This is a genomic window from Sphingomonas sp. GM_Shp_1, from assembly GCF_026540895.1.
In the GTDB taxonomy this organism is placed as follows: Bacteria; Pseudomonadota; Alphaproteobacteria; order Sphingomonadales; family Sphingomonadaceae; genus Sphingomonas.
Genome location: NZ_JALNUR010000003.1, coordinates 115,344 through 173,014, shown reverse-complemented (window position 1 = coordinate 173,014; position 57,671 = coordinate 115,344). Strand labels below are relative to the sequence as shown.

45 protein-coding genes, 2 pseudogenes and 1 riboswitch (2 of these 48 cut by a window edge) are annotated in these 57,671 nt (G+C 68.3%); of the genes and pseudogenes, 19 read left to right on the top strand and 28 right to left on the bottom strand.

Annotation, left to right across the window (positions count from 1 at the left end; genetic code table 11):
• Nucleotides 1-2,963: the 3' portion of a hydantoinase B/oxoprolinase family protein gene (locus OXQ33_RS03040; protein WP_267433209.1), read on the top strand. It extends 583 nt beyond the left edge of the window; 2,963 of the gene's 3,546 nt are visible here — the last part of the coding sequence; its start codon lies beyond the left edge, outside the window; its stop codon occupies nt 2,961-2,963.
• Here the strand turns inward: OXQ33_RS03040 and OXQ33_RS03035 are convergent.
• Complete coding sequence (locus OXQ33_RS03035) at nt 2,960-5,386, bottom strand: ABC transporter permease (protein ID WP_346015333.1); 2,427 nt, start codon at nt 5,384-5,386, stop codon at nt 2,960-2,962. The genes OXQ33_RS03040 and OXQ33_RS03035 overlap by 4 nt on opposite strands.
• Before the next feature lie 15 nt (nt 5,387-5,401).
• Nucleotides 5,402-5,521: pseudogene (locus tag OXQ33_RS03030) on the bottom strand (ABC transporter ATP-binding protein); the annotation flags it as partial.
• 254 nt (nt 5,522-5,775) lie between these two features.
• Between OXQ33_RS03030 and OXQ33_RS03025 the strand changes: the two are divergent.
• On the top strand, nt 5,776-7,017 hold the full coding sequence (locus tag OXQ33_RS03025; RefSeq protein WP_267433208.1) for a response regulator: 1,242 nt from the start codon (nt 5,776-5,778) through the stop codon (nt 7,015-7,017).
• Nucleotides 7,007-8,152 carry a HAMP domain-containing sensor histidine kinase gene (locus OXQ33_RS03020; RefSeq protein ID WP_267433207.1) on the top strand — a complete coding sequence of 382 codons (1,146 nt, stop codon included), beginning with the start codon at nt 7,007-7,009 and terminating at the stop codon, nt 8,150-8,152. Before OXQ33_RS03025 ends, OXQ33_RS03020 begins: the two co-directional genes overlap by 11 nt.
• A gap of 8 nt (nt 8,153-8,160) precedes the next feature.
• Here OXQ33_RS03020 and OXQ33_RS03015 read toward each other — a convergent pair whose 3' ends face one another.
• Nucleotides 8,161-8,778: a TetR/AcrR family transcriptional regulator gene (locus OXQ33_RS03015; protein ID WP_267433206.1), complete on the bottom strand. Its 618-nt coding sequence runs from the start codon at nt 8,776-8,778 to the stop codon at nt 8,161-8,163.
• Between the two features lie 113 nt (nt 8,779-8,891).
• On the opposite strand from OXQ33_RS03015, the gene OXQ33_RS03010 reads away from it, so the two are divergent.
• Genes OXQ33_RS03010 through OXQ33_RS03000 form a run of 3 tightly spaced genes read left to right on the top strand, consistent with a single transcriptional unit; the run spans nt 8,892 to nt 13,455 of the window.
• On the top strand, nt 8,892-11,264 hold the full coding sequence (locus OXQ33_RS03010) for a TonB-dependent receptor (RefSeq protein ID WP_267433205.1): 2,373 nt from the start codon (nt 8,892-8,894) through the stop codon (nt 11,262-11,264).
• A 59-nt stretch (nt 11,265-11,323) separates the two neighbouring features.
• Entirely contained in the window at nt 11,324-12,202 is an 879-nt protein-coding gene (locus OXQ33_RS03005) for an alpha/beta hydrolase (RefSeq protein WP_267433204.1), read from the top strand.
• Complete coding sequence (locus OXQ33_RS03000; protein WP_267433203.1) at nt 12,199-13,455, top strand: MFS transporter; 1,257 nt, start codon at nt 12,199-12,201, stop codon at nt 13,453-13,455. The genes OXQ33_RS03005 and OXQ33_RS03000 overlap by 4 nt, the downstream gene beginning before the upstream one ends.
• A 6-nt stretch (nt 13,456-13,461) precedes the next feature.
• Here OXQ33_RS03000 and OXQ33_RS02995 read toward each other — a convergent pair whose 3' ends face one another.
• Genes OXQ33_RS02995 through OXQ33_RS02975 form a run of 5 tightly spaced genes read right to left on the bottom strand, consistent with a single transcriptional unit; the run spans nt 13,462 to nt 18,388 of the window.
• Nucleotides 13,462-14,886, bottom strand: coding sequence for an efflux transporter outer membrane subunit (locus tag OXQ33_RS02995; protein WP_267433202.1), 1,425 nt, complete (start codon nt 14,884-14,886; stop codon nt 13,462-13,464).
• Nucleotides 14,883-15,773 carry an HlyD family secretion protein gene (locus tag OXQ33_RS02990; protein WP_267433201.1) on the bottom strand — a complete coding sequence of 297 codons (891 nt, stop codon included), beginning with the start codon at nt 15,771-15,773 and terminating at the stop codon, nt 14,883-14,885. Before OXQ33_RS02990 ends, OXQ33_RS02995 begins: the two co-directional genes overlap by 4 nt.
• A gap of 7 nt (nt 15,774-15,780) precedes the next feature.
• Nucleotides 15,781-16,008 (bottom strand): DUF1656 domain-containing protein, encoded by a 228-nt coding sequence (locus tag OXQ33_RS02985; protein ID WP_267433200.1) that lies wholly within the window; start codon nt 16,006-16,008, stop codon nt 15,781-15,783.
• Entirely contained in the window at nt 16,005-17,945 is a 1,941-nt protein-coding gene (locus tag OXQ33_RS02980) for an FUSC family protein (protein ID WP_267433199.1), read from the bottom strand. The genes OXQ33_RS02985 and OXQ33_RS02980 overlap by 4 nt, the downstream gene beginning before the upstream one ends.
• Nucleotides 17,942-18,388 carry a MarR family transcriptional regulator gene (locus OXQ33_RS02975; RefSeq protein WP_267433198.1) on the bottom strand — a complete coding sequence of 149 codons (447 nt, stop codon included), beginning with the start codon at nt 18,386-18,388 and terminating at the stop codon, nt 17,942-17,944. The genes OXQ33_RS02980 and OXQ33_RS02975 overlap by 4 nt, the downstream gene beginning before the upstream one ends.
• Nucleotides 18,389-18,608: 220 nt before the next feature.
• On the opposite strand from OXQ33_RS02975, the gene OXQ33_RS02970 reads away from it, so the two are divergent.
• Complete coding sequence (locus OXQ33_RS02970) at nt 18,609-21,140, top strand: ATP-binding protein (protein WP_267433197.1); 2,532 nt, start codon at nt 18,609-18,611, stop codon at nt 21,138-21,140.
• Here the strand turns inward: OXQ33_RS02970 and pnuC are convergent.
• The 8 genes from pnuC to OXQ33_RS02930 form a co-directional block, all read right to left on the bottom strand.
• On the bottom strand, nt 21,135-21,707 hold the full coding sequence (pnuC, locus tag OXQ33_RS02965) for a nicotinamide riboside transporter PnuC (protein WP_267433196.1): 573 nt from the start codon (nt 21,705-21,707) through the stop codon (nt 21,135-21,137). The genes OXQ33_RS02970 and pnuC overlap by 6 nt on opposite strands.
• Nucleotides 21,704-22,858 carry a phosphotransferase gene (locus OXQ33_RS02960; protein WP_267433195.1) on the bottom strand — a complete coding sequence of 385 codons (1,155 nt, stop codon included), beginning with the start codon at nt 22,856-22,858 and terminating at the stop codon, nt 21,704-21,706. Before OXQ33_RS02960 ends, pnuC begins: the two co-directional genes overlap by 4 nt.
• 2 nt (nt 22,859-22,860) lie before the next feature.
• Entirely contained in the window at nt 22,861-25,140 is a 2,280-nt protein-coding gene (locus OXQ33_RS02955) for a TonB-dependent receptor (protein ID WP_267433194.1), read from the bottom strand.
• Between the two features lie 60 nt (nt 25,141-25,200).
• Nucleotides 25,201-25,310: riboswitch (TPP riboswitch) on the bottom strand.
• Between the two features lie 55 nt (nt 25,311-25,365).
• Nucleotides 25,366-25,977, bottom strand: coding sequence for a methyltransferase (locus tag OXQ33_RS02950; RefSeq protein WP_267433193.1), 612 nt, complete (start codon nt 25,975-25,977; stop codon nt 25,366-25,368).
• Nucleotides 25,974-26,627 (bottom strand): PIG-L family deacetylase, encoded by a 654-nt coding sequence (locus OXQ33_RS02945; protein WP_267433192.1) that lies wholly within the window; start codon nt 26,625-26,627, stop codon nt 25,974-25,976. Before OXQ33_RS02945 ends, OXQ33_RS02950 begins: the two co-directional genes overlap by 4 nt.
• A complete protein-coding gene (locus OXQ33_RS02940; RefSeq protein WP_267433191.1) occupies nt 26,624-27,634 on the bottom strand; it encodes an acyl-CoA dehydrogenase in 1,011 nt (336 codons plus the stop codon). The genes OXQ33_RS02945 and OXQ33_RS02940 overlap by 4 nt, the downstream gene beginning before the upstream one ends.
• Nucleotides 27,613-28,623 carry a glycosyltransferase gene (locus tag OXQ33_RS02935; RefSeq protein WP_267433190.1) on the bottom strand — a complete coding sequence of 337 codons (1,011 nt, stop codon included), beginning with the start codon at nt 28,621-28,623 and terminating at the stop codon, nt 27,613-27,615. Before OXQ33_RS02935 ends, OXQ33_RS02940 begins: the two co-directional genes overlap by 22 nt.
• 240 nt (nt 28,624-28,863) lie before the next feature.
• On the bottom strand, nt 28,864-29,445 hold the full coding sequence (locus OXQ33_RS02930) for an isochorismatase family protein (protein ID WP_267433189.1): 582 nt from the start codon (nt 29,443-29,445) through the stop codon (nt 28,864-28,866).
• A gap of 78 nt (nt 29,446-29,523) precedes the next feature.
• Here OXQ33_RS02930 and OXQ33_RS02925 point away from each other — a divergent pair, with 78 nt between their 5' ends.
• Both OXQ33_RS02925 and OXQ33_RS02920 read left to right on the top strand, forming a co-directional pair.
• On the top strand, nt 29,524-30,222 hold the full coding sequence (locus OXQ33_RS02925; RefSeq protein ID WP_267433188.1) for an NUDIX domain-containing protein: 699 nt from the start codon (nt 29,524-29,526) through the stop codon (nt 30,220-30,222).
• 186 nt (nt 30,223-30,408) lie between these two features.
• A pseudogene (locus tag OXQ33_RS02920) lies at nt 30,409-31,647 on the top strand (MFS transporter); the annotation flags it as partial.
• Nucleotides 31,648-31,700: 53 nt separating this feature from the next.
• Here the strand turns inward: OXQ33_RS02920 and OXQ33_RS02915 are convergent.
• From OXQ33_RS02915 to OXQ33_RS02905, 3 genes are read right to left on the bottom strand one after another with little or no spacing between them, the layout of a single operon-like run.
• The gene (locus OXQ33_RS02915; RefSeq protein WP_267433187.1) at nt 31,701-32,678 is read right to left on the bottom strand and encodes a nuclease; all 978 of its coding nucleotides are present in this window, start codon (nt 32,676-32,678) and stop codon (nt 31,701-31,703) included.
• Nucleotides 32,679-32,689: 11 nt separating this feature from the next.
• Nucleotides 32,690-33,847, bottom strand: coding sequence for a YdcF family protein (locus tag OXQ33_RS02910; RefSeq protein ID WP_267433186.1), 1,158 nt, complete (start codon nt 33,845-33,847; stop codon nt 32,690-32,692).
• Nucleotides 33,847-36,387, bottom strand: a complete 2,541-nt coding sequence (locus OXQ33_RS02905) for a TonB-dependent receptor (protein WP_267433185.1) — start codon at nt 36,385-36,387, stop codon at nt 33,847-33,849. Before OXQ33_RS02905 ends, OXQ33_RS02910 begins: the two co-directional genes overlap by 1 nt.
• Nucleotides 36,388-36,510: 123 nt before the next feature.
• On the opposite strand from OXQ33_RS02905, the gene OXQ33_RS02900 reads away from it, so the two are divergent.
• The 9 genes from OXQ33_RS02900 (at nt 36,511) to OXQ33_RS02860 (ending at nt 46,408) form a co-directional block, all read left to right on the top strand.
• Complete coding sequence (locus OXQ33_RS02900; RefSeq protein WP_267433184.1) at nt 36,511-37,644, top strand: ROK family transcriptional regulator; 1,134 nt, start codon at nt 36,511-36,513, stop codon at nt 37,642-37,644.
• A 141-nt stretch (nt 37,645-37,785) separates the two neighbouring features.
• The gene (locus OXQ33_RS02895; protein WP_267433183.1) at nt 37,786-38,124 is read left to right on the top strand and encodes a hypothetical protein; all 339 of its coding nucleotides are present in this window, start codon (nt 37,786-37,788) and stop codon (nt 38,122-38,124) included.
• A gap of 57 nt (nt 38,125-38,181) precedes the next feature.
• Nucleotides 38,182-39,441, top strand: coding sequence for a TolC family protein (locus OXQ33_RS02890; RefSeq protein WP_267433182.1), 1,260 nt, complete (start codon nt 38,182-38,184; stop codon nt 39,439-39,441).
• The gene (locus tag OXQ33_RS02885; RefSeq protein ID WP_267433181.1) at nt 39,438-40,604 is read left to right on the top strand and encodes an efflux RND transporter periplasmic adaptor subunit; all 1,167 of its coding nucleotides are present in this window, start codon (nt 39,438-39,440) and stop codon (nt 40,602-40,604) included. Before OXQ33_RS02890 ends, OXQ33_RS02885 begins: the two co-directional genes overlap by 4 nt.
• Complete coding sequence (locus OXQ33_RS02880) at nt 40,601-43,825, top strand: CusA/CzcA family heavy metal efflux RND transporter (protein ID WP_267433180.1); 3,225 nt, start codon at nt 40,601-40,603, stop codon at nt 43,823-43,825. Before OXQ33_RS02885 ends, OXQ33_RS02880 begins: the two co-directional genes overlap by 4 nt.
• Nucleotides 43,826-43,981: 156 nt before the next feature.
• Nucleotides 43,982-44,725: a DUF4198 domain-containing protein gene (locus OXQ33_RS02875; RefSeq protein ID WP_267433179.1), complete on the top strand. Its 744-nt coding sequence runs from the start codon at nt 43,982-43,984 to the stop codon at nt 44,723-44,725.
• Nucleotides 44,726-44,751: 26 nt separating this feature from the next.
• Nucleotides 44,752-45,120, top strand: a complete 369-nt coding sequence (locus OXQ33_RS02870; protein WP_267433178.1) for a hypothetical protein — start codon at nt 44,752-44,754, stop codon at nt 45,118-45,120.
• Nucleotides 45,121-45,185: 65 nt separating this feature from the next.
• Nucleotides 45,186-45,824, top strand: a complete 639-nt coding sequence (locus OXQ33_RS02865; RefSeq protein ID WP_267433279.1) for a HupE/UreJ family protein — start codon at nt 45,186-45,188, stop codon at nt 45,822-45,824.
• Entirely contained in the window at nt 45,821-46,408 is a 588-nt protein-coding gene (locus OXQ33_RS02860; RefSeq protein WP_267433177.1) for a hypothetical protein, read from the top strand. Before OXQ33_RS02865 ends, OXQ33_RS02860 begins: the two co-directional genes overlap by 4 nt.
• Nucleotides 46,409-46,411: 3 nt before the next feature.
• On the opposite strand, the gene copD is transcribed toward OXQ33_RS02860, so the two are convergent.
• The 9 genes from copD to OXQ33_RS02815 form a co-directional block, all read right to left on the bottom strand.
• The gene (copD, locus tag OXQ33_RS02855) at nt 46,412-47,263 is read right to left on the bottom strand and encodes a copper homeostasis membrane protein CopD (protein WP_267433176.1); all 852 of its coding nucleotides are present in this window, start codon (nt 47,261-47,263) and stop codon (nt 46,412-46,414) included.
• 5 nt (nt 47,264-47,268) lie between these two features.
• The gene (gene copC, locus OXQ33_RS02850; protein ID WP_267433175.1) at nt 47,269-47,631 is read right to left on the bottom strand and encodes a copper homeostasis periplasmic binding protein CopC; all 363 of its coding nucleotides are present in this window, start codon (nt 47,629-47,631) and stop codon (nt 47,269-47,271) included.
• Nucleotides 47,632-47,752: 121 nt separating this feature from the next.
• The gene (locus OXQ33_RS02845) at nt 47,753-49,945 is read right to left on the bottom strand and encodes a TonB-dependent receptor (protein ID WP_267433174.1); all 2,193 of its coding nucleotides are present in this window, start codon (nt 49,943-49,945) and stop codon (nt 47,753-47,755) included.
• Between the two features lie 254 nt (nt 49,946-50,199).
• A complete protein-coding gene (locus tag OXQ33_RS02840; RefSeq protein ID WP_267433173.1) occupies nt 50,200-51,351 on the bottom strand; it encodes a M20 aminoacylase family protein in 1,152 nt (383 codons plus the stop codon).
• A gap of 21 nt (nt 51,352-51,372) precedes the next feature.
• The gene (locus tag OXQ33_RS02835) at nt 51,373-51,867 is read right to left on the bottom strand and encodes an Lrp/AsnC family transcriptional regulator (protein ID WP_267433172.1); all 495 of its coding nucleotides are present in this window, start codon (nt 51,865-51,867) and stop codon (nt 51,373-51,375) included.
• A gap of 38 nt (nt 51,868-51,905) precedes the next feature.
• Nucleotides 51,906-53,282: an aminotransferase class III-fold pyridoxal phosphate-dependent enzyme gene (locus tag OXQ33_RS02830; protein ID WP_267433171.1), complete on the bottom strand. Its 1,377-nt coding sequence runs from the start codon at nt 53,280-53,282 to the stop codon at nt 51,906-51,908.
• 115 nt (nt 53,283-53,397) lie between these two features.
• On the bottom strand, nt 53,398-54,471 hold the full coding sequence (locus OXQ33_RS02825) for a tartrate dehydrogenase (protein WP_267433170.1): 1,074 nt from the start codon (nt 54,469-54,471) through the stop codon (nt 53,398-53,400).
• Complete coding sequence (locus tag OXQ33_RS02820; protein WP_267433278.1) at nt 54,468-55,892, bottom strand: NAD-dependent succinate-semialdehyde dehydrogenase; 1,425 nt, start codon at nt 55,890-55,892, stop codon at nt 54,468-54,470. The genes OXQ33_RS02825 and OXQ33_RS02820 overlap by 4 nt, the downstream gene beginning before the upstream one ends.
• Before the next feature lie 41 nt (nt 55,893-55,933).
• The gene (locus OXQ33_RS02815) at nt 55,934-56,845 is read right to left on the bottom strand and encodes a GNAT family N-acetyltransferase (RefSeq protein ID WP_267433169.1); all 912 of its coding nucleotides are present in this window, start codon (nt 56,843-56,845) and stop codon (nt 55,934-55,936) included.
• A gap of 325 nt (nt 56,846-57,170) precedes the next feature.
• Here OXQ33_RS02815 and OXQ33_RS02810 point away from each other — a divergent pair, with 325 nt between their 5' ends.
• On the top strand, nt 57,171-57,671 hold the beginning of the coding sequence (locus OXQ33_RS02810) for an FAD-binding oxidoreductase (protein ID WP_267433168.1). Its footprint extends 780 nt past the window's final position; the window shows 501 of its 1,281 coding nt (coding positions 1-501); the start codon lies at nt 57,171-57,173; the stop codon falls past the right edge of the window.

Genomic DNA, 57,671 nt, shown 5'->3' with positions numbered 1-57,671 from the left:
TCAGCCCGCTGATCGGGCTGGTCGCGCGCGGGCGGACGAGCGTGGTCGATGCCTATCTGTCCCCCGTCCTGCGTCGCTACGTCGATCGCGTCGCCGACGCGCTGGACGGCGTGCCGCTCCATTTCATGCAGTCGAACGGCGGTCTGGCCGAAGCCTCGGTCTTTCAGGGCAAGGACGCGATCCTGTCCGGCCCGGCGGGCGGCGTGGTGGCGGCAGCGCGGACGGCGGAGGCGGCGGGGATCGACCGGGTGATCGGCTTCGACATGGGCGGCACCTCGACCGACGTCGCCCTTTATGCCGGGCGCTTCGAGCGGGTGCTGGACGCCGAGATCGCCGGGGTCGAGATGCGCGTGCCGATGATGGCGATCGACACGGTCGCGGCGGGCGGCGGGTCGATCCTGCATTATGACGGCGCGCGCTTCCGGGTCGGCCCGGATAGCGCCGGGGCCAATCCCGGCCCCGCCTGTTATCGACGCGGCGGCCCCCTGACCGTGACCGATGCCAATGTCCTGGTCGGCAAGATCCAGCCCGCCCATTTCCCCGCCGTGTTCGGTCCGAACGGCGATCAGCCGCTGGATGCCCGGGCGTCGGCGCGCGACTTTGCCGAACTGGCGTCGGCAACCGGCATGGACGATCCCCGCCGGGTCGCCGAAGGCTTTCTGGAGGTCGCGGTCGCGCATATGGCGGCGGCGATCAAGCGCGTCGCGCTGGAGCGGGGCGAGGATGTCACCGACTTCGCGCTTCAGTGCTTCGGCGGCGCGGGCGGCCAGCATGCCTGTCGCGTCGCCGAGATGCTGGGGATGAGCCGGGTGCTGATCCATCCGCTGGCGGGCGTGCTGTCGGCTTATGGCATGGGGCTGGCGGATCAGGTCGCGATCCGGCAACGCTCGGTCGAGCAGCTATTGGGCGCGCCGCTCGATGACTTGGCGGCGGAACTGGGCGATGCGGCGGCGGCGGAGGTCGGCGGGGACGCTAGGCGAGTGGCGACCGTCAATCTGCGTTACGCTGGCACCGATACGGCATTGGGCGTCACGCTGGCCGATGCTCCGACGATGCGCGCGGCGTTCGAGCAGACCCATCGCGCCCGCTTCGGCTTCGTCAGTCCCGAGCGAGACATCGTGATCGAAACGCTGGTCGTGGAGGCGGTCCTGTCCGGCGAGCCGGTGGCTCCCCCGCCCCTGCCCCCGCGCGACGGACCGTTGCCGCCGCCGCTGGCCACCGTCGCCGTCTGGACCGGCGGCGCGGAGCACCCGACGCCGATCCATGACCGCGATCATCTGCGCCCCGGCGACCGCATCACCGGCCCCGCCCTGATCCGCGAAGCGATCGCGACGACGATGGTCGAGCCCGGCTGGACCCTGGAAGTCGGCTCGGGCGGCGAATTGCTGCTGACCCATGACGGCGCAAGCCAACGGAGCCTGCCCGATCCGGCGGTGGTCGATCCCGTCCGGCTGGAGCTGTTCAACACCCAGTTCATGGGCATCGCCGAGCGGATGGGTGTGGTGCTGCGCAACACCTCGGTCAGCGTCAACATGAAGGAACGGCTGGACTTTTCCTGTGCGCTGTTCGACGCATCGGGACATCTGATCGCCAACGCGCCGCACGTGCCCGTGCATCTGGGCGCAATGGGAGAGAGCGTCCGCGCGGTGCTGGCGAGCCGGGGTGGAAGCCTGAAGCCCGGCGATGTCGTGGCGCTCAACAATCCCTTCAACGGCGGCACCCACCTGCCCGATGTCACGGTCATCGCGCCGGTCTTCGGTGAGGACGGCGACATTCGCTTCTTCGTCGCCAATCGCGGCCATCATGCCGATATCGGCGGGCTGACGCCGGGATCGACGCCGCCCAACTCCCGGACGCTGGAGGATGAGGGCGTCGTAATCGACGATTTCCTGCTGGTCGACGGCGGCGAATTTCGCGAGGACGCATTTCGTCGTCTGCTGGGCGAGGCGCGCCATCCGGCACGCAGTCCGGACACCAATGTCGCCGATATCAAGGCACAGCTCGCCGCCAATGCCACCGGCATCGCCGAACTGAACGCGATGGTCGCGACCCAGGGCTGGCCGATGGTCAGCGCCTATATGGGCCATGTCATGGCGCATGCCGAGGAAAGCATCCGCCGCGTCCTGAGCAACCTGTCGGACGGCGCGTTCGACTATGCGATGGACGACGGCACGCCGTTGAAGGTCCAGGTCACGATCGACCGGGCCGCGCGGGCCGCGACGATGGACTTCACCGGCACCGGCCCGGCCAGCGCAGGCAATTTCAACGCGCCCCCCGCCGTCACGCGCGCGGTGGTACTCTATGCCTTTCGCTGTCTGGTGGGCGAAGACCTGCCGCTCAACGAGGGTTGTCTGGCTCCCCTCACCATCGTCATTCCGGAAGGCTCGTTCCTCTCTCCCCCACCCGGCAGCGCGGTGGTGGCGGGGAATACCGAGGTCAGCCAGGCGGTGTGCAACGCCTTGCTGGGGGCCTTGGGCGCATCGGCCGCGTCACAGGGTACGATGAACAACTTCCTGTTCGGTAATGACCGGCACCAATATTACGAGACGATCTGCGGCGGCGCGGGCGCCGGACCCGGCTTCGACGGCGCCTCGGCGGTGCACACCCATATGACGAACACCCGGATCACCGATCCCGAGATCCTGGAACGCCGCTACCCCGTCCGCCTCGACCGCTTCGCCATCCGCCGGGGCTCGGGCGGCGAAGGACGGCATCGCGGCGGCGACGGGGCGATCCGGGCGATCACCGCGCTCGAGCCGATGACCGCCACGCTGGTCGCCTCACGCCGGACCATCGCCCCCTTCGGCCTGGCGGGCGGCGGGGACGGCATGGCGGGCACCCAGCATGTCGAGCGCGCCGATGGCCGGATCGAGGCGATGCGGGGCACCGACCAGGTTGAACTGAAACCCGGCGACCGGATCGTGATCGAGACGCCGGGCGGCGGCGGCTACGGCCGGCCCTAGTCCTGGCGAAGCGCCGATGCCGGGGTCGCCCGGCTGGCGCTGAGGGCCTGGCCCAGGACGGTCAGCACCGCGATGCCGATGGCCAGCAGGCTCGCTCCTACGAAATAGAATGGCGACAGCGCGATGCGATCGTCGAAGCCCGACAGCCATGTCCGCATGGCGACGAACGCCAGCGGCCAGGCGATCACGTTCGCGATCAACACGGGGCGCAGGAACTGCCCGACCAGCAGCTTCACGATATCGGCGGACGATGCGCCCAGCGTCTTGCGGATGCCGATCTCGCGCACGCGCCGCGCCGTGTTGAACGACGCAAGGCCCCACAATCCGACACAGCCGATCAGCACCGCCAACCCCGCCCCGATCCCGAACAGACGGGTGGCCCGGTCGTCGGCCTGGTAGAATTCCGACAAACGCTGGTCCGCCGTTTCCACGACCAGCGGCACTTGCGGCGACAGGCGTCGCCATACCGTTCGAATCCGGCCCAGCATCGCAGCCGAACTACCCGTGTACCGGATCGCGGCGACGGCGGGGTACGGAACGTCGCGGACATATTGGTAGAATGTCGCCGTCTCGGCGGTGCGCGGCGAGGCGAAGCGGAGTTGGTCGATCACGCCGATGATCGTCCGGGGCGCGAGACGGCCGACGGTCTTGCCGATGGCATCCTCGGCCGTTCGGAAGCCCAGTTGCTCGACGGCCTTGCGGTTGATGACGACGTTGCGCCCGTTCTTCCATTTGGTCCAGTCGCTGGCATCGTCGGCACCGTGCGCATCATCGAAGACGCGCCCTGCCAGCAGCCTGGGGCCGTAGGTCCGGAAAAAATCGGGACCCACGATGACGTTGCCGAACGTCAGGGCCGGACGACCCGGCAGGTCGATCGAGTCCACGCCGTAATTGACCATCCCCGGCGCCGATCCGCTGGTTCCCACCGCTACGACCCCGGGCAGGCGGCGGAGCGCCGCCACGATCGGGCGGGCCTGATCCGGGAAGATGCGTTTGTCGGCCAGCGACGCCACGATCATCAGGCCGTCGCGCCTGAAACCCAGATCCGATCGTCGGACATGCGCCGTCTGCGCGACCAGCACGACCGTGCCGATCAGGAAGGCGATGGCGAGACTGAACTGGATCACGACCAGCGTCTCGCGAGTGCGGGTGCCACGACGCCCGCCGCCCGGCGCCTGCGCCGACGCCAGGACGGCGGCGGCGGAGAAGCGCGACAGCCGCACCGCCGGATAGGCTCCCGCCGCGAGCGCAATGATCAGTACCAACCCCACCAGCAAGGGCAGCGCGAGGGCATAGGGAAAGCGGAGCGACAGGCCGCCGGCGGCATTGATGACGGGCAGGCTCACTTCGGTCAGGATCATGCCGAGCAGGCTGGCCATCGCGGCCGTTGCCGCTGCTTCCCCCAGAAACTGGCGGATCAGGGCCACCCTGCTGGCCCCCAATACCTTGCGCACCGCCACCTCTCGCGCGCGCAGGCCGGACTGAGCCGTCGCCAGGTTTACATAGTTGATGATCGCGATCAGCAGCGTCAGGACGCCGACCATCCCCAGCGTCGCCACGGTCAGCCTGCGTCCATTGCTCTCCGCCCCGCCCGGCGGCTCCAGGTGCAGTCGGGTGATCGGCAGCAGGGAGAGCGAGATGATCCTGGTGGGATCGGGCCCCAGATCCTGTCCGGCGTGCCGACGGATGAAGGCGGGCATCTTCGCAGCGAACGCTCGTGCCGCGCCTCCATCGGGAAAGCGGAGATAGGTCGCCCCGTCGACCATGCCCCATCTGTACCACGACCATTGCACTGCGGGCGGCGGCGCGCGCGGCATCGGGATCAGGATCGAGGCCTGAAGCTCGGTCGTCTTCGGCAGATCCTCGAAGATTCCGGCGATGCGATAGACCTGCGGCGCGTCGACCGCGATGGTGATGGTCTGCCCGATAGGGTCGGCATCGCCGAACAATCGCTGCGCCTCGCTACGGCTCACCAACGCCCCCGACGGCTCGGCCAGCGCGCGGCGCCCGTCTCCACGCACCATCGGAATGTCGAACACGTCGAAGAAGGACGGATCGACCTGGACGACGTCGGCCGCGATCGCATCATCTTCGCGAATGACACTGCCTCCCAGCTTGCCGCCGCGCAGTCGTGTGCCGACCAGGCCGGGAAACTCCTGCCGCATCTGCTCGAACAGCCCGGCCATGGTCACCGGATAGGCACCGTTGAACGGGCTGCCCGGCAGATGGAGTTCGGTCCGCACGACATGGATTTCGTCATGATGCGGCAGCCATCGCTCGAAACTCGTCTCGAACCGGACATAGAGGCCCAGGATCAGGAACACCGCGATCCCCACCGCCAGTCCGCCGATGTTGAGCGCGGCGTAAAGCTTGTGGCGGGTGAGCGAGCGGTAGAGCGAGGTGAGCACGAAGCCGTTCATCATGACATCCTCCCAGGATCAGATCGCGCGGATCGCACTGGCGACGATACGCCCATGGAGCATGTCGATGCGACGCGTGGCAATATCGGCATGGCCGGGCGAGTGGGTGACCCGCGCGATCGTCGCCCCTTCGTCGTTCGTCTCGACCTCGTGCGACACATAGCGGCGCTGGATATTCCGGAGCCGGATCATGCCCGCGCACGCACCATGAACGCCAGGATCAAGCAAGGCGAAAAGCCATGCTCGGCGACATATCGCGCGCCCCTTGCGCGTATCGGCTGTTCGGTCATCATGGTGACACTGTCACTGTCCAGCGTCGGAAACGCCAAATCGCTATGAACAAAGACTTATCTTCGACAAAGGCTTTTGGCGACCCGACAGGATGGGACAAGATGTCCGCGCACGGACACTCGCCGGACCTGTCAAGCGCTTGGCGGATCTTGTTGGTCGAGGACGATCCGGTCGTGGCGCGGACGACCGACATCCTGTTCCGCCTGGCCGGACACAAGGTCGAAGTCGCCACCGATCCGCAATCCGCCTATTCGATGCTGGCCGGGCGGCGCTACGATCTGATCCTGCTCGACATGAATTTCGGGGCGGGGCGCACCAGTGGGGAAGAGGGGCTGGCCTGTATCGCGCGGATCATGGCGGACGATCCCGGCGCGCGGATCATCGTCATCACCGCGCATAGCGGCATCCGCATCGCCGTCGCCGCGATGCAGGCGGGCGCGCGGGATTTCCTGATGAAGCCGTGGCGCAAGGACGATCTGCTCGCCAAATGCGCCGCCGTCGTCGGACAGCGGGAGGGCAGCCTGGCCCCCGCCCCGCGCCCGGTCGGCGGTGGCTCGATGCTGTTGGGCGACTCCCCCGCCATGGCCGAGGTGCGGGCGATGATCCAGCGGGTCGGACCGACCGTCGCCAATATCTGCGTCACCGGGCGCTCGGGATCGGGACGGACCCTGACCGCGATGGCGGTTCATGCCGCATCGGGCGACGCCGCGACGCCGCCGCCCCGAATCGATCTGCGCGATACCGATCAGTGGCGGTCGCTCGACGAAGCGCGGGGGACCGTGGTGTTGCGATATCCCGACCGGCTGGATGCGGTGGCGCAGGCGCGGCTGCTCGACCGGCTGCTGCCGGGCCTGCGGTGCATCAGCGTGGCGGACGGGGTCGCCGTGCTGTCGCCCGCCCTGTGCCGCCGCCTCTGCACGCTGGAGATCGCGGTCCCGCCTCTGTCGGCGCGGCGCGAAGATGCGGTGATCCTGGCCCGGCATTTCGCGCGGGTCGCCGGGGAAAGCTATGGCCATGCCGCCGCCCGGCTGACCCCCGCCGCCGAGGCGATCGTGTCCGCGACCGAATGGCCGGACGAGGTGCGCGGGCTGGCGGCGTCGGTGGAGCGGGCGGTGCTGCTGTCCGATGACGGCGTGGTGGATGCCGCCGCGATCCGCCCGGCGATGACCGCATCGGTCGCCCCCGAACAGGATGCCGCCACGCCCTTCCGCCTGGACGATGCCGAAAAGCTGATGATCGTCGCCGCGCTGAAGGAGCATCGGCACAATATCTCACGCGCCGCGAACGCGCTGGGGATCAGCCGGGGGACATTGTACCGACGCATGGCGCAGCATGGCCTCTAGCGCCGAGCGGTCCGCGATCACCATCGGACTGTCGCTGGCCGCCGCCGGGGGCGTGGTCGGTATGGCCGGGACGCATGGCCTGTGGCTGGCGATGACGGGTGGCGTTCTGACCATCGCATGGCTGCTACTGCTCAACCTGCTGGCGGCGCGGCGTCCGGCCGTGCTTCCCCCCGCGCCGGTGGTGGCCGAGGAGCGCGAGACGATCCTGCACCGGATGCTGCTCGATGCTTCCCCCACCCCCTTGTTGTCGGTCGACGGCGCGGCGGTGCGGGCGCTCAACCGGGCCGCGCGCCGCCTGTTCGACACCGATGACCGAGTACTGCCCGCACCCCCGCCGTTGCTCGACGGCCAGAGTTCGCATGTCCGACATGCCGGCCGTAACTGGCGGGCGGACCGGGTCGATGTGGGCGCGCGCTCGGTCGTCGCGCTGATCGATGTGGAAAGCGAAGAGCGCACCGCCGAAGCGCGGGCCAGTGCCGAGATGATCCAGGTGCTGGGCCATGAGATGCTCAACGGCCTGGTCCCCATCGTCTCGCTCGCCGAGTGCGGGATCGCGGCTATCGAAACGCAGGACGACGACCCCATGCTCCTGCCCGAAATCCTGACGACGCTGGCCCGCCGCGCCGAGGGATTGCAGCGTTTCACCCAAGCCTATCGCTCGCTCGCGCGTCTTCCCCCGCCGATGAAGCAGCCCGTCCACCTAGCCGAGTTGATCGACGATCTGGCGCGCCTCTTCGCGAGCCGCTGGCCGGAGGCGGCGCTGAGCGTGACGGTGCCGCCCGACCTCCGCGCCGCTGTCGACCGCGACCAGCTCAATCAGGCGATCTGGGCCCTGCTCCAAAACGGCGTGGAGGCCGCAGGCGGCACGAAACCGGAGGTCGCCTTGGTGGTCGGCTGCCGAGACGGGGCGCTGACCATCGATATCAGCGACAACGGCCCCGGCATTCCGGCGGAACAGGCGACCGCGATCTTCCGCCCCTTCGCGACCACCAAAGCGACGGGGACCGGCATCGGCCTGACCCTCGCCCGCCAAATCGCGCGAGGACATGGCGGCACGCTCGATCTGCTGGCGGCGGCACCTGCGACCTTCCGATTGCGCCTGCCCGGTGGGGAGATGTCCGGGGTGGGCGGATGATACGGGGCTCAGCCCTTCGCCCCGATCCCCTCGCGTAGCAGCGCGTTGGCCACTTCCGCGATCGACTCGACCGATCGCTCCTCGTTCCAGATGCTGTAGCGAAGCCCCAGGAACACGTTCATGCCCATGATCGCCCAGGCATGTTCCTCCCCCAACCCCTCGCGAAATACGCCGCTGTCCATACCCCGTTTCAGGCGGTCCAGGATGCGGGCGGCGGTGGTCTCATAGTGGCGGCGATGGCTGGCGGGATCGACAAACTCCGCTTCGTCGATGATGCGATAGACTTCCTTATGCTCGCGCGCGAACCCCAGAAAGGCGGCGAGCGCGCGTCGTTCGGTCTCGAAGGGCGGCGTTTCCTCCGCCTGGGCGCGCCCCGCCGTCACCCGCACCCGGTCGCTCAGATCCTGGACCAAGGCGCGGAAGATCGCGTCCTTCGAGTCGAAATAGGTGTAGAAGGTGCCGAGCGCGGTCCCGGCGCGGGCGGTGATGCCGGTGATCGAGGCATCGTGAAACCCCTTCTGCCCGAATTCGATCTCCGCCGCGTCGAGCAGACGACGAAGCGTCCGGCGCCCTCGCTCGGTACGCGGGGTCTTGTCCGTATCGGGATGCGGATCGGTTCCGGTCATGCGCATCGCTCTCGCTATCCTGTCGGGCGGTACCATGCAAATGGGAAGTTGAAAGTCGGTTCAACTATCAATATGCTCCCACTCATAAGATAAAAGTCAGGGAGGGATGGAAGATGGGCAAGGCTCGTTTGCTGGGCGGCGTGGCGTGCGTGATGCTGGGCGTGGCGGGGCTTTCCGCCCCCGGTGCGGCACAGGACGCAACGCAAACCACCACCACCGACGCACAGGCGGAAACGGACAGCGGCACCAATGACGGCGACGTGGTCGTCACCGCCCGCCGCCGCGAGGAACGGCTGGTCGATGTGCCGATCGCCGTCACCAGCTTCAGCGGCGCGCAACTGGCCCAGGCGGGGGCGATCGACATCACCGATATCGGCGCGACCACGCCCAACATCACGGTCGAGGTGTCGCGCGGAACCAACTCCACCCTTTCCGCCTTCATTCGCGGCGTCGGACAGCAGGACCCGGTGTCGGGGTTCGAGCAGGGCGTCGGCATCTATCTGGACGATGTCTATCTCAACCGGCCGCAGGGCGCGGTGCTCGACATTTACGATGTCGACCGGATCGAGGTGCTGCGCGGGCCGCAGGGGACGCTCTATGGCCGCAACACCATCGGCGGCGCGGTCAAATATGTCACCAAGTCGCTGCCCCAGGAGTTTTCGCTGAAGGTGCGCGGCACCTATGGCAGCTATGATCAGGCGGACGGCGTCATCACCGTGTCGACGCCGATCTCCGACATCGTGCGGGTCGGGGCGTCGGCGGCGCGGCTGTCGCGCGGCGGGTTCGGGACCAACCTGACCACGGGGCAGGACAATTACAACAAGGACATATGGGCGGGCCGCGCGACGCTGGAGATGGGCGGTTACGGACAGCCGGTGCTGATCCGCATCTCGGGTGACTATACCAAGGACAATAGCAACCAACGCGGCGGCCACCGCCTGATCCCCGGCCAGGTGTCGGGCGCACCGGTGCTGTCGGATGTGTTCGACACGCGCGGCGGCCTCGACGATCCCCGCCAGTTCGTCGAGGCCTATGGCCTTGCCGCCAACGCCACGGCGGAGCTGGGCGGCGGGTTCACTGTCCGCTCGATCACCGGCTGGCGGCGCGACGACAGCGCCTCGCCGATCGACTTCGACGCGCTGCCCTCGGTCGATGTCGACGTGCCCGCTTATTACCGCAACCAGCAGTTCAGCCAGGAATTCCAGCTGCTCTACGACAATGACGGGCCGCTGACCGGCCTGCTGGGCGGCTATTATCTCGGGGCCAAGGCGGACACGCAGTTCGACGTGCGGCTCTTCACGACGCTCAGCGGCCTGACCGCCTTCACCCAGGCCAATGTCGATACCGAGACCTTCGCGGTGTTCGGCGACTTCACCTACAAGCTGTCCGAACAGTTCAGTCTGTCCGTCGGCGGGCGCTACACCTGGGACAAGCGGACGGCGAGCATCCTGCGGCAGAATTATCTGGGCGGGGGGTCGCCGGTGTTCGGAGGGGCGGGCGTCGCATCGGGGGCGCCCAGCACCAATTTCCGGGGATCGCGCGACTTCAACAAATTCACCCCGCGCGTGTCGGTCAGCTACCAGCCCAATCGCGACCATAATCTCTATGCCAGCTTCTCGCAGGGCTTCAAGGGCGGCGGCTTCGACCCGCGCGGCGTCGGCGTCAATGCGCCCGCCGCCATTCCCGGTCGCCCGACCGATACCGAGGTGGCCAGCTATCTGAGCTTCCGTCCCGAGACGGTCGACAGCTACGAGATCGGGCACAAGGCCAATTGGATGGACGGCGCGCTCTACACCGCGCTGGCGCTGTTCCGGATGGATTATCGCGACGTGCAGATTCCGGGCTCGGCGGGCTGCGTCGTGGGCGGTATCCCGACCTTTTGCGGGATCATCACCAATGCGGGCAAGGCGCGCTTCCAGGGTGTCGAGCTGGAAGCCAATGCCAGGTTGGGCCGCGATCTGGCGGCGGCGGGGGACCGGGTGAACCTGTCGGGCTCGCTGGGCTATATCGATGCCAAGTATCGCGAATATATCACCCAGATCGCCGGACGCGGGCCGGTGGACGTGGCGCAATATCGCAAGGTCCAGAATACCCCCGCCTGGACCGCCAGCGGCACGCTCGCCTATCACCTGCCGGTCGGCGAGGGCGAGGTGGATGCCAGCACCACCGCCTCCTATCGCAGCCGCACCTATCAGTTCGAGATCCCCAATCCCTATATCGATCAGGCGGGCTATACCCTGCTCGACGCCAATCTGGTCTATACCGCGCCGGGCGGACGCTGGACGCTGGGGCTGCACGGCAAGAACCTGACCAACAAGCTCTACAAGACCTCGGGCTATACCTTCATCCAGGCCGATGCGGTGACGGGGGCGCTGATCCCCAATGCCAACGGTACGCTGCGCCCGACGCTGGGCCGCGAGGGGACGTTGACCGCCTTTTACGGCAACCCGCGACAGGTGTTCGTGACCGCCTCGTTCAAATATTGAGCGCCCGGTCCGGACCGGGCCGGGTGACCGGCCCGGTTTTTCCCGTAAAGGAGCATGGGATGAACGCATCCACTACCGCCCCCCTGCCCTATCGCTATCGCAGCGCGGACGATGCGGTCGATCTGTTCGCGCATATCCATGCCGCCGATGGCCCACCCCTGCTGCTGATGCATGGGCTGACGCGCAATGGCGACGATTTCGATCCGCTGGTCCCGCATCTGGCCGGGCGATACCGGCTGATCGTCCCCGACCAGCGCGGGCGCGGACGATCGGGTCACGATCCCGATCCGAGCCGGTATCGCCCGGACGTCTATGCCGCCGACATGTTTCGCCTGCTCGACAATCTGGGGATCGATCGGGTCGCACTGATCGGCACCTCAATGGGCGGGTTGATGGCGATGCTGATGGCGTTCCAGGCACCCGAGCGGGTGGCGGCGATCGTGCTGAACGATATCGGCCCCGAACTCGATCCGGTCGGCCTGCGCCGTATCCAGGGCTATGTCGGACCGGCGAAGAGTTTCGCCGATTGGGATGAGGCGGCGGACGCTTGCGCCGCGATCAACGCGACCGCCTTTCCGGACTTCGGTCCCGCCGACTGGACCGCTTTCGCCAGACGGACCTGCCGGATGGGCAAGGACGGTCGTATCGCCTTCGCCTATGATCCCGCCATTGCCGACAGCATCGGCGGCGACACGCCGGGCACGGTGCCGCCCGATCTCTGGCCGCTATGGGATGCCTTGTCGGCGACGCCTACACTCGTCGTGCGCGGTGCCCTGTCGGACCTGCTCGCCCCCGCCACCGTGGCCGAGATGGCGCGCCGTCATGACGGACCTTTCGTCGCGCAGGACATACCCCGGCGCGGCCACGCCCCCCTGCTCGACGAGCCGGAGGCAGTGGCGGCGATCACCGCCTTCCTGTCCCGCTGGTGGCCCGCATGAGCGCCATGGAGCAGGGCGACCGCCGCGCCGGGCTGGTCCTGGCGATGCTGTTGCTCGTCTATATCTTCAACTTCGTCGACCGACAGATATTGGCGATCCTCGCCGCGCCCATTCAGCAGGAACTCCACCTCAGCGACCGTCAGCTCGGGCTGCTGGGCGGTATCGCCTTCGCGCTTCTCTACTCGACACTGGGCGTGCCACTGGCCTGGCTGGCCGACCGGACCAGCCGAAGCTGGGTCATCACCGGGTCGCTGGTCTTGTGGAGCGGCTTCACCGCGCTGTGCGGGCTGGCCGGGGGCTTCTGGCATATCTTCCTCGCGCGGCTGGGCGTCGGCATCGGCGAGGCGGGCGGCGTCGCGCCCTCCTATGCGATCATCAGCGAATATTTCCCGCCGCGCAGGCGTGCCTTCGCGCTGTCCGTCTATTCGCTGGGCATTCCACTGGGGTCGGCGGCGGGGGTGCTGGCGGGGGGCTATATCGCCGCGCGGGTCGACTGGCGCGCGGCGTTCATCGCGGTCGGGCTGGCGGGCGTGCTGATCGCACCGCTGGTTCGTCGCGTCGTCCGCGACCGTCCGCGTGTCGTACCGGCAAACATGGCGGTCGAAGCCCCCCGCTTCGCCGACGTCGCCCGCACCCTGGCTGCCAAGCCGTCCTTCTGGCTGCTCTCCTTCGGTGCGGCGAGCAGTTCGATGCTGGGCTACGGCCTCGCCTTCTGGCTGCCCAGCCTGTTGCGGCGCAGCTTCGGGCTGGACCTGATCGGCACGTCGCATTTCCTGGCGGCGATCCTGCTGATCGGCGGGACCAGCGGGATATTGGGCGGCGGCTGGCTGGCCGACAAGCTCGGCGCGCGGGACCGGGCATGGTTCGGCTATGTCCCCGCCATCGCCTATATCGTCAGCATCCCGTTCTTCGCGGGCGGCATTTATAGCGGCGATGTGCGGGTCGCCTTCGCCCTCTTCCTGCTGCCCCAGGCGCTCGCCTATGTCTGGCTGGGGCCGGTCCTGTCGGCGGTGCAGAATCTGGTCGCGGCGAATGCGCGGGCGACGGCGGCGGCGCTGTTCCTGCTGATCAACAACCTGATCGGACTGGGCGGCGGCATCTATGCGATGGGGGCGCTGTCCGATGCGTTGACGCCGATCTATGGCACCGATGCGCTGCGCTATTCGATGCTCTATGCACTTGTCCTCTACGCGCTCGCCGCGCTCCTGATCGGGCTGGCCGGGCCCCGCTTGCGCCGCGACTGGGTGGGGTGAGCGCGCTCAGCCCTGCCACCCGCCGCCGAGCGCCAGGAACAGCCTGACCTGATCGGTCGCCAACCGTGTTTGGGCGGCGGCGAGCGTCTGTTCGGCGGCGATCGCGGTGCGCTGGGCATCCAGGACCGAGAGGAAGCCGGTACGCCCCGCGCGGAACAGCGTCTCGGCGTCGCGCGCCGCCTTGGCCGCCTGGGCGTTCGCATCACGCAGCGCGGCGGTGCGGTCGAGATCGCGGGCATAGACGGTCAGCGCACTCTCCGTCTCGCGCAGGGCGCCCAGCACCGTACCGTCGAAGCGGGCAAAGGCCGCGTCGCGCTCCGCCTCGGTCGCCGCGATGCGCGCCCGGACCCGCCCGCGATTGGGGAATTGCCAACTGATCAGCGGCCCCAGCGAGAATTTATAGGTGTCACTCGAAAGCGCCCGCTCGGCCAGACCGACCGAGCCGATCGACGCCCCCAGCGAAACCTGCGGATAGAGCGCAGCCGTCGCCACGCCGATCCGTGCGGTGGCGGCGCGCAATTCCAGTTCGGCGCGGCGCACATCGGGACGCCGCCGGAGCAGCGCGGCGCCGTCGCCGATGGGGATTGGCTGGGTCAAACGCGGCTCCGCGCTGCACGTGGCGACATCACGGTCGAACTCGGCGGGGGGACGCCCGGTCAGGGTCGCCAGCCGATAGAGCGCCAGACGCCGCGCCGCCTGCAACCCCGGCATGGTCGCACGCACCTGCGCCTCCTGCGCCGAGGATCGCGTGGCATCCAGCGAGATACCCCGCCCCCCGCGCACCAGCCGCCGGGTCAGGGCCGTAGTCCGCGATTGCAGCGCCAGCGCCCGCTCCGCCACGCCGATCTCGCGCCCCGCCGAACAGGCGTCGAGATAAGCCTGGGTCGTGTCGGCGACCACCGTGACGCGCACCGCATCATAGGCGGCATGGGTCGCGGCCAGATCGGCATTGGCCGCCTCGACCGCGCGCCGGACCTGCCCGACCAGATCGACCTGATAGGAAATGCCCGCTGTCGCCGAATAGACGAAGTTGCTGGGCAGGGCCGCACCCGGCAGCAATTCCTCCTCCGCCGATCGCTGGGCATAGCCGGGGGCGGCCTGGAGGCTCGCCTGGGGGCGGCGATCCTGCTCGACCAGATCGACCGAGGCCTGGGCCCGCGCGATGTTCGCGGCGGCGACGCGAAGGTCGGTGTTCGCGGCCAGCGCCTGTTGCACCAGACGGTCGAGCGTCGGATCCCGATAAAGCTGCCACCAGCGACCGGGCACCGGCTGAAGCGCGGCGAAGGCCGCCTCGTTCCCGCCAACGAAGGGCGCGGCGGCGCCGGGCTTGTCGATCACCGCCGATAACGGGCGGTGATAATCGGGGCCGACGGTCGAACAGGCGGCAAGCAGCGTGCCGGTCAGGAGCGCGGTGGTGCGACGCAGCGTCATGCGGCGGCTCCGGCCTTGCGCGGCAGGACCTCGACCGTCGCGGTACGCCCGACCACCAGCGTCTCGCCCGCAGGCAGGCGATCGATCGCGATACGGACCGGAATGCGCTGCGCCAGGCGAACCCAGCTGAAGGTCGGATTGACGTTGGCGAGCAGGTTCGCGCCCGCGCTCCGGTCCCGGTCCTCGATGCCCCCGGCGATGCTCTGGACATGCCCCATGATGTCGTGATCGTCGCCCATCAGGCGGACGCGGACGGGATCGCCGACATGGACGCGGGGCAGCTTGGTTTCCTCGAAATAGCCGATGATGTGCAGCGAGCCGCGATCGATGATCGCGAATTCGGGATGGCCCGCGCTGGCATAGTCTCCGGGTCGCAGATCGAGATTGCTGACCGTCCCGGCGACGCTGGCCTTCACCTCGGTCCGCGCCAGGTTCAGCCGAGCGGTGGCCAGCGCGACCCGCGCCTGGTCCAGCGCGGCGGCGAGTTGCACGACCTTGGCATTGCCCTGTTCGCGCACCTCGCCCGCGACCAGATCGCCCAGCGTCCGGTTACGCTGCGCCTCACGCCGGGCCTGGGCCAGTTGCGCCGCCTGGGACGCGACGGCGGCCTCGGCCTGCGACACCGCAAGCCTGTAGCGGGGCGTGTCGACGCGGAACAGCGGCGTGCCGACGACCACCTGCTGATTGTCCCGCACCAGCACGTCGGTGACGAGGCCCGAGACGTCGGGGGCGACCTGCACGATGTCGGCGCGCACCCGGCCGTCGCGGGTCCAGGGCTCGGTCTCGTAATGCGCCCAGAGGCGGCGCCCTGCCAGCAGCGCCAGCGCCACCACGATCAGGGTCACGACGATGCGCGCCGCGACGCGCAGGGAGGGATGGAATGTCATAGCGTGTTCAACCGAAAAATGCCGAAGCGGGCGAGCCGCCGGTGATCAGACCGGCGATCCCGGCCCAGAGAATGATGGTAAGCGCCACATCGAACAGGCCGCGATGCCAGACGAAGCGGTAGAGCCGCACCTTCGCCAGCGCCCAACCGATGATCTCGGCCGCGATGAAGGCCAGGACGGCGGCGATCAGCAGCGGGTGGACGAAGACGCCCGCCAGATCCAGGTCGCCTGTCATGCCGCCAGCCTTTCTTCGGTCCAGCCCGGCGCGGCGGGGAAGACGTTGCGGCGCAGGCCGACCAGCGCCGCCAGCCGATCCGGCTCCGGGCTCTGGGCGATCGCGCCGTCTATCGCGTCGAGCAGATCGGGCGGCGGCGCGGGGTCGCGCCCCTCGACCAGTTGCCGGAACCAGCCCGCCAGCGACGCGCGCAGCACCTGATGCTCGGGACCGGGCGCGAGCTGGACCAGATTATAGCCGATCCGCAGTTCGCGCAGAGCGGCGGCGGCATCGTCGCGGTCCTCATCCTCCACCTCGCCGACGCGCCCGGCGAGCAGGCCGACACGGTCGAGCATCCGGCTTCGCCAGACGGGCAGCAGCGCCGGACGCTCGGCCAGGGCGGCCAGATCGCGCCAGCCCGCACGGCGGAGGCGGCGGATCGCCGTTCCCGCGCCGATGCTCCGCACCAACCGGGTCATGGTCATCGCCGCGACGATCCCGATGATCTGGGCGACATTGCTGTTGAAGAAGCTCGCCGCATCGTCGCTGTACATATTGGTCAGCGCCAGTCCGCCCGCGAAGCCGATCAGCATCGGCAACATCCGCCCATACCAGGACGGCACCGCCATCGCCGCTCCCAGTGCCAGCAGTGGCGGAGCGAGCGCGAGACAGAGCATGACGAACCCGCCGATCGCCGGGAGAATGGCGAAGAGATAGACGGCGACCAGCGGCACCGACGCCAGCGTCCAGACGAGAAAGCCGCGCTGCGCCGGTACCGGATCGTCCAGCGTGGCGAAGAAGCAGCAGACCACCGCCGCGATCATCGCCGCCACCGCCCCCTCGGGCCAGGCGGTGACGATCCAGACGGCGCAGCACCCGATGATGGTCAGGAAGGTCGCCGTCGCCGACAACAGGGCAAGGCCGTAATCGCGGTGCAGCGGCCTGCCGCCGCCCTCGGCGATCACCGGGCGCGGCGTCTCCGGGTCGGCCACCGCCGCGACCAGCGCGCGGGTCGTGCCGAGCGCCTCGACCAGTTCGGCCAGACGCATGGTGAGGTTGAGCGTCACCAGCCCGCGCCAGTCCGACGCCACCGGGGGCGGCGGAATGACGGGCGCGTCGAGCGTCGGATCGAGAACCCAATTGCGTACCTCGGCCACCAGTTCCGCCACGCCTTCGGGCAGCGGACCCTCGGCGGTCAGGCTGCGCAACCGGTCCTCCAGCGCGGATACCAGTGGGATCAGCTGCACCAGTCTGTCCTGCAAGCCGGTCAGCAATGCGCGCGTCGGGCGGATGCGTGCGGTGTCGAAGGGGATATGGGTCGCGGTGACGTGAAGGTCGGTCACATCGGCAGCCAGCCTCCGCCGCTCGGGCGAGGTCCGTGCACTCGCCTCGACCGCCAGGATATCGGCGATCCAGCTTTCGGCATGGGCGAGGACGGCCTTGGCCCGCACGCCGTAAACCCCCGCGACGCTGCGCGGCCACACGACCGAGTGGACGATCGCCGCGCACAGCACACCGATACCGATTTCCTGCACGCGCAGCACGGCGGTGTCGAAGATCGCCTCCGGATGCAGGACCGAGGGGAAGCCGATCAGCGCCGCGGTATAGCCCGCCAGCATGAAGACATAGGCTCGCGGTGTCCGGTCGAGCAGCGACACGAACTGGCACCCCGCCACCCACAGCGCGAGCGCCAGGCTGAGCAGCACCGGCGCGTTGACCAGCGTCGGCACCAGAAGCACGGTCACGAGCCCGCCGATCACCGTCCCGATCAGCCGGAACACCGCCTTCGACCGGACCGCCCCGCTGAGCGGCTGGCTGGTGATATAGACGGTCATCATCGCCCAGAAGGGCCGGTCCAGCCCGAGCGAGAAGGACAGGAACAGAGCCAGCATCGCCGCCGCGAAGCAGTTCAGCGAGAAGACCGTCTCGCGCAGGCCGATCAGGGGCATCGCGATCATTCCCGGTCGTCGCCGAATGCGGCATAAAGCTGGTCGAGCACGTGGCTGGCCGCCTTGAGGTCCGCGTCATCGACCTCGGCGAACAGCTCGGCCCGGATCTGCGCGGTCCGCTCCTCCACCTCGGCGGCGGCGGTCCGGCCCTCGTTCGTCAGGTGCAGCAATCGTGCGCGCTTGTCCGTCGCATCGACCCGACGCTCCACCAGCCCGCTCCGCTCAAGCTGGTCGATCAGGGGCACGACCGATGGCGCCTCCATCCCCAACTGGTCCGCAAGAGCCCCCTGCCGCATGCCGTCCTCGGTCCGCCCGATCAGCATCACCGCCAGCGCCGCCGTGTGCGACAGCGACAGGCCGGCAAGCCCGCGATCGAGATAGCGTCGATACGCCCGTGCCATCGGCACGAGCCGCGCAGAGAAATGGCGGCGAAGGGAAGTAGAATCAGTCACATCCATTTAGATAGATACCTACCTATCTAAATGCAACTCGATCTTTCCTGGGGTAGAAACCGGTATCTCCCCACCGTCGCCGCGTGGAATCCGACTTACGTAATTGCCCGGCATGGAGTAGTTGCGCATCATGGCAACAGTCCGCCCATCCGAAGCCATTGCGCCGTGCGGGCTTGCCGACCCCGATACCGGGAATGCAACGCCATCGACGTCGCGCTCGATGCCGCCCTTTCTGCGGGGCGGCGGACGTTGCGCGGAGCTGATCGGTCGGCAGGACTGGTCGGCGACCGGCCTGGGGCCGATCGAAGCATGGCCCGGCTGTCTGCGAACCACGCTCGCCATGCTGCTTCGCTCGCCCGTGGCGATGACGATGCTGTCGGGCGCGGACGGCGTCCTGTTCTACAATGATGCCTATGCGACGATCGCGGGCGACTGGCACTCGCGCCTTCTGGGATCGCGGATGCGGGACGGCTGGCCGAACGACCTATTGTTCGACGACCATGTCGTGGCCGAATGCCTGGCCGGGGGCACCGTTCGATATCGCGATCGCGAAGTGATGCTGAACCGCAACGGGCGCGCCGAGCCCGCCTGGTTCCATCTCGATTATTCGGCACTGATCGATGACACCGGGAGCCCCGCCGGGGTGATCGGCGTCCTGACCGAGACGACGGAGGGGGTCACCGCCGCCAGGCGATCGTCCTTCCTGCTCAGGCTGGCCGACGATCTGCGCACATTGGAAACCCCGACGGAGATCATGGAGGTCGCCGCCGAACGGCTCGGGCAGCAGATGGCGGCCAGCCGAGTCTTCTATGCCGAGATCACGACGCGCGGCTGGATGACGGTCGAGCGCGATTATGCGCGGGGCGTGTCCTCCATCGTCGGTCGGCATTCGCTGGAGAGTTTCGGCCCCGACCTGCTCGCCGCCTATCGCGACGGAGCGCCGGTCGTCGTCCGCGACGTCGGCGGCGACCCGAGGCTGAGCGACGGGGCGCGGACCGGGCTACAGGCGCGCGAGGTCGGCGCGTTCATCGACGTGGTGCTGTTCCAGGAGGACGAATGGGTGGGCCTGCTCGCCGTCCAGAACGCCACCCCGCGCATATGGAGCGCGGCGGAGGAGGATCTGGTCCAGGAGGTCGGCGAACGGGTCAAGGCCGCCGTCGAGCGTACCCGCGCCGAGGCCGCGTTGCGCGCGCTGAAGGGCACGCTGGAGCAGCAGGTGATCGAGCGGACCGCCGATCTTCGCCGCTATCATGACATTGTCGAGGCGACGTCCTCGCCCATCTGCGCCTTCGACACCGACTATCGCCTGATCGCCTTCAATCGCGCGCACCAGAGCGAGTTCCACCGCGTCAATGGCTTCGAGACGCGGATCGGCGATGTGTTTCCGGACCAGTTCGAGGACGCCCAGCGCGCGACCATGCGGGAATTGATGCACCGCGCGCTGACCGGCGAGAGCTTCACCGTGACCGAAGCCTTTGGTCGCGCCGAATTCGGGACGCCGTCCTGGGAAATCTCCTACACGCCGCTGCGGGATGATGCCGGGCATGTGATCGGCGCTTTCCATCAGGCGAACGACGTGTCGGTGGCGATGGCGGCCCGCGCCGAACTGGAGGTGGCGCAGGAAGCCTTGCGGCAGAGCCAGAAGGTCGAGGCGATGGGCAGCCTGACCGGCGGTGTCGCGCATGACTTCAACAATCTGCTGACCCCGATCATCGGCTCGCTCGACATGCTGATGCGCAAGGGGATCGGGACCGAGCGCGAACGCCGGCTGATCGACGGCGCGCTGCAATCGGCGGAGCGTGCCAAGACGCTGGTCCAGCGCCTGCTCGCCTTCGCCCGTCGCCAACCGCTTCAGGCCATCGCGGTCGACATGGCACAGCTGATCCACGGCATGACCGACCTGATCGAGTCGACCGTCGGCCCCACCATCGCGGTGCGGATCGACCTGGAGCCCGACCTGCCCCCTGCCCTGGCCGACGCCAACCAGCTGGAAATGGCGCTGCTCAACCTGGCGGTCAACGCGCGCGACGCGATGCCGGAGGGTGGAGAGCTGAACATCTCGGTCAAGACCTGCCTGGTCGGGGCGATGGAGGCCAAGGAGGTCGTCCCCGGCCGCTATGTCTGTCTGGGCGTCGCCGACACCGGGGTCGGCATGGACGAGGAAACCCTGCAACACGCGATCGAACCCTTCTTCTCGACCAAGGGCGTCGGCAAGGGCACCGGCTTGGGCCTGTCCATGGTGCATGGTCTGGCCGCGCAGCTTGGCGGCGGCCTGACCATCGAAAGTGCGGCCGGTGTCGGCACGCATATCGTCCTGTGGCTGCCACCCAGCGACTTGAAGGTCGCCGCCGCCAGTCCCGACGCGCAAGAAGCGCCGGGGGTGCAGAACGGCGGAACGGTCCTGCTGGTCGACGATGAGGACCTGGTGCGGCTCAGCACCGCCGACATGCTCGCCGATCTGGGCTATGAGGTGGTCGAGGCCAGTTCCGCTTCGGAGGCGCTGGACCTTGTCCGCGCCGGGCTGCGGCCCGATTTCCTGGTGACCGACCATCTGATGCCGGGGATCAGCGGAGCGCAGCTGGTCCGTGAACTGACCGACCGGGTTCCCGGCATGAAGGCGCTGATCGTGTCGGGCTATGCCGAGACGCACGGGATCGACCCGAGCATGGCGCGGCTCAGCAAGCCGTTCCGCAACGAGGAACTCGCGGCCAGCCTCGCCGCGCTCGACCTGCGGATGGCGTCGAACCTATGATGGCCGAGCGGCGATGCCCTGCGCCCGCTGCCAGTCCCGATAGCCGATGACCGCCAGACCGATCATCACCGCGTATAGTCCGGCGGTCAGCATCAGGTCCTTGAAGACGAACATCCCGACATAGACGACATCCACCGCGATCCAGAGCAACCAACTCTCGCGGTGCCGACGCGCCGTCCAATATTGCGCAACCAGGCTGAAACTGCTGAGCGTCGCATCCAGCCAGGGCAATGTCGCATCGGTATGGTGGCTGGTGAACCACCCGATCCCCAGTGCACCCAGCGCGCCGACCGCCAGGCCCGCCAAGCCCCCCGATCGGGGCAGCGGCACGACCGTGACCACCGCCGTATCGCGCCTGTCGCGGCTCCAGACGATCCAGCCATAGAGGATGCCGATACCGAACACCGCCTGAAGCACCATGTCCGCATAGAGGCGGACGTCGAGGAACAGCTTGAAGTACAAGGCGCAGGCGACGAGGTTCAGCGGCCAGCACAGCATGTTGCGCCGCGCCGTCAGCCAGATCGCCAGAAAGCTGATCGCGACCGCCGCGATTTCGAGCGGCGTCATCGGGCGCTTCCACCGTTGCGCAAGGAGGCGAGAAAGTCCCGTCCGGCCGCCGACATGAACCATTCCGCATGGCCGAGAAGATACCCGTCCCAGGCAAGCGATGCCGCCGCCGCGTCGCCGACGATCCCGGCAAAATAGTCGATCTCGGACAGTGCGAATTCGATGTGGACGAGCGGCAGCAGCCGGAGGATCGCCTCCCTCCCCTCATCCCCCAACGGGGTTATCGTCTCATATCCCGCGATCAGGGATAGCGCCGCCATCGGATCGGCGATGGCGTCGTCCCTCCCTTCCCCCAATTCCAGCCATGCAAAGGCGGTCCGCTCGATCGCGATTGCCAGATCATAGGCCGCGCAGGTCCGGTCGGCCAAACCGAAGTCGAACACGGTCTCGACCACGCCGCTCGCAGTCCAGAGGAGATTGGAGGGGTGCCAGTCATTGTGCGTCCATAACGGCCTCTGCGCCGCGACCAGCGGCGCCAGTCCTTCGCCGAACGCCGCGAACAGCGCCGACAACCGGCTCCGCCACCGCCGCCCCGCCAGGAACGCGGCGAGCGCCGGACGCGCCTCGACATAGGCCTCGGTCGCGGCCATCGGGTCGGCGGCGGACAGGATATGGAAGCTGGCGACCAAAGGCTGCACGGTCCGCGCCGGTGCGTCGAACCCTTCCGACGCACGGTGCAGCCGCGCGAGCGCGACCCCGGCGGCATGGGCGTGTTCATGGGATCGGAACGGCGTCCAAGATTGCTGGTCGCGGTAAAGATCGTCCCCCGCCGCCCGCATATGGAGCTCGTACGTCCAATCCCCTAGCGCGACCGCGCTCGCCCCCTCCACCGTGCGCAGGACCTCGGGCACCGACAATCCCGCGCGCGCCAGATGGGTAATGAAGGCATGTTCCTCCACCAGTCCCGCGATCGTGCGAACCCGGCGATCATGCCGCTTTAACAGAAGCGTATCGCCCGCCGTCTCGATCAGCGTCACCGCCGAAAAGGGGCGCGGCGAATGCCAGCGCAACGCCTCGACCGGCGCGGCTCCCGGATAGCGGGCCAGTACCTCCGCCGCCTCATGGGACGTGATGGCGGGCCAGACGGGCGCTTCCAGGGCCAGTCCCATGCCATGCACGAGATGATCGGTGGTCGAGGCGGCGGCGGTCATGGTCAGAAGGCGCGGGACAAGGTCGCCGTGACCGCCGCACCGCCGCCGATATAATAAGCGGGTGCCTGGCCGGGGATAATCGTGCCGCCACGCCCCGCCGCATCGCGGGCGTTGGTGCTGACCGACTGCACGCCCGCCAGGACATGAGGGTCGGTGACGTTGATCGCGTTGAGCCGCAGATCGGTCCGCTTGCCGTCGATCCAGTCCGCCAGATGGACACCGATCGCCAGGTCGAGCGTCGCATAGCCCGCGATGCTCTCGTCGTTCATGAACGTCGCATATTGGCGTCCGACATATTTGCCCGCGATACTGCCGAACAAATGCCCGTCGTCATAGGTGCCGCCCGCGCCGAACTGGAGCGTCGGGCTCGACACCGCACGCTTGCCCCGGGTCGGCAGAAAGTCGTCGCCGACCGGCAGATCATCGTCGATCCGCGCCCGCAGATACTCGCCGGAGATATAGACGCTGACGCCCTTGGCGGGGCGATAGTCGATCTCGGCATCGACGCCGTAGGATGTCTGCCCCCCGGCGTTCAGCGTGGAATTGACCAGGGCACCGCCATTGTCGACCACCGTCGCGAGCTGGCGGTTGCGGAACTTGTAATGAAAGCCCGTCACCGAGGCCGACAGGTTCGGGCCGATATAGCGATAGCCCAGTTCCTGCGACACCGAATATTCGTTCTTCACCGCATCGGTGCCACGCGTCGAGACCACGCCGCCATCGTAGCTGTTGTAGAGCGTGAACTCGTTGGGCGTACGGAAGTTGGTCGTGATATTGGCGAATAGCTGCTGACGGCCGTCGATCGCGTAATGGACGGCGGCGCGGGGCAAGGCGACGAAGCTGTCGCGGCGCACGCGGCTTTGCGGCCCGGGCAGATAGTTGCGACCGTTGCGCAGCAGGTTGACGCCCTTGAACCCGATATCGACCGTCAGCCGCGGGGCCAGCGCGATGCTGTCGGCCAGAAAAAAGCTCTTCGTCACCGTCACCGTGCGCTGGTTCTCATAGGCGAGCAGACGGCCATCGGCGGTGCGGATCGCCCGGCTGGGAAAGCCCCAGGGGTCGGCCGGAGAGCCATCCGCCCCGACCGCGCCATAGGTCTGGGTAACGCGGTCGGTGCCATAGTCGAACCACAGGCCCGCCGTCAGCCGGTGCATGCCCGCCTGGAGGGTCAGCTTGGCGACCTGCCCGGTCCGCATCTGGTCGCCCGTATAGTTGCCGAGGACCGTGGCGACGCCGTCCACCGCGCCGGGCAGGACGATCGGCTCCGCCAGCGCCTCGTTGCCGAGGAAATTCCCGGTGGTCGCGAGCTGCGTGCCATAGGGCGAATTGCCATAGCCGAACTGGAGATAGGTGGTGCCGTCCAGAGTCAGGCGATCGCTCAGGAGCAGATGCACCGGTGCCGAGGCGTAGAGATTGCGGAACGGCGCGCGGTACAGCCGCCAGTAATCGGTGGCCCCCGGCGTATAGCGCGCGGCATAGTTGAACCCACGCCCCCGCGCCTGCCAGTCCGCCAGCGTCGGACTGGGATAGCTGGAGGAATTGGCGTCATTGTACGACAGCGCCAGGCTGGCGCGGTTGCCGCCACCCCATTCGCCGAGCAGCTTGGCATCGACATGCTGGCGCGTGTCATAGCCCGGCCCCCGCCAATTGTCGGCGCGGGTATTGGAATAGGAGATGAACGCCTTCAGGCCGCTGCCCCCGATCGTGCCCGTATCGACGCGGACGAAGACGCGGCGCAGGTCGTATGACCCCAGCGACAGATCGGCGAGCACCCCGCGCGTCGCCTTGGGATCGTCAAGCGTCAGCGACAACAGGCCGCCCGCTCCTCCGACCGTGGGGGAGTCGATATCCACCGACCCTTGCGCCAGCACGACCCGCCGGACATTCCCCGGATCGGCGAATTGCGACGGATAGGCGTAGTAATAGCCGATATCGTTCTGCGGCGCCCCCTCCATCAGCACGCCGATCTGATCCTGGCCCAGCCCGCGCAGCGTCAGGCTGGAGCTGGTCGACAAGCCATAGGGATCGCTGGAGGCGACATTCGCGCCCGGCAGCAGGTTGACGAGTTGAAACGCGTTGAGCGTCGGCGCCTGTTTGACGATGAAGTCACCGGAAATCTCGCTGACCGCCTTGGGCTCGGTCTGATCGGGCAGCAGTCCCTCGGGATCGCGGTGCCCGATCACGCGGATATCGCTCGGGGCATCGCCCGCCTGTTGCGCCGATGCGACCATGGGCAGGGCCAGCCACACCGCCGACAACAGCAACGCACCACGGCGGATCATCTGATCGCGGGAAATCACAACCGGCATCGTCTTTCGCGTCCACTTCACACGGAGGGACGACGGATGAGCCGCGACCCTCCCTACGCCGGTATGACCCGGATCAGGTTCAGCGGGTCATGGGCTGCTGCCCACCTCTCAACCGCGCATCAGCGGCCCCCCGGGGATGGCGTCGTCCTAGGCGGTTCTGGCCCGCATGCAAATGCCTATCGTGGGGCGACAGCCGCTTTACCGGACTGGGGTGATCATGTGTCGCGCCGGGCCGTCACCCCGTGTCGCAACGACGACATGCCACCGGGCGGTGCGCCGGACGGTCGCGACCCGCCACGAAACACCGGTCATGCGAAGGAAACGCGCCTGAATATCGGCGGCATGCTGGGCAAAATCATAATAGTCGATCCGGTGATGCGCCAGCACCAGTCGCCCGCCGGGACGGAGCGCTTCGGCGACATCGAGCGCGACCTGTCGCATCGCGCGCGGCGACAGATAATAGAGAAGCTCCGCGATCACGACCGCATCATAGGCCGAGCGCGGGAAGCGTGCCGGCAAGGCCAGGGTAATAGCACGACCGCGCGGCCAGGGCGCGACGGCCCGCGCCGTCAGACGCGTGCCCTCCGCCGTTCCCTCGGTCGCATCCATGCGGAGCGCGCGCGGGGCGATGGCCCGGCTGTTCGACCCGTTGCCGCTGCCCAGTTCCAGAACCCGGCCCAGCGGCCCCTCCCCCAGCGCATGCAGGATCGCGGCCCGCTTCACCGCTTCATCCCGGTTGGAGAAGGTGCGCCAGGGGTCGTCGTCCGTCGCGAACTTCTCGGAAAAGCCGCTGAGACCGATCGCCTTCATCGCCGCTCCTCCACGAAGCGCTCGACCGGGTGGGCGAAGACTGCCAGTTCATGCCGGGCGATCGCGAAGCCATGCGGGTCGTCGGCAATCGCACCCAGTTGCGTCCGATGCGCCCTGATCAGCGACCGCTTCGCCGCTGCGCCACCGGACAGTGACACGGTCCGGCAGCGGACGACCATCCGGCGCTGGGGCGGCCAGACCTGATAGGTCAGACGCCGTCCGCCGAACCGGAACTGCCCAAGCGCCAGCGCGACCGCCCGGTGATCGGGATGCGCGTCGGTCGCGGCGGGCCCGACCAGCACGTCCGGCTTCCGATGCCTGCGAAGCGCGCGGTGCAGCGCGTCGCGACACCGATCGCCATGCGTCGACAGACCGCCATCGGGCAGCCGAAGGAATGTCACGGCGCCGCGCCCTACATCCAGGCGACGAAGCGCGTGCAGGCTCTCCTTCTCTCGCGCGGCGATCAGGCGATGGGCGGGCCATGTCGGGCTGTTCGGATGCGAGGCCGCGCCGTCGCTGACCACGATGACCGACACGTCCGCACCGCGTCGCCGCAGCGCCTGGATCAGACCGGCCGCGCCGATCACCTCGTCATCGGGATGCGGCGCGACGATGACCGCCCGGCAAACGCGTCCAAGCCCAAGCTTCACAGGGAAGGCGCCAGCAAACCCCGTTGCACCGCCCGCCCGACCCGAAGGCGTTGGGCATCGGGTACCGGCTGGCGCAGATAGACCGCCAGATCGCCGAGCAGCGCGGATAGCGGATGCGACAGGAATTGTCCGGCGAGACCGACCGCCTCCCGAGCGATCACGATCGCCCGTTCGGCCGCATCGGTGACGACCAGACGCGCGGAGGCGACCCGTGCCAGCCGCGCGTCATCCTCCGCTTCCTCGAACCAAAGCGTGGCCGTCCGCCGGACGATCGCCGCCGCCGTCTCCGCCAGTCCGAACAATTCCGCCAGCCGCGCCGCCTGGAAGGGGTCGTCGGCGCGCCCCGTTTGCACCAGATGGTCGCGGGTCCGGTCGAATATTCCGGCAACACTCCCGGCATGGGCCGCGACGAACCGCAATGCCCCGCCGCTGAAAAACGGCTCGCGCGCGTAGAGATCGGGCGCGCCGATCCGATCCTCGTCCTCGATCACCGCGTCGTGCCAGCGGACCTGATGCGTCTCGGACCGCTGCATGCCCGTCACCCGCCACCAGTCGCGATCGATCGCCGGGACGACCCGCGACAGGTCGAGCAGCAGCAGTTGCGGGCCACCGGGCGTATCCGCCGTGACCAGCGCATGGCTCAACACGCCGGCCCCCGACGCATAGCTCTTCCCGCCGGTCAGTCGATCGCCCTCCAGCCGCAGGGGTTCGCCCGCGAGAGCGGCATTCCATACCCCCAGCATCGCCCGCTGCCCGACCAGATGCCTCAACCGGTCCACCTGACGGCCCGATCCGTAACGCTGTACGATCTGCCCCGCATCGACATGCCCTTCGAGCAAGCGGGCGAGCGGCAGATCGCGACGACCAGACTCATACAGCCCCGTCAGCAGCGCGACATAGGCGTCGGGCATCGGCGGATCGACGGGGGGCGTATCCGCCCAACCATGCGCAGCGATCGCCTTTCGCAAAGCCTCGGCCATGGCGTTCATGCCGCCATCTCGCGCCATTCGGTTTCCAATCCCGTCAGGATTTCCTCCGCCTCGCATAACGATATCATGGCCTTGTGACCGGGCGACGCGGGAACGACGCGCATCGCGAACGCCTCGTCATTGGGGCAATCGCGTGCGACGCCCAATATGTGATCCGCGGTCAGGCCCAATCGCTCGCCCAGGGCCAGTCGCGCATCGACCCGGTCCATCAGGGCGAAGCCCCGCCGAGCCTCCGCCTGGGCCCGCCACTGCCAGGCGGCTGCGCGGGGATCGGCCATGCGCGGCGGCTCGCCCTGATCCAGCGCGAGCAACAGTCCCGCGAGCCCGCCCGCAATCCGCCCCTCGCGGCGCGAGGATGTCTCCACCACCATCGCACCATCCCGGCGGACACGAAGCCCGGCCCGCGCCGCATCGTCGAGCAATCGCGCATCTTCTCCGGACGGGAGGGGCAGGAAACCGCCCATCATCCGATAGGCGGAGGCGCGGATCGCGATATTGGCGCCGCCGCTGAAATGATGGGTATCGCGCGCCTCCCACGCCACCGGGTCGATGCTCCGGCGGTATCGATGCAGCCTGTCATAATATTGTTCGATCCGAGAGGCTTGGGGATCGTTCCTGGCATGGGTGCGGACGATACGGCCGGCAACGACCTCCGCCTCGATCAGGCTCTTGCGCCCTGCGATGATCCAGTCGCGACGCGGCTGGCTGTCGGCATCCGTCGTGAAGACCAGGCCTTCGCCGTCAGCCAGAAGCGCCAGTCCCATCGCCACCGCCGCGCGCCTGGCGGCCCCCGCATTGGGCGGCCCGTCCCTGCCCCCCTGCGCCACGGTCAATCGAAAGGGCAAGGTCGGCGCAAGCTGATCCAGCAGGGCCGCACTGCCGTCGCGACAATCATCGAGATGGATACAGACGTCCAACGCGCCCATGTCACCGGACAATTTGCCGATCGCTGCGAGCAGACCGGGCAACATCGCCTCCTCGTTCCGAGCAGGGACGCAGATGACCACGGGTGCGTCGTCGAGCAGATATTTTCTCCCTCTACCGACCGCCGGAATCGCAGCGACAGCAAGTTGCCGAGATCATTGGGCTGATACCGATCAATAGCACATGTAGGCCCGTGAAAGGGAATACGCCTTGATGAATATCAAGCCCTTACCGTTCGATCTCGGCGTCCCGCCATATGGACCAAGGATGCACCTATCCATGGCCTGTCGCGGCATGTGCGCTGCGTCACGATGCGTCCGTCGTTATGCAATTGCGAGGTTACGGCTCGTCCATTCCTCCTGCGCGACCATATCGATCTGCCGCACGATGCCCCGTGTCAGCCCTGCCGGAACCGTGACGCGGAAGCCCCGCACCAGCAGTCCGTCGACCGCCCAGCGCACGCAATAATCCGCCGCGACGCCGACCACCTCGACATGCTCCACGCCTCGGGCCTGCAATCCGTCGAAGAACGCCTCCCGGTCGGTCGTGTCCGCCGTACCGATCCGCTCCACCATCAGGCCGGGCTCCGCCCACATGTCGAACACCCCTTTTTCCAGGCGGTAGGTGGGGATGGCGGCGTCCACGACATTCGGATCGACCACCAGCGCCCAGCCCGGCGTTCCTACCTCGCAATGCGGCGGGAACTGCTTCGCCTCTTCCGACAGGGCATAGATGGCGGGGACATGGGTATCGGCGGTGAACAGCACTCCGGCCACCTCGGCAGGCCGGAGCGCCGCCAGCCAGTCGTTCATCGGCGCGACGATCTCTTCCGCGCCCGCCACCGGCAAGGCACCGTCCGAGGCGACGAAATCCCGCTGCATGTCCACGACGATCACGAACCGCATCCGACATCTCCTCTCATCAATTGACATAGGCGTACGGCACACATAGGTAAAGTGCATAATGCATATAAGGTCTGGCTGATGGACGAGTCCCTGCTCCTCGACAGCTATGATCCGGGGGCGTTCGAGCGGCCCTCGGTCGCCGTTGACCTGATCCTGACCAGCGTCGTGGACGGCGCTCCGGTGGTACTGCTTCACCGGCGCGCCGCGCATCCCCATAAGGGAGCATGGGCCCTGCCCGGCGGCTTCGTCGGCATCGGAGAAAGCCTGGACGATGCGGCGCGGCGGGTGCTGGGTACCAAGGCGCGGATGGACCAAGCCTATCTGGAACAGCTCTATAGCTTCGGCGCAGTGGACCGCGACCCGCGCATGCGGATCATCAGCGTCGCCTATTTCGCGCTGCTGCCCGCCGAACGCTTCACCGCCGCGCCGGGCCTGACGCTCGCCCGGGTCTCGGCGCCCGACGACGGTCCCATCACGGCGTCGGTCGATGGTGTGCCGATCCCCCTCGCCTTCGACCATGACGCGATGCTCGACCTTGCGATCCGGCGGCTGCGCGGCAAGCTGGACTGGTCGCCGGTCGCCTTCGCGCTGCTGCCCGAACGTTTCACGTTGCGCGCGCTTCAGGACGTGCATGAGGCGATCCTGGGTCGTCCGCTCAACAAGCCCGCCTTCCGCCGCCGCCTAATCGACAGCGGCCGGATCGTCGCCACCGGCAAGCGCGAGACGGGCGCGTCCTTCCGGCCCGCCGAACTCTATCGCTACACCGGAAAGCCCTGATGGCCCCTCTCCGAAACTCAGCGGGCCTCCATCCTCCAGCGCGTCCATCGACGTCGCCGATCACTGTCGCCGGGATGACATGATCGCGGGATAACGCTCGGCGGCGGACGCGACAACAGGATGTAATTTCCCATTTTCCTCGCAAGAACGACACCGCCGACCACGACCATCGGCTGCGAAATCCGGATGATCGCCTATTCGTCCGGCAACTTCGGCAAGGCGCTGGTGCTCGGTGGCGCCGATCTGACGATCCTCTATCTCCTGACCGACGTCCTCGGGCTCGGCAGCGCGCAGGCGGCGGGGATGCTGTTGTTCGCGGCACTGGGCGATCTGGTGTTCGACCTGCTTGCGGCGCGGCTGGTGCTCCGCTGTCGCGCGGCGGGGCGGGGCTATCGCTGGACGATCGCCATGGCCGCACTGCCATGCGGGGCCGCGTTCGCGCTGATCTATGCGATGCCGGGACTGGGCGTGCACCGGATCTGGGTGGTGGCGGGCACGATCCTCATCTTCCGCAGCGCCTATGCGGTCGTCGATGTGCCGCATAACGCCCTGATGGCGCAGGTCAGCCGCGACAGCCGCGCGCGTGGGCGGGTTTCGGGGTACCGGCTGTTCTTCAGCACCGCCAGCGCGCTGGTCATCGCGATCGGACTGACGCCGATGGTGCAGCAGGCGGGTCGGACGCGGCATTTCGGCGCCTTGGCGGGCACGGGGATCGCAGTCGGCCTCGCCTTCGCGCTGACCATGGTGCTGTGCGTGTGGGCGTCGGGCGGGCGTGACAGGCCCGCCGCGACGAGCGATTTGAGGGGCGACGGGATCAGGGTGCCGTTGCGCGATCCCATGGTGCTGGGCATGGCGGCGCTGGCGCTGGTCACCGGGTTCGCGATGCCGTGCTTCGGCCGAATGCTGATCTATCTGGGCAGCTATGTGGTCGCGCGGCCGGGCGCGGTTTCCCTGCTGCTGACGGCGATGACGGCGGGGCAGTTCTGCGGCGTACTCGCCTGGACCGCGCTGGCGCATCGCTTCGGCAAGGCACAGGTACTGGCCCTGGGCCATGCGGTGAGTGCGCTTGGGCTGATCCTGTTCGGGCTTTGCATGACATGGCCGATGGGGCAGGTCGCGTGCGCGGCGTTGATCGGCTTCGGCTTCGCCAGCGTCTTCATGCTGCCCTGGGGGCTATTGGCCGATGCGGTCGACGTGGTCGAATGGCGGCATGGGCGGCGGTTCGAGACGGGGCTGTTCGCCTTCTATCTGGTGCTGGTCAAGGCCAGTGGCGCGGCGTCGACCGCGATGATCGGCGGGGCGTTGAACCTGCTCGGCTATGTGCCGGGCGCGGTCCAGCCCGAGGCGGTGCGGCTGGGCATGGTCGCACTCGGGCTGGGGGTGCCGCTGGTCGGTGCGGTGCTGGCGATGTTGCTGCTGCGGCACTTCACGCTGGATCATGCGCGCCATGCCAGCCTGTTACGCGCGCTGGGGCGGCGTCAGGGCGCGGCGGAGCCCGTCTCCGAATTGAAGCGGGGATTGTCGAAGTCCAGCGGCGACGGCGACACCTTGGCCGGGGGCTCGGCGCTTTCCGCCCAGGCGCGGCAGAGCATATCGCGCAGCATCGCCGCTCCCGCCGCCGTCCGTTCGTAGATCAGCGCACGCACGTCCTTGTCGGCGGGGTCGCGGAACCCGTCGCGCTTTTCCAGCCGATAGACCGTCTCCATCCGATCACCCGACTGGTCGAGGAAGCGCAACACGGCCTCGAACATGTCGCCCTCGCGATGGCCGGGTGTCGCGATCCGGGGCAGGATATCCGCCGCCTGGAGATGGATCGCATCGACGAAGCCACTCTCGAACCGGCCATGGATGCTGCGGTCACGGGTATAGCCGTTCGGATTGGGGCCGCGCCAGCCATCGGAGTTGACCGAGTCGTGCAGCGGCTGTGAGCCGTCGCCGATATAATGGCCCAGCCGGATCGCCTGGAACGCGCAATGCTGTTCCGGCACGGAGGCATCGCCGCCGCTCGCCTGCGCCGCCCGGATGGCGCGCATGCAGACGATCAGCCGATCATAGGCCTCCATCGCAGCATAGGGCAGCGTCCCGGTCCACCGGACATTGGTGCGCGCGGCGGTCGCGGGATCGCTGTCCTTGATGACCTCGTAGCGCTTATAGAGCGCCAGGATGAATTCGTATCGCGAGCGGGGGATCGGCTTCAGAAAGGCGAATTGCTCGCGGAACCAGCCATGGTTCGGGTCCTCCTCGATCTTGGAGAAGCCCTCCGCATCACCGCGCCAGCTGTCGGGCAGGGCGGCGGAGGCGGCGATGTAGTCGACATGGCGGCGCAGGAAGACCGGGCCATCGTCCGGGATGGCCTCGATCGCCGCGCGGTCGATCACGGCATGCGCGGTCCCGCCCCAGGCCTGGGCGGCGGCGGGGCACAGGATCAGGGCGGCGGCCAGGGCAAGGCGTCTCATGCCGGTTCCTTTCAGGGGTCCAGGGGATCGCGCGGATCGACGCGCTCGGCCTGGCGCGACGGGCGGAAAACCAGTTCGGTCGGCGAGACACGGCGGACGACCCGGCCGGGTTGATAGCCCAGTTCCGCCATGTTGCGCTCGGCGAACTTGGCGCTTTCGATATAGCCGCTCTGCGCCGGGTTGCAGACGATCAGCGTCTCGGCATCCGCGGGCATACCCAACCGCGCGAGCATGCGGCTGGCGTTGCGCAGGTTGGTGGTGGTGTGGCGGGCATAGGGCTCGCCGATGATCGCCTCGGGCGGAATGCCGTAGCGTTCGATCAGTGCCCGGCGCATCTCATCGGCTTCGGTGAACGGCGTCGCGCGCGGATGGGCGCGGCCCCCGCTGACCAGGATGAAGGCGACATCCCCTTGCGCGAACCGCCGCGCGGCCAGGCGGAGATGATATTTGCCGAACGGGCTGAGCGGCTCACCCTCCATCTCCGGGCCGACGCCCGTCACGATCATCGCGCCATAGGGATAGCGCCGCCAGTCCAGCCCCCTGGCACGCGCCGCCGCCGCCGCATTGGCGCCGGCCAGCAGCGGCTCATGGCCGATGGCGTCGGTCCGGTCGCTGACATCGAGCAGCGCCAGCGCATAGTCGATGCTGGGATCGAGGCTTTGAGCCGATCCGGCGCGGGGCGTATCCGATAGCCAGTCGGCCGCCTGGAGGCGGGACTGCCGATCCTGCGGCGACACCGTTCCGGGCCCGTCGATCGCGGTGGTGGGAACGGCCCCCAGCGCATAGCTGCGGACGATCATGTTGACGCCCGCTATCTCGCGATCCGCCTGAGCACCCACGCCGTCATCGGCGGCAGGCAGGGCCTTCTCCCCCGCCACGGCGCGGCGAAGCGCATCGGCTTCCCGCGGGCTCCAGAGCATCGCCTGCGCCCGACAGGTCAGGTCGTTCCCGCAACCCGCGCGGCGATCGCGACGGGCGGCCAGGACGCGCTTCATCTCGGGCGTCTCCGCGATCCGCCCAAGCACCGCCGAATCCCGTCCGGCGGCGTCGAACATCGGGAAGAGGCGCGCGGACAGGGCGGACAGGATGCGGTCGCCCACCTCCTGCCCCTGCGCCGGGGCGGCCAGCGCCGCCAGGGCGAGCATGGCGGCGCTGGCCGTGGTACGCATCACCAGCTCCGGCTGACGATGAGGCGGAAGTTGCGCCCGAACAGCGGGCGACCATAGATCGCCGTCGACGAACCCTGGCCCGCAAACTGATCGGTCCGGGTATTACCCTCGGTCAGGCCATGGGCGTTGAACAGATTGTCGCCGACCACCTGAACGCGCCACGTCCCCCAGTCGAGCGAGGCACCCGCGCCGACCGTCTGGTATCCCGGCATCGCGGTACGGTTGAACAGGTCGACATAGCGGCGGCCGACCCATTCGAACCGACCGAACACCGACAGCCGCTGCTCGCCCAGGTCGAAATCGACGCTGGGGCGCAGGTTGCCGAAGAACTTGGCCTCGCGGATGATCTGGTTGCCGTTCACCGCGCTCGGGTCCGCGCCCGAGGTGTTCTGGAGATTGGCATATTCCGGATTCTGCCAGGTGACCGATCCGTCGAGCGAGAACCAGCGGACCGGCGCGACACGACCGTCGACCTCGACACCCTTCACCGATGCCTCGCCGATGAAGGGCAGCGTCTGGTCGTTGCGGCCGGTCACCGGGTTGAACGCCGCGAAGGAGGCGTTGAAGGGATTGAACTTGGTGTAGAAGCCGGTCGCATAGAGATAGTTGGGGCCGAAGCTCGCCTTCAGGCCGACTTCATATTGGCGCGCCTTGGTCTTCACGATCGCCGGGTTGATGCTGGTCACCACCCCGAGCTGCGGCGGCACTTCGAGATTCGAGATACGGCCATAGGCGCCGAAATGACGGGTGAGGTCGTAGTTGACGCCGACCGTCCAGTTGGTCGCATTGGGCTTCAGCCGCTGGTCGAGCACCTGCCCGGTGAAGGCGCGGGTGGTGTCGTCGGCCAGCGTCGTCGCGTCACCCAGATTGACCTGGGTCGTCGGCGAGGCGAAACCCTTGTAGCTATAGCGCTCGGTGCGGATACCCGCATCGACGCGAAGCCCCCGGGTGATGTCCCAGGTATCGTTGGCGTAGAAGGCGATCATCTGCGCATCGCCCGCGCCCTGGTTGAGCGTGGTGGTGTAGCGCAGCACACCGTTCTGGGTGACCGAGCCCAGCACCTGCCCGGTCGCCGAATAGGCGACGAGGTCGAGCGTGCGCGGCTGGCTGCGCACCTCGATCAGCATGTCCTGATAGGCCTGAAGCAGGGTGTTGCCGTAGAAGGAGCTATACACGCCGACGCGCACGTCATGCTCGCCCAGGCCGGTCGCGAACTGACGCGTGACGCTGAGGTCGCCCTGCACCGAGTAGAAGTCCGATTCCGACGCGCGATACTGCCCCGACATGACCAGTCCCGACGCGGCCGAGGGATCATAGACCGAGGCGCCGTTCGTCCCCGCAAAGGCATAGCCGAGCCGCGCGACATTGGCACCGAAGGCGGTGCGCGCTGCGTTCAGATAGCCGGCGGCGAAGCTGTTGGCGTCGGCGGGGTTGGTGGTCGAGTAGAAGGCGTCGAAGCTCGACTTGCCCTTGGTCCCGCCCAGCTTGGCCGAGACCTTCCAGCCGTCGAAGTCCGCCTCATAGTCCAAAGCGGCGTTGAAGAAGCGCATATGGCGGCCGTTGGACAGGTCGCGATTCATGCTCTGCAAGGCGCCCGCCCCGTCGCGATATTTGATGTTGACGTTGCGCAACGACGGCGAGTTCAGCGTGCCGGTGAAATAGTCGATATAGTGATTGAGCGAGACGCTGGGGTTGCGCGGATCATTGGTCGGGATCGGCAGGTAGAAGACATTGTGGTCGTTCACATATTCGGCCGAAAGCTTGACGAAGCCGTTGCTCAGGTCGTGCTTAAGGTTGGCGCGGATCTGGCCGCCCTTGTCGCTGGGGAAACCGCCATAGCGATAGCCGTCATGCTGCCGCAGGAAGCCGCCGACCGCGAAATAGGTGTCATCGCTGATCGGGCCGGACTGCATCGCGTCGAGCCGGTAGAGGCCGGTGTCGCCGAGCGTCAGCTGCGCTTTGCCCCGCGCCACCGGGCCGCCCGATACGGTGATGTTGTTGGCGATCGCCGCCGCGCTGCTGGCATAGATCGGCGCCGGGCCGCCGCGCACGATCTCGACCCGCTCGGTCATCAGGTCGTAGCGGTTCATGCCTTCCCCGGAATTGAAGAAGACGCCGTCGATCTCATGATAAAGCGGCAGGCCGTCCTGCTGGAAGATCAGATAGCCGCGATCGGTGGGAATGCCGCGCACGCGGGTGACGTTCTGCACCTCGCCGCCGGTCGCCTCGACCTGGATACCGGGAACCGTGCCGAGCAGATCGGCGAAGCTCTTCGGCGCGATCTTCTGCACATCGGCCTGCGACATCGAGTTGACCGCATAGGAGACGTCGAAGCGACGCTGCGCACGGGCCGAACCGGTGACGATGATGTCGCCCTGCGCGCCGCTATCGGCCTGCGCCGGATCGGCGGCGGGCGTCTCGGCCGTGGCCTGGCCCGTCGCATCGGTCGTGGTCGGGCTGGTCGTCTGCGCATGGACCGGAGCCGCCACCACGCAGAGTGCGGCCATGGCAGAGCTGGCGAAGAGATTGTGGCGTTTCATCAGAATGTTCCCCCGAAGTGCAGTGCGATTGAGCGCGCCGATGCGCGGTGCGTGTGACGGATTTATTTATTTCTGCGAAAATTAATCGCCTTCCGAACTTCGGGCGGCTATCGAGTCCGGGACATGAGACCTCCCTCCCTCACTCTTCTGGACGAGGAAAAACGCCTGCTCTGGCAGTTGCGCACCCATGGCGCGCAGTCCCGCTCCACCCTCGCCGCGACGCTGCAGATCAGCAACAGCGCCGTGACCCGGTTGACCAAGGCGTTGGCCGCGCAAGGCCTGGTCGAAGAGATGCCGTCCGAGGCCTTGCCCGCACGCGGTCGCCCCACGGTGCCGCTTCGGATTTCCGCGGCAGGCGGCTATGCCTTCGGGCTCGCGCTCTATGCGGGGATATTGGAGATCGCGGTCGTCGATTATGCGGGCGGGGTCATCGCGCTGACGTCGGAGACGATCGAACTGACCGACCCCATGGGCTTTGCGCGCCATGTCGACCGCCGCATCCACGAACTCACGCTCGAACATCGCCTGCTGGGGCGGCGGCTCTACGGCGTCGGCTTCAGCGCGCCCGGACCAGCCCTTTCGCGCGACGGCAATCGCTGGAGCATCGTCCGCAACCTGCCCGGATGGAAGGATGCGCCTCTGCGGGACATCTTCGCGGAAACGCTGCAACTGCCGATCTGGATCGAGAATGACGCGACCGCCGCCGCGCTGGCGGAATATTATCTCGGCGGGCTGATCGGACGCTGCACGACGGCCATCGTCATCCTGCTGGGCCACGGCGTCGGCGCCGGGATCATCCACGAAGGGCGATTGATGCGCGGCGAGGCGGGCGGCGCCGGCGAGATCGGAATGTTCTATCCGGGCGACCGGCCCCGCCCGACCACGCTCGACCTCATCGCCACGTTACAGGCGGCGGGATGCGGCGTGGATTCGCTCGCCAACTTCGCCGAGGCGATTCCGGGATATGAAGCGGTTATCGACCGCTGGCTGGAACGCGCCGCCGATCAACTGCTGCAAACCGTCAACTCGGCGATAGCCTGGCTCGAACCGGGCGCCATCCGTCTGATGAGTCCCCTGCCCACCCCCATCATGCAGGGCCTTGTCGAGCGCCTGAACCGCCGCGACATCATCTGGGGCGAACATAGTATCGAGAGCGATATCGGGCGATATACGGTCGAGATGTCGCTGCTCGGTGGCGCAGGCGCTGCGCTCGGCGCGGGCTTGTTGCCGATCCATGCAACGATTGCGCGAAACTGACGACCCGTGACCGGCTCCCGACCTAACCGCACCGGCCATCGGGATGATCTGCTGAATTGCCGCCCCGCCACGACCGATTCTGCGCCATCGATGGCGGTCACGCACTTGCCTCGGGGAGCGCTTGCCGCCATTCTGGCCGCCATGGCGACCCGTTACGCCCGATCCGCGTTTCTGAGCGCCACCTTGGCCCTGCTGGCGGTGTTGGGGCTGATCGGCTTGTCGGGCTGGCATGACGCCATGGTGCATGACGACGACCCCGTTCACGCCGTATCAGTTCTGCACAGCCACGCGGCATCGCATAGCGATCCCGACGCGCCCATTCATGTCCTCGCCCATGCGGTCAGCCAATGGGTCGTCTATGCGGGCGCGACGGCGCCCGCGCCCCTGATCGGCATGCCCGTCATCCGCTGGACGATCGCCATCGACGACCTGCCCGGCGGTATCACCCCCGCCGCCCTGCTGAGACCACCGCGCCACTGAGCCCGGTTCGGCGCTTCGGCGTCAACAGGCTCCCCATGTGGCAGGAACAGCAAAAATATGAACGGTTTCATTCGCCGGGCGCGCGGCATCGCGCTGGCCGGCACGCTGGCGGTGCTGGGCCCCGCCGGTGCGGGCTGGGCGCAAACCGCGCCCCCCTTCTCGCAATTGCTGCGTCAGGCGCGCGACGCACCGCGCGTCACCGCGCTGGACGCCGGTGTCGCGCAGGCGCGCGGACAGGCCGAGCAGGCGCGTGCGCGCCCCAACCCCTCGATCAACCTCTATGGCGAGAATTTCGCAGGTGACCTGCGCAGTAATGCCCGCGACCAGCAGCAGACGACGTTCCAGATCGACCAGCCGATCGAACTGGGCGGCAAGCGCGCCGCGCGGATCGCCGCCGGGGAGGCAGGCGTCGCGGTGGCGCAGGCGCGCGGGATCGAGGGACGCATCGCCTTCGCGACCGACCTCGCCCGCGCCTATGCCGGGGCTGAGATCGCCGACCGCCGCATCGCGCTGGCCGAGGACGAGGTGGAGGAAGCGACCGACGTGCTGAAGGTCGCCCGCGCGCTGGTCGCGGCAGGCAAGGAGGCTCGGCTGCGCCAGGTCCAGGCCGAGACCGAGCTGCACACGATGGAATCGGACCTAGAGGTCGCCCGCGCCCAACGGGTCGGCGCACTCGCCCGGCTGGCGGCGCTGGCCGGATCGCCGACACCCTATGGCGGCATCGCAGAATCGCTGATCGACCGGATGAACGCGCGTCCGGCGAGCGGCCCGGTCGACCCGATGCAGAGCGCGACGGTGAAGCTCGCCCAGGCCGAGCGCGACGCCGCCGCCCGCGCGGTCACGGTGCAGCAACGCCGCGCCACCCCCGATATCACCGCGCAATTGGGTGTGCGGCAGCTACGCGTCGCGAACGGCCCGGCGGTAGTCGCGGGCGTTTCCGTCCCCCTGCCGATCTTCGACCGCAACCGGGGCAATATCGCCGGCGCACAGGCCGAGTTGCAGGGCATGGAGGCGCGCGCCGCGGCCGCCCGGCTGGAGGCCGAGGCGGGCACCCGCGCCGCCGTCGCGCTGATCGCCGCCGCCGACCAGCGGGGCGAGGCGGCGCGGCGGATGCTCGCCACCGCCGAGGACGCCTATCGGCTGGCGCGCCTCGCCTATGAGGCGGGCAAGGCGCCGCTGATCGAGCTGCTGTCCGCCCGCCACAATCTGGGCACCGCGCGCGGCGTCATCCTGGACGCCGACATCGCCCGTTTCGAGGCGCGCGCCACCCTGGCCCGCCTGGCGGGCCTCAGCATCACCGGAGAACCGGTCCAATGATCGCCAAACATCACCTGTACGCGGGCGCCGGGCTGGGCCTGGCCGCCGCCGCCGCCCTGGGCTTCGGCGCGGCCCGGCTGACCCAGCCGACCGCATCCCCCGCCCCCGCCACGACCACCCGGCCCGCCTCGGAGGCGGCACCGCGCGACACGCTGGCCCTGTCGCCGCAAGCCATCGCCGCGTCGCAGATCGCCATCGCGGCGGCGGGCACGGGCGAACTGGACCGGGCGGTCATCGCCGCCGCGACCGTCCAGGCGACGACCGATGCCGATGCGGTGCTGACCGCCCGCGCGCCCGGCACCGTCACCCGCATCCTCGTCCGCCTGGGCGATGCGGTGCGCGCCGGGCAGACGCTGGCGCTGGTCGAAAGCCGCGACGCCTCGCAGATCACCGCCGACCGCGCCGCCGCCGCCGCGCGGGTCAGGCTGGCCCGGCGGCAACTGGAGCGCGAGCGCGGGTTGCTGGCGCAGGGCGTGTCGCCGCGCGCCGACTATGATGCGGCCCAGGCCAATCTGGCGGTGGCGCAGGCCGATGCGCTTCGGGCGAGCGCCGCGGCGGGTGCCGCGCGCGTCACCGGCGACGGGCGCTCGGTCGCCGTCACCAGTCCCATCGCCGGGCGCGTGACCATGGCCGAGGCGAAGCTGGGACAATATGTCGCGGCCGAGGCCGACCTTTTCCACGTCGCCGATCCCCGCCGCCTGGAGATCGCCGCCGCCGTTCCCCCGGCCGAAGCCGCGCGGGTCAGGGCGGGCGACCGGGTGGACCTCATCACCCGCGAGGGACAGGCCATTGCCGGCCGGGTCCGCGCCGCCACCGGCGTCGTCGATCCGCAGTCGCGCGCCGCGACGGTCATCGTCACGCCGCTGGCCGCCGCCGCCATGCTCGCGCCCGGTCAACTTGTTCAGGCGCGCATCTTCGCCAGCGGCGGCGCGGCGCATGACGGCATCATGATCCCGCAGGACGCGGTGCAGACGCTGGGCGGGCGGGACATGGTCTTCGTCCGCACCGCCAAAGGATTCCGCGCCCGGCCGGTGACGATCGCGGGCCGCTCGAACGGGATGGTCGCCATCGCGGGCGGCATCGCGGCGGGCACGCGGATCGCCACGACCAATGCCTTTCTGATCAAGGCCGAACTCGAAAAGGATATGGGGGGCGAAGGATGATCGCCGCCATCCTCTCCGGCTCGGTCCGGTTGCGCTGGCTGGTCGCGGTGCTGACGCTGGCCGTCGTCGCGTTCGGGGCGTGGCAGATCACCCTGCTGCCGATCGACGCGGTGCCCGACGTGACCAACCGCCAGGTGCAGGTCAGCAGCTTCGTCCCCGCGCTCGGCCCCGTCGACGTCGAGAAGCAGGTGACCTTCCCCATCGAGACCGCGCTGGCGGGCATTCCGGGGCTGGAGATGACCCGCTCGCTGTCGCGCAACGGCTTCAGCCAGGTGACGGCAGTGTTCACCGATGCGACCAGCATCTATTTCGCCCGCCAGCAGATCGCCGAGCGGCTGGCCCAGGCCAAGGACAGCCTGGCCGCCGGCGTCCAGCCCAGTCTCTCGCCGCTCAGCACCGGGCTGGGCGAGATCTTCTTCTATTCCATCGCCTTTCGCCATCCCGACGGGCGCGGCGCCCCCCGCATCGACGGCAGGCCCGGCTGGCAGCGCGACGGCAGCTACCTGACGCCCGAGGGCGAGCGGCTGACCACCGAACTGGCCAAGGCAGCGTATCTTCGCACCGTGCAGGACTGGATCATCCGGCCGCAGATGCGCACCGTGAAGGGCGTGGCGGGGGTCGATTCCAATGGCGGCTACGTCAAACAATATCTGATCGAGCCGAACCTGGCGGCGCTCGCCGCCTATGGCATATCGATGACCGAGCTGGCGGACGCGGTCGAGCGCGCCAATGTCTCGGCAGGGGCCAATTATGTCCGCCGCGCGGGCGAAAGCTTCCTGGTGCGCGCCGATGCGCGGCTGAAGTCGATCGAGGATATCCAGGACGCGGTCGTCGCCACCCGCAACGCCGTGCCCGTCCGGGTCCGCGATGTCGGCCAGGTAACGATCGGCGGCGCGGTCCGCACCGGCTCGGGCAGCCGCATGGGGTCGGAGGCGGTCATTTCCACCGTGCTGATGCTGGTCGGCGAGAACAGCCGCATCGTCTCGACCGCGGTCGCCGACAGGCTGGTCCAGGTCAACCGCACCCTGCCGCCGGATGTCTTCGCCGAGCCGGTCTATAACCGGTCCAAGCTGGTCGACGCGACCATCGCCACCGTCCGCAAGAACCTGGTCGAGGGCGCGCTGCTGGTCATCGTGGTGCTGTTCCTGCTGCTCGGCAATGTCCGCGCCGCCCTCATCACCGCCGCCGTCATCCCGATCACGATGGTGATGACCGCGACCGGCATGAACATGCTGGGCGTCTCGGGCAACCTGATGAGTCTCGGCGCGCTCGATTTCGGGCTGATCGTCGACGGGGCGGTGATCATCGTCGAGAACGCCCTGCGCCACCTCGCCGAGCGGCAGCAGGCCGAGGGGCGGCTGCTGACCCGCGCGGAACGGCTGGCGACCACCGCCGCCTCCGCGCGCGAGATGATCCGGCCGACCGTCTATGGCCAGGCGATCATATTCCTCGCCTTCGCGCCGCTCCTCACCTTTCAGGGGGTGGAGGGCAAGACCTTCGCGCCGATGGCGATCACGCTGATGATCGCGCTGGCCTGCGCCTTCCTCCTGTCGCTGACCTTCGTGCCCGCGATGATCGCGATCCTGATCAAGGGCCGGGTCGAGGAGACCGAGGTGCGACCGATCCGCTGGTTCAAGGCGCGCTATGCCCCCGTGCTCGCGCGCGCCATCGCCCGCCCGCGCCCCTTCGTGCTGGGCGGGGTGGCGGTGTTCGCGGTCGCGCTGCTCGGCTTCGGCCTGCTCGGCGAGGAGTTCATGCCGCAGCTCGACGAGAAGGACATCACCGTCACCAATTTCCGCGTCCCCTCCGCTTCGATCGACCAGTCGACCCAGATGCAGATGCGGATCGAGAATGCGCTGAAGACGCTGCCCGAGGTGGCGCTGGTCTTTTCCAAGAACGGCAATGCCGATCTGGGCACCGACCCGATGCCGCCCAATGCGTCCGACACCTACATCATCCCCAAGCCGGAGAGCGAATGGCCCGCCGAGGTGCGGACCAAGGCCGACATCATCCGCCGCATCGAGGAGCGGATGAAACAGGTGATCGGCAACCGCACCGAGATCCAGCAGCCGATCCAGATGCGCTTCAACGAGCTGATCGCCGGCGTGCGCGCCGATGTCGCGATCAAGCTGTACGGCGACGACCTAGACGCGATGGGAGCGGAGGCGCAGAAGATCGCGGGCGCCGTGCGCACCATTCCCGGGGCGGCGGACGTCAGCGTCGAGCAGACCGACGGCGCGCCGACCTTCGACGTGCGGATCGATCGCCAGGCGGCGGGTCGGCTGGGCCTGTCGGTCGACGAGATCGCCGCCACCGTCGCGGCGGCGCTGGGCGGGCGCGAGGCGGGGCTGGTGTTCGAGGGGGATCGCCGCTTCGCCGTCGTCGTCCGCCTGCCCGATGTGCAGCGCGACGATATCGAGACGCTGGGCGCGATCCCGGTGATGCTCCCCGCCGCCGAGGGGCAGACCGCCCGCTCGGTCCCGTTGCGCGAGGTGGCGAGCTTCCATTATACCCAGGGGCTGAACCAGATCAGCCGCGAGAATGGCAAGCGGATGATCACCGTCCAGGTCAATGTCCGGGGCCGCGACCTGGGCGGCTTCGTCGAGGCGGCGGAGGCGCGGATCGCGAAGATGCCCCTGCCGCCGGGCATGTATACCGACTGGGGCGGCACCTTCCAGAGCCTGCAATCGGCGCGGCTTCGCCTGATGCTGGTGGTGCCGATCTGCTTCCTGGCCATCTATGCGCTGCTGTTCATGGCGCTGGGCGGCTTCGTGCCCGCCCTGATCGTGTTCTCGGCGGTGCCGATGGCGCTGGCGGGGGGCGTCTTCGCGCTGCTGCTGCGCGGCATCCCCTTCTCGATCACCGCGGCGGTCGGCTTCATCGCGCTGTCGGGCGTGGCGGTGCTCAACGGCCTCGTCATGATGAGCGCCATTTCCCGGCACCGCGCGATGGGCGAGGCGGATGACCGGGCCATTGCCGAGGGCGCGATGGAGCGGGTGCGGCCCGTGCTGATGACCGCGTTGGTTGCCTCGCTAGGCTTCGTGCCGATGGCGCAGGCGACCGGCACGGGGGCGGAGGTGCAGCGGCCGCTGGCGACGGTGGTGATTGGCGGGCTGATCACCTCGACCGCGCTGACCCTGGTCGTGCTGCCCGCGATCACCGCCTGGGCCGCGCGCTGGACGAAGGCCCGGCGGCGCGCCGATACGCTGGTAGCGGCGTGAGCCCCTGCCCGCCCCCTGCCGTCGCCGGGGGCGGGCACAGGAGATGCTTTGCGGAGCGGCGCTGACGGCATCTTGTTCCCGCAAAACGCGAAAGACGATCGAAGCTGCGGACGATCCACGCCTAGCCTTTCGGGACATTGGCAAAGGAGTGACGACGTGGCGAAGCGAACGACGCCGATCTGGTCCACCGCCCTGACCGCAGGGCTCCTGCTTCCGACCCTGGCTGATGCACACGGCATCTGGTTCGCCCAGCGCGCCAAGCAGATCGCCATCGTCTATGGCATCGGTGCCGACGATCTGGAGGCGGTCAAGCGCCAGCCCAATATGGAAAGCGTCCAGGCCTGGGACGCCGAGCTGAACCCGATCGGCGCCCAGCTTCGCACCGCCGGGCCGGTCGTGCTGGTCGACACCGACGCACCGCCCACCATCGTCAGCGCGGTGCTGCAGAACGGCACCTGGTCCAAGCTGCCCGATGGCGAATTCGTCAAGAAGCCCAAGGACGAGGTGCCCAATTCGGTCAAGAGCGAAACCACGATCAAATATGCGACGACGATCCAGGGCCCGCTGACCAGGCCGGTGCCGCTGATCCCCGCCCAGACGCTGCAGATCGTGCCGGTCGGCGCGCTGCCCGCCAAACGGGGTACGCCGATGACCTACCGCGTGTTCTTCAAGGGCAAGCCGGTCGCGGGCGCGACGGTGATCAGCGACATGGTCAACGACCCCGACGCCGCCGAAGTCGCGACCAAAGCGGACGGCAGTGTCACCCTGCCGGTGCGCAACCAGGGACTGAACGTGCTGCGCGCCGTCTATGTCTCGCCCTCCGACCAGCCGACCAGGATCGACCATTACGAGCATACCGCGACGCTGGCCTTCACCCTGCCCCACGCGCCCGAACAATGAACCCTGCCCCCAAGCGGAGACCGATCATGAAATTCGCCATAACCTTGCTTCCCCTGATGCTCGCCGCGACGCCCGTGCTCGCGCATGGCGACGACAAGCCCCGCCATGGCGGCCAGGTGGTCGAGGTCGGGGACACGGTGTTCGAGCTGGTCCGCGCCGGCACTGGCGTGTCGCTCTATGTCATGGAGGACGGCGACGAGGTGCCCGCGGCCGGCATGACGGCCAAGCTGTTCGTGACCACCGGCGCGAACAAGGCCGAGGTCGCGCTGACCCCCGCCGCGCGCAACCAGTTCGTCGCCAAGGGCGCCCGCATCGCGCCCGGATCGAAGGTCGGCGTCCTCCTGATCGACCGCCAGACCCAGGCGCGCCAGACGGCGACCTTCCTGGTCCGATGACCGGCCACCTGCGGAACCGGGTGCTGCCGCTGGTCGGCATCGCCCTGGCGGTCGGCTGTCATGGCATGGCGGCCGCGCACGGCGTCGCCGAGGGGGACAAGGCGTTCATCCAGAACAATCCGGGGATCAACATCATTCCCTATCTGTATCTGGGCGCCAAGCACATGGTCACCGGATACGACCATCTGCTGTTCCTGTTCGGCGTCATCTTCTTCCTCCATCGGCTGAAGGATGTCGGCGCCTATGTCACGCTGTTCGCCATCGGGCACAGCACGACCCTGCTGGCGGGGGTGTTCTTCAACATCCATGCCGATCCCTATCTGATCGACGCGATCATCGGCCTGTCGGTGGTCTACAAGGCGCTCGACAATCTGGGCGCCTTTCCGATGCTGATCGGGTTCCAGCCCGACCAGAAGGCGGCGGTGCTGATCTTCGGCTTCTTCCACGGCTTCGGCCTGGCGACCAAGCTGCAGGACCTGATCGCGTCGCGCGACGGGCTGATCCCCAACCTCGTCAGCTTCAACATCGGGGTCGAGATGGGCCAGTTCCTGGCGCTGAGCGCGATCCTGATCCTGATGACGCTGTGGCGCCGCTCGCCGAGCTTTGCGCGCCGCGTCGTCATCGCCAATGCCGCGCTGATGAGCGCGGGTATCGTCCTGACCGGCTATCAGCTCGCCGGGTTCCTGATGGAGAAGGCCGCATGACCGCCACCCCCTACCCCGCCTCGCCCGCCACGGTCGGCCGGGCTTCGCTTGCCGCCTTGGGCGCGGGCGCCGCGATCCTGGTGCTGTTCGTCCTGCCCGCCGAATATGCCATCGACCCGACCGGGATCGGCGGCGCACTGGGCCTGACGCGGATGGCGAATGGCGGGGAGGCGGCGGACACCGCCCCTGTTCCGGCCGTCACCGCGCCTGCCGTCGCCGTGCCCGCCCAGACCGGGGCCAATATCGCCCGCGCCACGCCCTTCCGCACCGATGAGAAGACGGTGACGCTCGCCCCCGGCAAGGGGATCGAGGTGAAAGCGCGGATGAAGGCGGGCGACAGCTTCAACTTCCGCTGGAACGCCACCGGCCTAGTCCGCGCCGACATGCATGGCGAGCCGACCGGCGGCGGCGAGAACGACTTCACCGATTATTGGAAGCAGAAGAATGTGTCGGCCAGCCAGGGCAGCTTCACCGCGCCGGTTGCGGGCACCCATGGCTGGTACTGGAAGAACCGCGAGGCGGTGCCGGTGACGATCACCGTCCGGCTCGACGGCTTCTACGACGGCGTGTTCGTCCGGGAATGAGGATCAGGCGGAGACCGGCGGCTCGCTGATCCCCGCCCAGGCGACCAGCCCGACAATGGCCAGCGCGGCGGCCAACTCCAGCGACAGGCTGATCCGCAAATGCCGCAAGCCCCGCTCCCCCGAGCCGACCAGGCCGGGGGTCAGCACGAAGCGATTGGCCGAGGCGAGCATCAGCATCACCCCGAACAGCATCAGCTTGGCGATCATCAGCCGCCCGTACAGGCTGTCGGGCAACCGGGCGATGCCCTGTACCCCGATCAGCATCGCCGCATTGACGAGGCCGGTGGCCAGGATCGCGGCGACGATCGCGCTGCCCACCCCGGCAAAGCCCGCCAGCGCGCGCGTCGCTTCGGCGCGGTCGGGCTGGCGGCGAAAGGCCAGGCCGACAAAGACGATCAGCGCGCCGATCCAGGCTCCGGCCGCCAGCATATGGACGATGTCCGCGCCCAGATGCACCCAGCCGATGGCGCCGGCGTCCATCGCGCCATGCCCGTTCCATGCGAGCGTCGCGGTCGCGCCCCCTGCGAAGAAGGCCATGACCCAGCGCGGCACCGTCCGCCGCGCGACCAGCGTGACCAGCAGGGCGGCCAGAAGCGCGATCCGCAGCAGAAAGGCGAGGCCCGGCGCGGTGTCGCGCAGCAGGGTGACGAGCAGGTCGCCGGTCAGCGCACCGGGATCACCCCCCGTCATCGCCAGCGCGAGCAGCAGGAATCCCAGGATCGACACCGGAAGCGCGACGGCGGCGACCGCGACGAGCAGCCACCGCCTGTCTTTCGCGAACAGGGCCAGGCCGAACAATCCGGGCAGGAGGGTCAGCGACAATCCCCGCGCCAGGATCAACGCGGCCTGGACCATGGGGGTCAGCCGACCTGGATCTTGTAGCTGCCGGTGACGCGGTGGGTGTCGGCCGACACGACATGCCAGGCGACCTGATATTGGCCGCGCGGCAGCGGCGCGGCGAGCGTCAGCACCAGCGATCGCCCGTCCGCACCGACCGAGGTCTTCGCCGGGATCGCGTGCGCGGCCATGCCCGGCATGACCATGGTCAGCTCGGCCCCCGACATCGGCGCGAGCAGCTTCTCGGAGAAGCTGAGCACCAGCGTGCGTGGACCGGTCGTGACCGTGGCGTCGGCGGCGGGGGTCGCCGAGAGCAGCTTGGGATGCGCCAGCGCGGGCGCGGAAAGGGACGCGGCCAGGGCCAGGCCGAGCAGGATGCGACGCATAGGTTCAGACTCCGGATAAGGGTGGATGATCGTCACCCTTGATTACGCGGGGGAAGCGACCATCCCTCGCCCGCCCCGCCCTTTCTGGAGCATGACGGGCCAGCAAACGATCGCTCGTCGATCAATAGGAATAGCCGATGCGGACCATGAACTGGCGCGGCGCTCCGGGCAAGGTCCATAGCCGCGCATAGGAGCTGGGAAAGTAATCGATGTCGAACAGGTTCGTGACCTCGCCCGAGATGCGCAGCCGGTCGGTCGCCTCGAACGCCGCCGTCACGCGGGTCAGCGTATAGGCCGGCAGATAATAGAAACTGCCATTGGCGAAGCGGAAGCCGGTCTCGCCCAGCCGCTTGCCGACATAGTTGACGCCCGCGCCCAGGGTCAGGCGCCGCTCGCCGATGTCGAAGTCCTTGAAGAGGAGCGCGCTGCCGCTGTTCCTGGCGATGTTGAGCAGCGGATCGCCCTCGCGCAGGCCGAAGCCAAAATTGGGATCGAGCGCGTTCTGCGCCACCTCGGCGTCGATATAGGCATAGTTGACCTGCACCCGGAACCCGGCGGGCAACTGGCCCGACAGCTCGGCCTCGACGCCCTTGCTGCGCGCCTTGCCCACCGCCAGCGAGAAATTGGCGTTGATCGGGTCGGCGGTCAGGACGTTGCTCTTGGTCGTCCTGAACAGGGCCAGCGTACCGGTCAGCCGCTGGCCGAGCAGCGAAACCTTGGCCCCTGCTTCGTAGGAGGTGGTGCGCTCGGGGACGAAGGCATTGTTGTTCGCGTCCGTGCCGTTATTGGGACGGAAGCCGCGCCCGTAATTGGCGTAGAGCGAGACATGCGACCCGAACAGATAGGTCGCGCCCACCGAGGGGCTGAACGCGGTGCGGAACTGCTGCGTCCGGCGGCGCGCGGCGCGATCGTCGATGATCTGCTCGAACTGGTCGTAGCGACCGCCCGCGCGGATCTTCAGCGCATCGGTGACGTCGATCTGGTCCTGCAGATAGGCACCCCAGCTATATTGCCGCTCCAGATAGCTCTGGAACGCGCCCGCCACGGGCAGCTTGCCATAGACCGGGTCGAAGATGTCGATGCGGTTGCCCGCCGCCAGGTTGCCGGCTGTCTGCGATGCGACTAGCGGCGGGCGATAGCGGTTCTGGACGATATCCAGCTCGTAATCGTCCCAATCGGCACCGATGATCATGTGGTGCATCAGCGGCCCGGTATCGAACTTGCCGCTCAGCTCGCCACGGAAGGTCAGGTCGGTGGTCTTATAGTCGCGGTCGCGGCGCTGGCGCGACAGGGTGACGCCGTCGACATAGAGACGCTGGCGACCGGCGGCCAATTCGGCCTCGGTCGAGACGCCCCGGAAGAAGGTGTCGCGATAGCCGACGCCCAGCACGATCGACCAGTTCTTGTCGAAATCATGCTGCAACTGCGCCTGGTGCCCCATGGCGCGGACATGGACGGGTCCGTCGCCCGGTTCGCCGAAGAAGCGGTTGCGCGGGATCAGCGACAGATCGCCGGTCGGTGCGACGATGCCTCGGTCGAAGGTCACCTTCTGGTCGATATACTCGAACTCGTAGCTGGCCGAGCTGTCCTGGCCCAGCTTGACCAGGACGGACGGGGTCACCGTCACCTTCCGGCTGGAGTTGAAATCGCGGAAGCTGTCGGCCGACTCCGCCGCGCCGGTCACGCGCATCGCGACGCGCGACGACAGCGGCACGTTGAAATCGCCCTCGCTGCGATAGGTGTTGAAGCTGCCCGCCGACAGGATCGCGCTGCCATGCAGGTAGAAGCCGGGCTTCTTGGTGATGATGTTGACCGTGCAACCGGGCTCGCCGCGCCCGAACAGCGAGGAATTGGGACCCTTCAGCACTTGGATCTGCTCGACGTTCGAGGTATCGCGCGACCCGCCATAGCCGCGCGCGGCGTTGAACCCGTTGACCAGATAGTTGCTGGCCGAGCCCTCGTCCCCGGTGAAGCCGCGACAGGCGAACACGTCGAACAGGCCGCCGAAATTATTCTGGCGCGCGATGCCGGTCGCGAAATCCAGCGCATTGTCCAGCCGCGTCACGCCCGCATCGCGCAGCGTCTCGGCCGACAGCACCTGGATGCTTTGCGGCACCTCGATCGTGGGGACGTTGGCGACATATTGCTGGCGCTGGCCCTGGACGACGATCTCCGACTGGGGTGCCTCCGCCGCGCTGGTCGGGTCGGGTTCGGCCGCCGGTCCGGTTGCCTCGACCGGGGCATTATACGCCACCGGCATGGTCTGCGCCCAGGTCGCCGTGGATGTCGTGATCGCCAGACCGGCGACGCTCAACGATAGCAGATGTCGGTAGCGCATAGGATCCCCCAAGACTTTAATGGATGTCGCGTCGTCCTCATCGTGGCGTCCTGGCCTTCGTCCTGGTCCTGCGACCGGCGGGCCGATGTGGCGCCCTCTCTGCGATGACGGCATGATGGGCAGCGGCGCCAAGCATTTTATTGCGAAGCCATGACAGGATCGGAACGAAATGCGGATTTGTGCTTGCCGCCCCGACGCGATCCTGCCGAAGGGGGCGTCGGGGTCTTGGATCAGGCGGGGAGCAGCGTTCGCGCCAGTTGCGCGAACCAGGCGATGCCGGTCGGGATGGTGGCATCGTTGAAGTCATAGGCCGGGTGGTGAAGCGGCGCGCCGTGCCCCTCGTCGCGCTGCCCCAGCCACAGATAGGCCCCCGGCCGCGCCCGCAGCATGAAGGCGAAATCCTCCGAGGTGAAGGCGGGATCGGGCGCGGCCTGCGCGTCGGCGCACACCGCCCGCGCCGCCGCCAGCGCGATTTCGGCGCTTTCGGCGTCGTTCACCGTCGCGGGGTAGTAGCGGACATAGTTCACCGCCACCTGCGTCTCGCTCGCCCGCGCCACACCCTCGCAGATCGCGCGCAGCGACTCCTCGATCCGGTCCTGCACCGCCGGGGAAAAGGTGCGGACCGTGCCGGTCAGCGTGACCGCCGCCGGGATGACATTGTGCGAATCGCCGCCAGCGACCTTGGTAACGGACAGCACCGCGCTCTCGGTCGGGGCGACGCGGCGCGAGACGATGGTGTTCAACTCGCCGATCAGCGTCGCCGCCGCCAGGATGGCGTCGGGCGTCTGGTGCGGCATGGCGGCATGGCCGCCGCGCCCGGAGATGGTGATGTCGAACCGGTCCGCCGCCGCCATGATCGGCCCGGCGCGGGTCCGGGCACTGCCCAGCGGCAGGTCCGGCCAATTGTGGAGCGCGAACACCCGGTCGCAGGGGAACCGCTCGAACAGGCCGTCGCGCACCATCGCATCGGCCCCGCCCAGCCCCTCCTCGGCGGGCTGGAAGATGAAGTGGATCGTACCGGAAAAGTCGCGCGTCCGCGCCAGGTGGCGCGCCGCGCCGATCAGCGTCGCGCTGTGCCCGTCATGGCCGCAGCCGTGGAAGACGCCCGGCACCGTGCTGGCATAGTCCAGCCCCGTCGCCTCGGCGAAGGGCAGCGCGTCCATGTCGGCGCGGAACCCGATGGCGCCGTTGCCTGGCCCGTGGCGCAGCGTCCCGACCACGCCGGTGCCGCCGATCCCCGTCGCCACCTCCAGCCCGGCCTCACGGAGCGCGTCGGCGACGATCCCGGCGGTGCGATGCTCGTGAAAACCGAGTTCGGGATGCGCATGCAGGTCGCGGCGTAGCGCGATGAGATGGCCGAGTTCGTGAGCGTCGATGGGCATGGGGCAGGCCTCATGAGGGTGTCAGCCGCGATCCTCGAACAAGGTTTCGATCGGGTCGTAACGCTTCACGATCGGCGACTTGAGGACGATGTAGCTGAAATATTTCTCGATCCCGAAATCGCTTTCCAGGATGGATTCGATCAGTTCCTGATATTGCGAGACGTTGCGGGTGATGAACTTGATCAGATAGTCATAGCCGCCGCTGACCAGATGGCATTCGACGATCTCGGGCACGTTGCGCGCGCGCTGCTCGAAGCGGGAAAAGTCGCCGGTGCGGTGATCCTTCAGCGTCACCTCGGTGAAGACGGTCAGCGTCTCGCCCAGCTTGGCGAGCGCGACATGTGCGCCATAGCCGGTGATATAGCCGGCCTTTTCCAGGCGCTTGACCCGCGACAGACAGGGACTGGGCGACAGGCCGACGGCATCGGCCAGGTCGACGTTGGTGATCCGCCCGTTACGCTGCAACTGCGCCAGGATGCGGAAGTCCAGTCTATCGAGTTTTGGCGCTGACGTCATGGCGGCGGATATACCCTTCAATTCCCGTACGAAAATGCTCACCGTAGCGCGGCGCGCACCTCCGGTTGCTCGACGACATCATTCAACGTGGCGGTCAGTCGCGCAAGCAACGTCGCCATGTCCTCCTCGCCGCAGCTGATGGCGGGTGCCAGCCCGATGGTGCCGTCGGCAAAGGCGCGGAAGATGATGCCACGGGCATAGCCCGCCCGCGACAACCGGTCGGGCAGGCCTAGCGCGGGGTCGAAGCGCGTCTTGGCCGCCTTGTCGGCGACCAGTTCGATTCCCGCCAGCATCCCCGCCTGGCGCACGTCGCCGACCAGCGGATGATCGACCAGCGCGGCCAGCCCCTCGGCGAGCTGCGGCGCGCGGGCGAGGCCGTTCGCGATGATCCCACCCTCGTACAGGTCGAGCACCGCCATGCCGACCGCCGCCGCCACCGGATGCCCCGAATAGGTCGCGCCATGCCCGATCGGCAGGTGGTTGTCGGGGCCATCGGCGATCCCGGCATAGACCTCCGCCGACATCAGCACCGCGCCCATCGGCACATAGCCGGCGGTCAGCCCCTTCGCCAATGTCATCAGGTCGGGCGACACCCCCTCATGCTCGCAGGCGAACATCGGCCCGGTCCGGCCGAAGCCGGTGATGACCTCGTCGACGACCAGCAGGATGCCCAGCTCGGTGCAGGTCGCCCGCATCGCCGCCAGCCAGCCCCTGGGCGGGACGATGACGCCCGCCGACCCCTGCACCGGCTCGGCGAAGAAGGCCGCGACATGGTCGGCGCCGATCTCGGCGACCTTGTCCCTCAGCGCGGCGACGCTGGCGTCGATCACGGCTTGCGGGTCGGTGCCGACCGCATGGCGATAGGGATAGGGCGCCGGGATATGATGCTGCCAGCCATGCGGCAGGTCGAACAGCCGATGGAAGGCGGGCAGGCCGGTGATGCCCGCGCCGTTCGACGACGAGCCGTGATAGCCCTTGTCGAGCGCGATGACCTGCTTCTTGGTCGGCCGCCCCTTGGCGTTCCAATAGTTGACGATGAAGCGCAGCGCGGAGTCGACCGAGTCCGATCCCCCTTGCGTGAAATAGACCCGCTCCAGCCCTGCGGGCGCCAAGCCCGCCAGCCGCTCGGCCAGCCGGATCGCGGGCTCGCTGGCATAGGAGAAATAGCCGGTCGCATAGGGCAGCCGCCGCATCTGCTCGGCGGCGGCCTCGACCACGCTCTCATGGCCATAGCCGATATTGACGCACCACAGCCCGGCAAAGGCGTCGAGCAGGCGGTTGCCCTCGCTGTCGGTCAGGTACATGCCCTGCCCCCGGGTCAGCACGGTCGCGCCCCGCGCCTCATGCCCGCGCCATGCCGTGACCGGGTGGATGAGGTGGCGGCGATCCGCCTCGATCAGCGAATTGGAGAACATGGGCAACCCTGTTGTCTGTGGTGACGCCATCCTATGCCCGGCGGGGCGGCGAGAGGGCGCACCACCGCCCCCTCCGCCCAAATCAAGCTGCCGAGTTTCGCGGCGCCGCGGCAGATCATGCCGCGCCGATCGCCGCCGCGACCGCCTTGCCGCATTGTTCGGTCGAGGCGGGACCCTTCAGGTCGCGGGTGCGGCCGCTCTCGCTCGCTAGCACCGTCTCGATCGCGGTCACGATCGAGGCGGCCGCCGCCGTCTCGCCGAGATGGTCCAGCATCATCGCCGCGCACCAGATCTGGCCGACCGGATTGGCGATCCCCTGCCCCGCGATATCGGGGGCCGAGCCATGCACCGGCTCGAACAGCGAGGGGACGCTGCGGTCCGGGTTGATGTTGCCGCACGGCGCGATGCCGATGGTGCCGGTACAGGCGGGTCCCAGGTCGGACAGGATGTCGCCGAACAGGTTGGAGGCGACGACCACGTCGAAGCGATCCGGGTTCATCACGAACTGCGCGGCCAGGATGTCGATATGATATTTGTCGGTCCGCACGTCCGGATATTTCGCCGCCATCTCGGTGACGCGGCTGTCCCACCAGGGCATGGTGATGGCGATGCCGTTGGACTTGGTGGCCGAGGTCAGGTGGCGCGCGGGCCGCTTCTGCGCCAGGTCGAAGGCATAGCGCAGGATGCGGTCGGTGCCGGTGCGGGTCATGATGGTTTCCTGCAACACCACCTCGCGCTCGGTGCCGGGAAAGGCGGTGCCGCCGATCGCGGAATATTCGCCTTCGGTATTCTCGCGCACGATCATCATGTCGATATCGCCGGGTTGCCGCCCCGCCAGCGGGCAGGGCACGCCCGGCATCAGCCGCGCGGGCCGCAGATTGACATATTGGTCATATTCGCGCCGGAACTGGATCAGCGAATCCCACAGCGAGATATGATCGGGCACCGTATCGGGCCAGCCGACCGCGCCGAAGAAGATCGCATCGACATCGCCGATCCGCGCCTTCCAATCCTCGGGCATCATCCGGCCGTGGCGGACATAATAGTCGCAGCAGGCGAAATCATGCCACTCCTGCGCGATGGTGAAGCCGAAGGTCGAGGCCGCCGCCTCCAGCGCGCGGACGCCCTCGGGTACGACTTCCTTGCCGATCCCGTCGCCGGGGATCACCGCGATCCGATAGTTGGTCACAGGCCCTGTAGTCCTCCCCAGTGGAACGCCTTGGTTTCCAGATATTCCTCGATCCCCTCGCGCCCGCCTTCGCGGCCGAGCCCGGAGGCCTTGATCCCACCGAACGGCGCCATCTCCATCGCCAGCGCGCCGGTGTTCAGTCCGACCATGCCGAACTCCAGCGCCTCGCCCACCCGCCAGGCGCGGTGCAGGTCGTTGGTGTAGAAATAGCTGGCGAGCCCGAACGGCGTGGCATTGGCGAGCGCGACGGCTTCCGCCTCATCCTGGAAACGGAAGACCGGCGCGACCGGCCCGAACGTCTCTTCGGAGGCCAGTCGCATGTCGGGCGTCGCACCGGTCAGCACGACCGGCCGGGCGAAGCGCGCATCCTCGGTGACGCCCTCGGGCGCGGCGGCGATACGGGCACCCTTGGCCAGCGCGTCGGCGACATGTTCGGCCACCTTGGTCGTCGCGGCGGGGTTGATCAGCGGGCCGACGGTCACGCCTTCCTGCCGCCCGTCCCCGACCCGCAAGGCGCGCACCGCCTCGCCGAGCGTTTCGACGAAGCGGTCGTGGATACCAGCTTGCACGAACAACCGGTTGGCGCAGACACAGGTCTGGCCGGCATTGCGGAACTTGGAGGCCATGGCGCCGGCCACCGCCGCATCGACATCGGCATCGTCGAACACGATGAAGGGCGCATTGCCGCCCAGCTCCAGGCTCAACCGCTTCAGCGTGTCGGCCGACTGACGCATCAGCAGCGCGCCGACGCGGGTCGATCCGGTGAAGGAGAGCTTGCGCACCACCGGCGAGGCGGTCAGCGCCGCGCCGATCGCCTGGGGCAGGCCGGTGACGATGTTGACGACACCCGCCGGGATCCCGGCCAGCTCGGCCAGCTTGCCGAGCGCCAGCGCGCTATAGGGGGTCAGCTCGGACGGCTTGATGACCACGGTGCATCCGGCGGCAAGCGCAGGCGCGACCTTGCGGGTGATCATCGCGGCGGGGAAATTCCACGGCGTGATCGCGGCGCATATCCCGACCGGCTCGCGGGTCGCGAGGATGCGGCGGTCGGTGGTCGGCGCGGGGATCATATGCCCGGCGACGCGCCGCCCTTCGCCCGCGAACCATTTCACGAACGACGCGGCATAGGCGATTTCGCCCTTCGCCTCGGCCAGCGGCTTGCCTTGCTCGGCGGTCATGATCGCGGCGAGCGTCTCGGCATGGTCGAGGATCAGCCGGTGCCACGCCTCCAGCAGGGTCGCGCGATCGTCGGCGGTGCGGCGGCGCCACCCGGGCAGCGCGTCGGCGGCGGCGGCGATCGCCGCCTCGGTATCGGCCGTGCCCGCCGCCGGGATGGTGCCGATCACGTGGCCGGTGGCCGGGTCGGTCACGTCCAGCGTCGCGCCGTCCCCGGCCGCGCGCCATTCGCCGCCGATCAGCATCGCCTCGACCAGCAGCCCGCTCTCGCGCAGATCCTGTCCCATCAGCACAGCGCCTGGCTGACGATGGCGAAGGACTGGCCGGGCGCGGTGGCGGGCGGCTCCGCCCCGCGCACCATCGTCACGACCCGGCCGACCCGGACCAGCCCCAGCTCCTCCAGCCAGGGGCCGAGACCGCAATCGCCATGGATGTCCAGCCGGATGAACTCGCCGCTGCGCGACCCGATCCACTGGGCGATCAGCGCCTTGGCACGCGTCGCATCGGGGGCGATCACGGGCCCCACGACATAGCCGCGCCCGAACCGGCGGAACAGCGCCGCGCCCGTCACCGCTTCGCCCCGGGTCAGCACCACGCCATGCGCCCGTTCGCGCAGCAAGGCCATCACCGGCGGCCGGTCGAGCCCGCTCGCGGCGCGGACCAGCGCATCGACGACCTCACCGTCGCGCTCGCCCATCGGCCGGATCCGCTCGCCCGCGTCCAGCGGCACCAGCGGCGCCTGGAAGGCCGCGCCCTGGTGCTGCAGGATCTCGCCGATGCCGCGAAAGCCCAGCTTGCGATAGAGCGGCAGTCCATCCTCGGTCGCGTTCAGCATGATCGCCGCATCGGGGCCCAGCGCCGCCGCGATCTGGTCGAGCACCGCATCCATGATGATCCGGCCCAGCCCCGCGCCCCGATGCCGTCGCGACACGATGACCATGCCCAAGGTCGCGGTGGCGGGGCCCGCGCGCCACCACATGGTCGTGCCGACGATCTCGCCGCCCAACTCGGCCACGGTGCCGGTGCCGACCGCCAGCATGTCCACCAGATCCTCGGCCCGGTGCGGCCATTGCTCGCCCTTGGCGAGCGCGTACAGGCTGGCCACATCCTGCGGCGTCATCGCGCGGAGCCGCATCGTGCGATGCTCGGGCGGAGCGGGGGGCGTGTCGGCGCTTGTCGGCATGGTTGGCTGTTCCATCGAAATCCTCTCCGTCCCTTTTATCCCTGTGACGGCGCAGGAGGTGCCGCAGCGCCCAGTCCGGCGGGGCATATCGCGTGCGATTTGGGGGTTGTGGCGGAATATCCTGCCGCGTCCCGGTATGCGCCCTGCCCCGCCCCTCTCGGCAGTGCGTCTTTTGCCATCCTACAAGGCTTGCGCGCACGGTATGCTGTGCGGTCGCGCGGGGACGGATCGGCACATATGACCGGTCGATGACATAAACAAAGTGATACGATGCCGACGCGGCGTAGCACACTATGCTGCGACAAGACGGCGTGGCGCCGGGGGGAAGCGAAACCGCACGATGAAGCTCGAATCCTATTGGCTGGATAGCGGCGAACGCTTTGCGCAGGACGGCCCGATGCCGCTGCCCGCGCGCGCTTCGGTCGTCGTCGTGGGGGGCGGCTTCACGGGCCTGGCCGCCGCCCGCGCCCTGGCGATGGCGGGCATTCAGGTCGTGGTGATCGAGGCGACCCAGGTCGCGGGCGAGGCGTCGGGGCGCAACGGCGGCCAGTGCAACAACGGCATCGCTGGCGACTTCGCCGCGCTCGGCGCGCGGTTCGGGCGCGAGCGGGCGACCGCGATCTATCGCGCCTTCGATGCGGGCGTGGACCGGGTCGAGGCGATCGTCGCCGAGGACGCCATCGACTGCGACTTCACCCGCAACGGCAAGCTGAAGCTGGCCGACAAGCCCGACCATGTCGCCAAGCTCGCCCGCGCCGCCGAATTGCTGTCCCAGACGGTGGAGCCGGACATCCGCCTGCTCGGTCGTGAGGAACTGGCCGGGGAAATCCGGTCGGAGGCG

Bases quoted from the DNA above. Each gene is read 5' to 3' on its own strand.
- OXQ33_RS03035 (WP_346015333.1), bottom strand. From the start codon at position 5,386: ATGATGAACGGCTTCGTGCTCACCTCGCTCTACCGCTCGCTCACCCGC.
- OXQ33_RS03025 (WP_267433208.1), top strand. From the start codon at position 5,776: ATGTCCGCGCACGGACACTCGCCGGACCTGTCAAGCGCTTGGCGGATC.
- OXQ33_RS03020 (WP_267433207.1), top strand. From the start codon at position 7,007: ATGGCCTCTAGCGCCGAGCGGTCCGCGATCACCATCGGACTGTCGCTG.
- OXQ33_RS03015 (WP_267433206.1), bottom strand. From the start codon at position 8,778: ATGACCGGAACCGATCCGCATCCCGATACGGACAAGACCCCGCGTACC.
- OXQ33_RS03010 (WP_267433205.1), top strand. From the start codon at position 8,892: ATGGGCAAGGCTCGTTTGCTGGGCGGCGTGGCGTGCGTGATGCTGGGC.
- OXQ33_RS03005 (WP_267433204.1), top strand. From the start codon at position 11,324: ATGAACGCATCCACTACCGCCCCCCTGCCCTATCGCTATCGCAGCGCG.
- OXQ33_RS03000 (WP_267433203.1), top strand. From the start codon at position 12,199: ATGAGCGCCATGGAGCAGGGCGACCGCCGCGCCGGGCTGGTCCTGGCG.
- OXQ33_RS02995 (WP_267433202.1), bottom strand. From the start codon at position 14,886: ATGACGCTGCGTCGCACCACCGCGCTCCTGACCGGCACGCTGCTTGCC.
- OXQ33_RS02990 (WP_267433201.1), bottom strand. From the start codon at position 15,773: ATGACATTCCATCCCTCCCTGCGCGTCGCGGCGCGCATCGTCGTGACC.
- OXQ33_RS02985 (WP_267433200.1), bottom strand. From the start codon at position 16,008: ATGACAGGCGACCTGGATCTGGCGGGCGTCTTCGTCCACCCGCTGCTG.
- OXQ33_RS02980 (WP_267433199.1), bottom strand. From the start codon at position 17,945: ATGATCGCGATGCCCCTGATCGGCCTGCGCGAGACGGTCTTCTCGCTG.
- OXQ33_RS02970 (WP_267433197.1), top strand. From the start codon at position 18,609: ATGCCGCCCTTTCTGCGGGGCGGCGGACGTTGCGCGGAGCTGATCGGT.
- pnuC (WP_267433196.1), bottom strand. From the start codon at position 21,707: ATGACGCCGCTCGAAATCGCGGCGGTCGCGATCAGCTTTCTGGCGATC.
- OXQ33_RS02960 (WP_267433195.1), bottom strand. From the start codon at position 22,858: ATGACCGCCGCCGCCTCGACCACCGATCATCTCGTGCATGGCATGGGA.
- OXQ33_RS02955 (WP_267433194.1), bottom strand. From the start codon at position 25,140: ATGATCCGCCGTGGTGCGTTGCTGTTGTCGGCGGTGTGGCTGGCCCTG.
- OXQ33_RS02950 (WP_267433193.1), bottom strand. From the start codon at position 25,977: ATGAAGGCGATCGGTCTCAGCGGCTTTTCCGAGAAGTTCGCGACGGAC.
- OXQ33_RS02940 (WP_267433191.1), bottom strand. From the start codon at position 27,634: ATGGCGCGAGATGGCGGCATGAACGCCATGGCCGAGGCTTTGCGAAAG.
- OXQ33_RS02930 (WP_267433189.1), bottom strand. From the start codon at position 29,445: ATGCGGTTCGTGATCGTCGTGGACATGCAGCGGGATTTCGTCGCCTCG.
- OXQ33_RS02925 (WP_267433188.1), top strand. From the start codon at position 29,524: ATGGACGAGTCCCTGCTCCTCGACAGCTATGATCCGGGGGCGTTCGAG.
- OXQ33_RS02915 (WP_267433187.1), bottom strand. From the start codon at position 32,678: ATGAGACGCCTTGCCCTGGCCGCCGCCCTGATCCTGTGCCCCGCCGCC.
- OXQ33_RS02910 (WP_267433186.1), bottom strand. From the start codon at position 33,847: ATGCGTACCACGGCCAGCGCCGCCATGCTCGCCCTGGCGGCGCTGGCC.
- OXQ33_RS02905 (WP_267433185.1), bottom strand. From the start codon at position 36,387: ATGAAACGCCACAATCTCTTCGCCAGCTCTGCCATGGCCGCACTCTGC.
- OXQ33_RS02900 (WP_267433184.1), top strand. From the start codon at position 36,511: ATGAGACCTCCCTCCCTCACTCTTCTGGACGAGGAAAAACGCCTGCTC.
- OXQ33_RS02895 (WP_267433183.1), top strand. From the start codon at position 37,786: ATGGCGACCCGTTACGCCCGATCCGCGTTTCTGAGCGCCACCTTGGCC.
- OXQ33_RS02890 (WP_267433182.1), top strand. From the start codon at position 38,182: ATGAACGGTTTCATTCGCCGGGCGCGCGGCATCGCGCTGGCCGGCACG.
- OXQ33_RS02885 (WP_267433181.1), top strand. From the start codon at position 39,438: ATGATCGCCAAACATCACCTGTACGCGGGCGCCGGGCTGGGCCTGGCC.
- OXQ33_RS02880 (WP_267433180.1), top strand. From the start codon at position 40,601: ATGATCGCCGCCATCCTCTCCGGCTCGGTCCGGTTGCGCTGGCTGGTC.
- OXQ33_RS02870 (WP_267433178.1), top strand. From the start codon at position 44,752: ATGAAATTCGCCATAACCTTGCTTCCCCTGATGCTCGCCGCGACGCCC.
- OXQ33_RS02865 (WP_267433279.1), top strand. From the start codon at position 45,186: ATGGCGGCCGCGCACGGCGTCGCCGAGGGGGACAAGGCGTTCATCCAG.
- OXQ33_RS02860 (WP_267433177.1), top strand. From the start codon at position 45,821: ATGACCGCCACCCCCTACCCCGCCTCGCCCGCCACGGTCGGCCGGGCT.
- copD (WP_267433176.1), bottom strand. From the start codon at position 47,263: ATGGTCCAGGCCGCGTTGATCCTGGCGCGGGGATTGTCGCTGACCCTC.
- copC (WP_267433175.1), bottom strand. From the start codon at position 47,631: ATGCGTCGCATCCTGCTCGGCCTGGCCCTGGCCGCGTCCCTTTCCGCG.
- OXQ33_RS02840 (WP_267433173.1), bottom strand. From the start codon at position 51,351: ATGCCCATCGACGCTCACGAACTCGGCCATCTCATCGCGCTACGCCGC.
- OXQ33_RS02835 (WP_267433172.1), bottom strand. From the start codon at position 51,867: ATGACGTCAGCGCCAAAACTCGATAGACTGGACTTCCGCATCCTGGCG.
- OXQ33_RS02830 (WP_267433171.1), bottom strand. From the start codon at position 53,282: ATGTTCTCCAATTCGCTGATCGAGGCGGATCGCCGCCACCTCATCCAC.
- OXQ33_RS02820 (WP_267433278.1), bottom strand. From the start codon at position 55,892: ATGCTGATCGGCGGCGAATGGCGCGCGGCCGGGGACGGCGCGACGCTG.
- OXQ33_RS02815 (WP_267433169.1), bottom strand. From the start codon at position 56,845: ATGGAACAGCCAACCATGCCGACAAGCGCCGACACGCCCCCCGCTCCG.